The sequence below is a fragment of the Pseudomonas sp. Pseusp88 genome (assembly GCF_047303955.1).
Classification (GTDB): domain Bacteria; phylum Pseudomonadota; class Gammaproteobacteria; order Pseudomonadales; family Pseudomonadaceae; genus Aquipseudomonas.
In genome coordinates this window covers 51,674-99,944 of the sequence record NZ_JBGLYM010000025.1, presented here as the reverse complement: position 1 = coordinate 99,944, position 48,271 = coordinate 51,674, and the positions used below count along the sequence as shown (strand labels likewise).

Sequence of the window (48,271 nt, the reverse complement as noted above, 5' to 3'; positions counted from 1 at the left end):
CCCCCGAGTCGCGGCATTCGCGGGCAAGCCTCGCTCCTACAGTCAAAGGCGTTGCAGGGTTTCCAGCAGTATCCGTACCTTGGTAAACGATTCCTGATACTCGGCCTCGCAGTCCGAGTCGGCGACGATGCCGCCGCCGCCCCAGCAGGATACCTGACCGTCCTTGATCAGCAGGCTGCGGATGGCGATGGAGCTGTCCATCTCGCCGCGCACATCCAGATAGATCAACGATCCGCAATACAAGGCGCGGCGGCTGGGTTCCAGTTCGTCGATGATCTGCATTGCGCGGATTTTCGGCGCACCGGTGATGGAGCCGCCGGGGAAACTGCCGGCGATCAGGTCCAGGGCGTCGTGATCGGCGGCCAGCTCGCCGGTCACGCTGCTGACCAGGTGATGCACGTTGGGGTAGCTCTCCAGGCTGAACAGCTCCGGCACTTTTACCGAGCCGATGCGGCAGCTGCGGCCCAGATCGTTGCGCAGCAGGTCGACGATCATCAGGTTTTCCGCACGGTCCTTGGCGCTGGCCAGCAATTCGGCGGCGTAAGCAGCGTCTTCGCCAGCATCACGGCCACGAGGACGGGTGCCTTTGATCGGCCGGGTCTCGACCTGGCGCTGGCTGACTTTGACGAAACGCTCGGGGGAAAGGCTCAGCACGGCATTGTCACCTTCCAACGCCATATAGCCGGAGAAGGGCGTAGGGCACGCCACGCGCAACGTGCAATAGGCGGCCCAGGGATCGCCCTGGCAGCGGGCCTGGAAGCGTTGCGTAAGGTTGACCTGGTAGCAGTCGCCGGCCTGGATATAGGCCTGGATCCGCTCGAAGGCCACACGGTAGTCGTCGGCGCTGATACTGGTCTGGAATGGGCCGTCGAGTTTGAAGCGGGCTTGATCAACGGGTGCAGCTGCATTGAATAGCGTCAGCAGACGCTGCCGCTCGGTTTCAGCAAGGCTGGGGTGAAACACCAGTTGCGACGTGCCATTTTGGTGATCGCTGATCAACGCCCAGGCATACAGCCCCAGCCGCGCCTGCGGCAGTCGCAGGTCATCCACGGCCTTGTTCGGCAGCGGTTCCAGGCGCCGACCGAAGTCATAGCTCAGGTAACCGATCAGGCCACCGGCGAAAGGCAGTTCGCAGTGTTCGGGCAATTGTGCCTCGCCCAGTTGCGCAAGGCTCTGACGCAGGTGTTGGAGAAAGTCGGCGCCGCTCTCGTCATTGTCGACACTCAGTTGCTGCTGCGGCCAGGCGCTGAGCAGGTCGTAGCGCCCGCGTTCAGCAGTCGGCCGGCCACTGTCGAGCAGCACCGCGCCCGGCGCATGGCGCACTCGGGAGAAATAGTCGACGGGGTTGCTGTGATAGGGCAGCGAATGGACAGAGCAGATCGGCATGGAGGAAAAATCGGTCAGCGGAGCGCGGGTGGCGATTGTAGTCCGCTTGGGTGGGATCGGGAAATGTTGGTTCTTGTTTCAACTCAAACCGCTGTGTCGGAATTGACATGGGGCACATGCCCAAACAACTCTTGCACAAACCTGACCCGCTCTTCAGGGTTTTCCGTGCGCCCTTCCAGAGCCAACTGCGCCAACCGCGCTTCCACCGCCTGGGTCCTGTGGGTCAGGCCGCAGTCATTGGCGATCTGGATATTCAGGCCGGGGCGGGCGTTGAGTTCGAGGATCAACGGGCCTTTCTCCTGATCCAACACCATGTCGACGCCGATATAACCCAGGCCGCACAGCTCATGGCATTCGGCTGCCAGTCGCATGAAACCGTTCCAGTCGGGCAGTTGCACGCCGTCCACAGTCTGGGCGGTATCCGGGTGCTTGCTGATGATGTTGTTCAGCCAGGTGCCTTGCAGGGTGATGCCGGTCGCCAGGTCGACACCAACGCCGATGGCGCCCTGGTGCAGGTTGGCCTTGCCGTTGGACTGGCGGGTTGGCAGGCGCAGCATGGCCATGACCGGGTAGCCCATCAGCACGATGACGCGGATATCCGGTACGCCTTCGTAGCTGATGCTCTTGAAGATCGGGTCGGGGGTGACACGGTATTCGATCAGCGCGCGGTCGCGGTGGCCGCCCAGGGAATACAGGCCGGTGAGGATGCTGGAGATCTGGTGCTCGATTTCGCCGTGGCTGACGATGCGTCCGGAAATGGTGCGAAAGCGCTCTTCGAAACGATCAGCAATAACCAGGATGCCATCACCGCCCGCGCCCATGGCCGGCTTGATCACGAAATCGTTGCGGCCGTCGATGATCTGGTCAAGGCGATCGATCTCCTTTTCCGTAGAGATCACCCCGTACATCTGCGGCACGCGGATTCCGGCCTGAATGGCACGCAGCTTGGTGGTGATCTTGTCGTCGACAATGGGGTACAGGCTGCGCTTGTTGTATTTGAGCACGTAGTCGGCGTTACGCCGGTTGATGCCCATGATGCCTTTGGCTTCCAGCGCCTTCCAGGTCTTCCACCAGCCGATCATTTGTGTTCATCCTCCTTGATGAAGGCCTTGAAGCGCATCAGTTCGGTGAGGCGGTAGCCGCGATAACGACCCATGGCCAGCATGAAGCCGACCAGGATCAGCAGCACGGCCGGGAAGGTGAAGACGAAGTAGGTTAGCTCCGGCACGCTCATGATCAGGTGCGCCAGGGATGCGGCGAACAGGGTGCCGATGGCGACTTTCATGGCATGGCTGGCGCCGCGTTCTTCCCAGGTGATGGACAGGCGTTCGATGGTCATGGTCAGGATCACCATGGGGAACAGCGCCACGGACAGGCCCCGTTCCAGGCCCAGTTTGTGACTGAACAGGCTGATGGCGGCAATCAGCACCACGACAAAAGTCAGCACCACCGACAGACGCGGCAGCATCTGTAACTTGAGATGTTCCAGGTACGAGCGCAGCGACAGGCCCAGGGCGGTGATCAGGGTGAACAGCACGATACCGAAGCCCAGCTGGGTCTCGCGGAACGCCAGGGCGATCAGCACCGGCGTGAAGGTACCGAGGGTCTGCAGGCCGATCAGATTGCGCAGGATCAGGATCACCAGCACGCCGATGGGGATCATCACCATGATCATGAAGGTCTGCTGGGTTTGCAGCGGCAGGCCATAGAGTGAATAGGAGAGGAAGTCGGCGTCGGAGTTTTCGTCGGTCAGCTTGGCCAGGCGGATGGCGTTCATTTCGCTGTTATTGAGGCTGAAATTGACCGTGGCTTTCTTGCCGCCTTCAACGGTGATCAGGTTTTCATCGCCGGTCCACCACAGCAGACGATCCTCGGGCAGGCCCTGGGCGCCGGTATCCGGGTTGAAGTACAGCCAGTCCTTGCCATTGAAGCTGCGCAGCCAGAGCTCCGGCGTCTGGGGCTGGTCGGCGATCAGGCGGATGGTGTGGACCTTTTCCAGCGGCACATGGGCGATGGACAGCAGCAGCTCGGTCACTCGCGCCTTGTTTGGGGTCGAAGTGTCCCCGGCCAGCAGCAGCTTGACGTTGTCGTCGCTGAGTGTGTTGACCCGCTTGATGGCTTCGCCGATGAAGGTCTCGACGTCTGCCGAGTGCTGACGGATGGGGGCAAGCAAGGCTTCGGCGGCGATTTTCTCGGGACCGTCGATCACCATGCTGTCGCGGAAGATCGGGCCCTTGGTGCGCGGCTTGTCGCCGTTGTAGCGCTTGGTCAGGACCAGACGGTAATAAAGCGTCTGATTGCCACTGGCGCGCCGGGCCGACCAGGTCACCTTGCGATTGCCGTCGATGCGGTTGACGCTGACCCCGTAGTTATTGGAGATAAAGCTTTCGTTGAGGCTGATGTAATCCCGGGCCAGGGGCGGCACGAACATCTGGACCTTGACCGGATCCTTGGCGCTGGCAACGAACTCGACCTTGGCGTCGATATTCCACAGGTCGTCGGTTTCGTCTTCGGTCACCGGGATGCCCAGCGCGACGATCTGATAAGCCGTGATGGCAATGCCCAGGGTCACCAGGACGGCAATCAGGATTTTCAGATGCAGGTTGAGAGAACGCATGGATTTACTCTTTGGGCCTGGCAACAGGAGGGCAGCTCGGTTTGCCCTTTGAATATTTCAGGCTGGGATCGACCAGGGCGTCGAAGCGCTTGAGCGCCTCGGAGCCAATCAAAAGCGGGTATTGGAATGCACTTCGGTCGGTCAAGTTCACTTCCAGGGTGCGTAAAACTTTACCCATGCACACATCCAGGCTGATCACCGGCCGGGCGCTGTACTTTTTCTCGTCATCGGGGCTGTAGTCGTCGGCCCGGCGCTTGATCTTGCTCAGGCGTTGCAACGGGCGTTCGATCGGATGCTGGTGGGCGTCGTCGATGGCCAGGTAGAAGCGCACCCAGCCTTCGCCATCACGGGTGAAGTGGGTGATATCCCGGGCGCTGAGGGAGGCGGTATGGGCCCCGGTGTCGAGTTTGGCGGCAACCTGCAGGTCGATATCGGCGAGTTCTGCGTATTCGTTCAGGCCGTAAACGGTCTTGTCGGCGGCTTCTCCTGTGCTGGCCAGCAATAACAGGAGTAGCAGCGAAGAGGGGGTTCTGAGTCTCATAGATCCTGGCGCGGTGAGGGGCGCAGCCCCCGATAGTGATCGGATGTACCGTCCATTTGGCTCGATCGAAGCGGGCCGGATTCTAGCATGAAGGTGCCGGGCCGCCAGTTTTCAGAGGTGGGCAAGTGTTTATAAAAGTTTCTCCTGAAAAGCATCGGGATTAGACGATTGTCGACAATGTAGATTTTTTCTTTGACTGATTTAAGTGTTATGGCTAGATTTGTCGGTATTGATTTGAAAGGTGTCGACAATATGCTGGGTGAGGTAGAAAGCCCGTTAAACGGCCATGACGAGTCGGAGACCCTTTCCGAAAACGTCTTCCGGCGTATCCAGGCGGCCATCGTCAAGGGTGAGATCGCCCCCGGCAGCAAGATTTCCGAACCGGAGCTGGCGCGTACCTACGGCATCAGCCGTGGGCCCTTGCGTGAAGCAATCCATCGTCTGGAGGGGCAGCGCCTGCTGGTGCGGATCCCCCATGTCGGCGCCCGAGTGGTGTCCCTGAGCCATGCCGAGTTGATCGAACTCTACGAAATCCGCGAATCCCTGGAAGGCATGGCCTGTCGCCTGGCAGCCGAGCGCATGACCGTGGAAGAAATCGACGAATTACGCCGGGTCCTCGATACCCACGAGCGCGACGCGGCATTCCAGGCCGGGGTTGGCTATTACCAGCAGGAAGGCGATTTCGACTTTCACTATCGGATCATCCAGGGCAGCGGCAACCGCACCCTGAGCCAGATGCTCTGCGGCGAGCTGTACCAACTGGTGCGCATGTACCGCATCCAGTTCTCCAGCACGCCCAACCGCCCGCACCAGGCCTTTGCCGAACACCACCGCATTCTCGACGCCATCTCCGACCGTGATGGCGAACTCGCCGAATTGTTGATGCGCCGCCATATCGGCGCCTCCAAACGCAATATCGAGCGGCATTACCAGGCTGCTCCAGACCGAGGTGAAAAATGACCAGAAGCACTCCCGGCCAGCGTTTTCGCGACGCCGTCGCCAGCGAACAGCCCCTGCAAGTCGTCGGCGCAATCAATGCCAACCACGCTCTGCTGGCCAAGCGTGCCGGCTTCAAGGCGATCTACCTGTCCGGTGGCGGCGTGGCGGCCGGTTCCCTCGGCGTGCCGGATCTGGGCATTACCGGTCTCGACGACGTCCTGACCGATGTCCGGCGGATTACCGATGTCTGCGATCTGCCGCTGCTGGTGGATGTCGACACCGGCTTTGGCTCGTCGGCATTCAACGTGGCGCGTACGGTCCGTTCGATGGTCAAGTTCGGCGCGGCAGCGATTCACATCGAGGATCAGGTCGGCGCCAAGCGTTGTGGCCATCGTCCCAACAAGGAAATCGTCTCCCAGCAGGAAATGGTCGACCGCATCAAAGCGGCCGTGGATGCCCGTACCGATGACAGCTTCGTGATCATGGCGCGCACCGATGCCCTGGCGGTGGAAGGTCTGGAGTCGGCGCTGGAACGGGCCGAAGCCTGCATCGAGGCCGGTGCCGATATGGTCTTCCCCGAAGCCATCACCGAGCTGGACATGTACAAGCTGTTCGCCGCCCGGGTACGCGCGCCGATCCTGGCCAATATCACTGAGTTCGGCGCCACGCCGCTGTATACCGTTGACGAACTGCGCAGCGCCGACGTGTCCCTGGTGCTGTACCCGCTGTCGGCGTTCCGCGCCATGAACAAGGCAGCGGAAAACGTCTACGGTGCGATCCGCCGCGATGGCTCGCAAAAGAATGTGATCGACACCATGCAGACCCGCATGGAGCTGTACGACGCCATCGATTACCACACCTTCGAGCAGAAGCTTGATGCGCTGTTTGCGCAGAAAAAGTCCTGAAGCAGGTCGGTGCGACGCATTACGAGGATCGTCTGTGGGAGCGAATTCATTCGCGAAAGCGGTATTTCAGATGGCAGATATGTGTCGGATGTACCGGCCTTTCGTGAATAAATCCGCTCCCACTGAATTTGCTACCACAGTTCCAGAAAAATGAATTGCCGATTCCCTAACAAATTCAAGATTGGAGACAGCAATGGCAGAAGCAAAAGTATTAAGCGGCGCCGGCCTGCGTGGCCAGGTCGCCGGGCAGACGGCGTTGTCCACCGTGGGACAGGCCGGTGCCGGATTGACTTATCGTGGCTACGACGTCCGTGAGTTGGCCGCCGAAGCGCGTTTCGAAGAAGTCGCCTACCTGCTGTTATATGGCGATCTGCCGAGCCAGGCCCAGCTGGATGCCTACCTGCACGAACTCCAGGGGCTGCGTGACCTGCCGCAAGCTTTGAAGGAAGTACTGGAGCGGATTCCGGCCAGCGCCCATCCCATGGATGTCATGCGTACCGGTGCGTCGATGCTCGGCAATCTGGAGCCCGAAGAGGATTTCAGCCAGCAGCTGGCCGCGACCAACCGTCTGTTGGCGGCGTTCCCGGCGATCATGTGCTACTGGTATCGCTTCAGCCACGAAGGCAAGCGCATCGAGTGCGTGACCGACGAGCCGTCCATTGGCGCGCACTTCCTGCATCTGCTGCTGGACAAGAAGCCCAGCGAGCTGCACGCCAAGGTTATGGACGTGTCGCTGATCCTCTACGCCGAGCACGAATTCAACGCCTCGACTTTCACGGCGCGGGTCTGCGCTTCGACCCTGTCGGACCTGTTCTCCTGCATCACCGCCGCCATCGGCAGCCTGCGTGGCCCGCTGCATGGCGGCGCCAACGAGGCTGCCATGGCCATGATCGAGCGCTTCAGCTCGGCCGAAGAAGCGGTCAAGGGCACCCTTGGCATGCTCGAGCGCAAGGACAAGATCATGGGCTTCGGTCATGCGATCTACAAAGACTCCGATCCGCGCAACGAGGTGATCAAGGGCTGGTCGAAAAAACTCGCCGACGAAGTGGGGGATACCGTGCTGTTCCCGGTTTCCGAAGCTATCGACAAGACCATGTGGGAGCAGAAAAAACTGTTTCCCAACGCCGACTTCTATCACGCCTCGGCGTACCACTTCATGGGTATCCCGACCAAGCTGTTCACGCCGATCTTCGTCTGTTCGCGCCTGACCGGCTGGGCCGCCCACGTCTTCGAGCAACGTGCCAATAACCGCATCATTCGTCCAAGCGCCGAATACATCGGCGTCGAACAGCGCAAGTTCGTGCCCATCGAACGTCGCTGACCGGGGGAGGGGAGGCGCTGCGAACCACGGCGCTCCCCATCCATCCTCTGCCACTACCGTGATCGAGCCCTGTGCCATGAATTCTGAATACCGCAAGCTGCTACCCGGCACCCACCTGGATTACTTCGACGCCCGCGCGGCAGTCGAGGCCATCCAGCCGGGGGCCTATGCCACTCTGCCGTACACCTCCCGGGTATTGGCGGAAAACCTGGTCCGCCGTTGCGATCCAGCGACGCTCAAGGCGTCCCTGAGTCAGTTGATCGAGCGCAAGCGTGACCTGGACTTCCCGTGGTTCCCGGCCCGGGTGGTCTGCCATGACATCCTCGGCCAGACCGCCCTGGTCGACCTGGCCGGCCTGCGCGATGCCATTGCCGAGCGCGGTGGCGATCCGGCCCAGGTCAACCCGGTGGTGCCGGTGCAATTGATCGTCGACCACTCCCTGGCGGTGGAGTGCGGCGGTTTCGATCCGGATGCCTTCGCCAAGAACCGCGCCATCGAAGACCGGCGTAACGAAGACCGTTTCCACTTCATTGACTGGACCAAATTGGCGTTCAAGAACGTCGAAGTGATCCCCCCCGGCAACGGCATCATGCACCAGATCAACCTGGAGAAAATGTCGCCGGTGGTGCAGGTCCGTGAAGGCGTGGCCTTTCCCGATACGCTGGTCGGTACCGACAGCCATACTCCGCACGTCGATGCGCTGGGTGTGATCGCCATTGGCGTCGGCGGCCTGGAAGCCGAGAACGTTATGCTCGGCCGGGCCTCCTGGATGCGCCTGCCGGACATTATCGGTGTCGAACTCACCGGCCAGCGTCAGCCTGGCATTACTGCCACGGACGTGGTCCTGGCCCTGACCGAGTTCCTGCGCAAACAGAAAGTGGTGGGGGCCTGGCTGGAGTTCTACGGCGCAGGTGCGTCGAGCCTGACCCTTGGCGACCGTGCGACCATTTCCAATATGGCCCCGGAATACGGCGCCACGGCGGCGATGTTCTCTATCGATTCGCAGACCATCGACTACCTCAAGCTCACCGGCCGCGAAGACGAGCAGGTCGCCCTGGTCGAGCTGTATGCCAGGGAAACCGGGCTGTGGTCTGACAGTTTGAAAGGCGCCGAGTACGAGCGCGTACTGAGCTTCGATCTGTCCAGCGTGGTGCGCAATATGGCCGGCCCGTCCAACCCCCACGCGCGGGTCGCCACCAGCGATCTGACGGCCAAGGGCATTGCCGGGCAGTGGCAGGACATACCGGGGCAAATGCCTGACGGTGCGGTGATCATTGCCGCCATCACCAGTTGCACCAATACCAGCAACCCGCGCAACGTGATTGCCGCCGGTCTGCTGGCGCGCAATGCCAACCGCCTGGGGCTGACCCGCAAGCCATGGGTCAAATCGTCCCTGGCGCCGGGTTCCAAGACCGTGGCGCTGTATCTGGACGAAGCCGGTCTGACTTCAGAGCTTGAGCAACTGGGCTTTGGCGTCGTGGCCTTTGCCTGCACCACCTGCAATGGCATGTCCGGCGCCCTGGACCCTTTGATCCAGAAGGAAATCATCGACCGCGACCTGTACGCCACGGCGGTGTTGTCGGGTAACCGTAACTTCGACGGGCGTATCCATCCCTACGCCAAGCAGGCGTTCCTTGCCTCACCGCCGTTGGTAGTGGCCTACGCCATTGCCGGAACCATCCGTTTCGATATCGAGAAGGATGTGTTGGCCGTAGTCGATGGGAAGGAAATCCGCCTCAAGGACATCTGGCCCAGCGACGAAGAAATCGATGCGGTGGTCAAGGCGTCGGTCAAGCCGGAGCAGTTCCGTCAGGTGTATATCCCGATGTTCGCCATCCAGGAGGCCGGGCCTGCGGTGCCGCCGCTGTACGACTGGCGGCCGATGAGCACCTATATCCGCCGTCCGCCCTACTGGGAAGGTGCCCTTGCCGGGGAGCGCACGCTCAAGGGCATGCGGCCGCTGGCGGTGCTGCCGGACAACATCACCACCGATCATCTGTCGCCGTCCAACGCCATCATGCTGAACAGCGCCGCCGGCGAATATCTGGCGAAAATGGGCCTGCCGGAGGAGGACTTCAACTCCTACGCGACTCACCGCGGCGACCACCTGACCGCCCAGCGGGCGACCTTTGCCAACCCGCAACTGGTCAACGAAATGGCGGTGGTCGATGGTCAGGTGAAAAAAGGCTCCCTGACCCGCATCGAGCCGGAAGGCACGGTCACGCGCATGTGGGAAGCCATCGAAACCTACATGTCGCGCAAGCAGCCGCTGATCATCATTGCCGGTGCTGACTACGGGCAAGGCTCGTCCCGTGACTGGGCGGCCAAGGGTGTGCGTCTGGCCGGGGTCGAGGCCATTGCCGCCGAAGGCTTCGAGCGCATCCACCGCACTAACCTGGTCGGCATGGGCGTGTTGCCCCTGGAGTTCAAGCCGGGCGTCAACCGCCTGACTCTGGGCATTGACGGCAGCGAAACCTACGACGTGATCGGCAAGCCGACGCCCCGCGCGACCTTGACCCTGGTGATCAATCGCAAGGACGGCGAACGCCTGGAAGTGCCAGTGACCTGCCGCCTGGATACGGCCGAGGAAGTGTCGATCTACGAGGCGGGTGGCGTGTTGCAGCGCTTTGCCCAGGATTTCCTGGAGTCGTCAGTGGCGGTTTAATACTCCGTATCTGAATTGGAATGGGATCTGTAGGAGCTGCCGAAGGCTGCGAAAGCGGTGTATCAGGCAAATTGGTTCGCAGCCTTCGGCAGCTCCTACAGGTTCCGTGTTTGCCGCGCGAGCATGCGGCATATTCATCCTTTTAAAAGGACAAGATTCCCATGGCTTTTCCGGCACAAATCAAGATCCCCGCCACCTACATGCGCGGCGGCACCAGCAAGGGCGTGTTTTTCAGCCTGCAAGACTTGCCCGAATCCGCCCAGGTCCCCGGCCCGGAGCGCGATGCCTTGTTGCTGCGGGTCATCGGCAGCCCCGATCCTTATGAAAAGCAGATCGACGGCATGGGGGCGGCCACCTCCAGCACCAGCAAGACCGTGATCATCTCGAAAAGCATCAAGGCCAACCACGACGTCGATTACCTGTTTGGCCAGGTCTCCATCGATAAGCCGTTCGTTGACTGGAGCGGCAATTGCGGCAACCTTTCGGCAGCCGTCGGACCTTTCGCTATCAGCCAGGGCCTGGTGGATGCCAGTCGTATTCCGCAGAATGGCGTCGCCGTGGTGCGCATCTGGCAGGCCAATATCGGCAAGACCATCATTGCCCACGTGCCGATCACCAACGGCGCGGTACAGGAAACCGGTGACTTCGAACTGGACGGCGTGACCTTCCCGGCAGCGGAGGTGCAACTGGAGTTTATGGATCCGGCCGCCGATGAAGAGGGCGCGGGCGGTTCGATGTTCCCCACCGGGCAACTGGTGGATGACCTGGAAGTGCCCGGCGTCGGCACGCTCAAGGCGACGATGATCAATGCCGGGATCCCGACCATCTTCATCAACGCCGCCGATATCGGCTACACCGGCGCCGAGTTGCAGGGCGATATAAACGGTGACAGCAAGGCTCTGGCCATGCTGGAAACCATCCGTGCCCATGGGGCCCTGCGCATGGGCCTGATCAAACACCTGGATGAAGCGTCCACCCGCCAGCACACGCCCAAGGTCGCCTTTGTCGCGCCGCCACGGCAGTACGTATCGTCCAGTGGCAAGTCGGTGGAGGGCGCCGATCTCCTGGTCCGGGCGGTATCCATGGGCAAACTGCATCATGCCATGATGGGCACCGCAGCCGTGGCCATCGGCACCGCAGCGGCGATCCCTGGCACCCTGGTCAACCTCGCGGCAGGCGGCGGTGAGCGCAGCGCCGTACGCTTCGGTCACCCCTCGGGCACCCTGCGGGTCGGAGCCCAGGCCGATCAGGTCAATGGCGAATGGAAAGTGCTCAAGGCGGTAATGAGCCGCAGCGCGCGGATACTGATGGAAGGGTGGGTGCGGGTGCCGTTTTAAGCTTGGAGCGGCTTAGGTGGGAGTTGTGGGAGCGAATTCATTCGCGAAGAGGCCGGTACAATCGACGCATTTTTATCGCCAGAAACACCGCATTCGCGATGAGTTCGCTCCCACACAATCCGCTGTCATCGGTTTTGACGACGCAGATTATTACTTGAATCGGCGCTCCACCCCTTTCTCGACCAGCACCTTCGCCGATATCTCTTCCACCGAGTAATGCGTGGAGTTGATGTTGGGAATGTTCTCACGGCGGAACAGGTTTTCCACCTCCCGGACTTCGAATTCGCACTGGGCATAGCTGGAGTAGCGGCTGTTGGGCTTGCGTTCGTGGCGAATGGCGGTCAGGCGATCTGGATCAATGGTCAGGCCGAACAGTTTGCTACGGTGGGTCTTGAGCGCAGCGGGCAGTTGCAGGCTTTCCATATCGTCTTCAGTCAGCGGGTAGTTGGCCGCGCGGATGCCGAATTGCATGGCCATGTATAGACAGGTAGGGGTCTTGCCGCAGCGTGAGACACCGACGAGGATGATGTCGGCCTTGTCGTAGTAGTGAGTGCGTGCGCCGTCGTCGTTGTCCAGGGCGAAGTTCACCGCTTCGATGCGCTCCATGTAGTTGGAGTTGTGACCGATGGAGTGGGATTTGCCCACCGAATAGGAGGAGTGTGAACTAAGCTCCTGCTCCAGCGGCGCCAGGAAGGTCGAGAAGATGTCGATCATGAAGCCGTTCGAGGTGGCCAGGATCTCGCGTATTTCCTGGTTGACGATGGTGTCGAAAATGATCGGACGCACATCGTCCCTGTCGGCGGCGCTGTTGATTTGTTGTACCATCGCCCGCGCTTTTTCGACGCTGTCGATGTACGGCCTCGTGAACTTGTTGAACGTGATGTTTTCAAATTGTGCCAACAGGCTCTGGCCCAGGGTTTCGGCAGTGATGCCGGTGCCGTCGGAGATAAAGAAAGCAGATCGTTTCATTTGTGCTCGGGCCTTAAGCTGTTGGCGAATGTTGGCTATCATAGGCGCGCTTGCGGGCCTGGATAGTGGGCATTCTTGCTTATTTCCAGGGTCCGGGCCACACACCTGCAGGGCCGTGATGCACAACGGTTCGGCAATTTGAGCTTTTCCCAACAACATACACAGTTAAGTGGAGAGATCACCTTGGTAGAGTACGTAGTTTCCCTCGATAAGCTCGGCGTCCATGATGTGGAGCACGTGGGAGGCAAGAACGCATCCCTCGGCGAAATGATCAGTAACCTTGCAGGCGCTGGCGTTTCGGTCCCTGGTGGCTTCGCCACTACAGCTCAGGCCTACCGTGATTTTCTGGAGCAGAGCGGTCTGAACGACCAGATCCACGCTGCCCTGGATGCTCTTGATGTCGACGACGTCAACGCCCTGGCCAAGACCGGTGCGCAGATTCGTCAGTGGATCATGGAAGCCGAGTTCCCCGAGCGGCTCAATGCCGAAATCCGTACCGCCTTCGCCGAGCTGTCGGCCGGCAACCCGGATATCGCCGTTGCCGTGCGTTCTTCCGCCACTGCTGAAGACCTGCCTGATGCTTCCTTTGCCGGTCAGCAGGAAACCTTCCTGAACATCCGCGGCGTCGATAACGTCATCCGTGCGGCCAAGGAAGTCTTCGCTTCCCTGTTCAACGACCGCGCCATTTCCTACCGCGTGCACCAGGGCTTCGACCACAAGCTGGTGGCCTTGTCCGCCGGCGTGCAGCGCATGGTGCGCTCCGAAACCGGTACGGCGGGCGTGATGTTCACCCTCGACACCGAGTCGGGCTTCCGTGACGTGGTGTTCATCACCGGCGCCTATGGCCTGGGTGAAACCGTAGTCCAGGGCGCCGTCAACCCGGACGAGTTCTACGTTCACAAGGGCACTCTGGAAGCCGGTCGTCCGGCGATCCTGCGCCGTAACCTGGGCAGCAAGGCGATCAAAATGATCTACGGCGACGAGGCCAAGGCCGGTCGTTCGGTCAAGACCGTCGACGTCGATGCCGCCGAGCGCGCGCGTTTCTGCCTCAGCGATGCTGAAGTCAGCGAGCTGGCCAAGCAGGCGATGATCATCGAGAAGCATTACAAGGCGCCGATGGACATCGAGTGGGCCAAGGACGGTGACGACGGCAAGCTGTACATCGTCCAGGCGCGTCCCGAGACCGTGAAGAGCCGTTCTTCGGCCAACGTCATGGAACGCTACCTGCTCAAGGAAAAGGGCACGGTACTGGTCGAAGGCCGTGCCATCGGCCAGCGCATCGGCGCCGGCAAGGTCCGCATCATCAAGGACGTGTCCGAAATGGACAAGGTCCAGCCAGGCGACGTGCTGGTCTCCGACATGACCGACCCGGACTGGGAACCGGTCATGAAACGTGCCAGTGCCATCGTCACCAACCGTGGCGGCCGTACCTGCCACGCGGCGATCATCGCCCGTGAGCTGGGGATTCCGGCCGTGGTCGGTTGCGGCAACGCCACCCAGACCCTGGTGGATGGGCAGGGAGTAACCGTTTCCTGTGCCGAAGGCGATACCGGTTACATCTTCGAAGGCGAGCTGGGCTTCGACATCAAGACCAACTCGGTCGATGCCATGCCTGACCTGCCGTTCAAGATCATGATGAACGTCGGCAACCCGGACCGGGCTTTCGACTTCGCCCAATTGCCCAACGCCGGTGTCGGCCTTGCGCGTCTGGAGTTCATCATCAACCGCATGATCGGCGTGCACCCCAAGGCACTGCTGAACTATCCGAACCTGCCACTGGAAATCAAGGAAAGCGTCGACAAGCGCATCGCCGGTTACGACGATCCGGTCGGTTTCTACGTCGAGAAGCTGGTCGAGGGCATCAGTACCCTGGCCGCTGCGTTCACACCGAAGAAGGTCATCGTGCGTCTGTCGGACTTCAAGTCCAACGAATACGCCAACCTCATCGGCGGCAAGCTGTACGAGCCGGAAGAAGAGAACCCGATGCTGGGCTTCCGCGGTGCTTCGCGTTACATCAGCGAAAGCTTCCGCGACTGCTTCGAACTCGAGTGCCGCGCCCTCAAGCGGGTGCGTAACGACATGGGCCTGACCAACGTCGAAATCATGGTGCCGTTCGTGCGTACCCTTGGCGAAGCCAGCCAGGTCATCGATCTGCTGGCCGAAAACGGCCTCAAGCGCGGCGAAAACGGCCTGCGCATCATCATGATGTGCGAACTGCCATCCAACGCGATCCTGGCTGAAGAATTCCTCGAATTCTTCGACGGTTTCTCCATCGGCTCCAACGACCTGACCCAGCTGACTCTGGGCCTGGACCGGGACTCGGGGATCATCGCCCACCTGTTCGACGAGCGTAACCCTGCGGTCAAGAAGTTGCTGGCCAATGCCATCCAGGCGTGCAACAAGGCTGGCAAGTACATCGGTATCTGCGGTCAGGGGCCTTCCGATCACCCGGATCTGGCGCGCTGGCTGATGGATCAGGGCATCGAAAGCGTTTCCCTGAACCCCGATTCCGTACTGGAAACCTGGTTCTTCCTGGCTGAAGGTCAAGCTCCGGCCTGATAGCGCAACACCGTAAGTCGCCGACCCGCCCAGGCTTTTGCAGCCTGCGTGGGTCGGTCTTTTTTCGCAGGGGCGCTTTTGAGCGACCTTCTTGGTACAACAAGAGCAATATGCAAAGCAGCAGCACTCTTTTTCCCGTGGCCTTGATCAGCGCCGAACGTTGCGGCGACCTGATCGAGGACGTGTATCGCCTCAAACCCGCCAACAGTCCGGATTACAGCGTCGAGCTGGCGGTCACGCGTCTGGGGCTGTTCGAACACCCCGATCAGCGCGGCGTGCCGGTCATCCTGCTGCACGGCAGCTTTTCCAATCGGCGCTTCTGGTATTCACCCAAAGGCATCGGCCTGGGCGCCTATCTGGCCCGGGCCGGGTTCGATGTGTGGATCCCGGAGATGCGCGGCCATGGCCTGTCGGCGCGCAACCAGGCGTATCGCGCCAACCGTGTAGCGGACTACGCACGTTACGACCTGCCGGCCATCGCCGCCTTTGTGCGTGAACAGAGCGGGCAGATCCCGCACTGGATCGGCCACTCCCTGGGCGGCACCACCCTGGCTGCGGCGCTGGGCGGGCAATATCTGGGCGCGCCGGGAGCGGCTTCCGTGGCGTTGTTCGGCAGCCAGGTCAGCCGCACTTACTGGCCACTGAAGGTCCCGCCGGTGGAGTGGTCGGGTCGCCTGCTGCTCAAGGCCTTCGAGCATATTTCCGGCCCGCGTTTCAAGCGTGGCCCGGAAGATGAACCGGTCGGCCTGGTGCTGGAAAGCATGCGCTGGCATGGCCTGTTCGGTCGTTTCGGCGATGCCCACAGCAACTGGTGGGCAGGCCTGAAGGACGTCGAGGTACCGGTCCTGGCAGTGGCGGCAGCGGGTGATGAGCAGGACCCGGAGTGGGCCTGCCGCAAGTTGTTCGAGCAGATCGGTTCCACCGAGCGCAAATTCATCTGCCTGGGGCGCGAACACGGCTTCAGCGAGGACTTCGGCCATGTGCAGATGCTGGTCAGCAAATCTGCGCAGACCGAGGTCTGGCCACTGGTGGCCGAATGGTTGAGTGAGCGTTCGATGGTGGTCGAGGACGCATTGCCTGAGGCAGAGGTTGCGGCAGGTTAAGACGTTTGAATGATTCCGCTGCGAGACGGCAGCGGCTAAGATGTGACGAGTCAGGCAGTTTTGGTCACAAATGTAACCATTTTCTGGCTACTGTCGGACAGGCACCGTTCAACTTGATCGCGCTAGACTAGTCTGTCCCTGCGATCTTCACCTGACAGGAGTTAACCATGCATTACATCACGCCCGATCTGTGCGACGCCTACCCGGAACTGGTCCAGGTGCTCGAACCCATGTTCAGCAACTTTGGTGGCCGCGATTCCTTTGGCGGTGAAATCGTCACGATCAAATGCTTCGAAGACAACTCTCTGATCCGCGATCAGGTGGCGCTCGACGGCAAGGGCAAGGTGCTCGTGGTCGACGGCGGCGGTTCCCTGCGCCGCGCCCTGTTGGGCGACCTGCTGGCGGAGAAGGCTGCGCACAATGGCTGGGAAGGCATGGTGATCTACGGTTGCATTCGTGACGTCGATGTCATCGCCCAGACCGACCTGGGGGTCCAGGCCCTTGCCACGCACCCGATGAAGACCGACAAGCGCGGCATCGGTGATCTGAACGTGGCGGTGACCTTCGCGGGAGTTACCTTCCGTCCGGGCGAATATGTCTACGCAGACAATAATGGCGTCATCGTTTCACCATCGCCTTTGACAATGCCGGAATAAGCGAACTCTGAATGCTTGACGAAACAAACGCGCAATGGGGACTGGTCCATGCGTTGGTACTGGACGGCAAAGGCGGGGCGCGTTTCATTGCTCGTACCGATCTGCAAACCCTGCAATTGCAGTCGCACGAAAGTGTCTGGCTGCATTGGGATCGCAGCCATCCGCAAACCCACACCTGGTTGCGTGGTGCCAGTGGCCTGAGCGAATTCGCCTGTGACCTGCTGCTGGAAGAGAACACCCGGCCACGCATGCTGTCGCTGCCTGATGAAGAGCTGCTGCTGTTCCTGCGCGGGGTCAATCTCAATCCCGGTGCCGAACCGGAAGACATGGTCTCGGTGCGGATCTTCGCCGCAGCGCAGCGGGTCATTTCCCTGCGTCTGCGCCCGTTGCGTGCCACTGATGAGTTGATCGAGAAATTCAACGAGGGCAAGGGGCCGAAAACCGCCTCCGAGCTGATTCTTTACCTGGCGCAGTACCTGACCGACAAGGTCCAGGCTTTGGTCTCTGACTTGACTGAATCCATAGACGATGAAGAAGAAAGGATCGATGCCGACGAGCGGTATGAGCCGGATCACGGCAAAATGCTGCATATCCGCCGTCGTGCGGCCGGTCTGCGGCGTTTTCTCGCTCCGCAGCGGGATATCTACGGTCAACTGACGCGCTGCAAGTTGCCCTGGTTCGTCGCCGACGACGGTGATTATTGGAACGAGCTTAACAACAGCCTGACCCGCTACCTTGAAGAACTGGAGCTGACCCGCGAGCGTGTAGGGTTGGTGCTGGAGTCCGAGGATCGGCGTTTGAGCGAGCGTATGAGCCGGACCATGTACCGCTTCGGCGTAGTGACCGGGATTTTTCTGCCGATGAGCTTCCTCACCGGCCTTTTGGGTATCAACGTCGGCGGTATTCCCGGATCGGGCAGCCCGTATGGTTTTCTGGTTGCCTGCCTGATGATGGTGGCTGTGGCGCTGGGGCAATGGTGGCTGTTTAGAAAGTTGCGCTGGGTATGACGGTTACATTTTTTATGCGTTACCGGATGACTCATTTGTGACTCGCCTCAAATCGGCCACGTCTCCCAGTGACATTGCGTGAGGTGCCTATGCACGATCCGTTCGAAGAATCACTGCGTGACATGCTCAACTCGTCATCCTCCAGCCGGGATGACGATGCGTGTCTGGGTCGGGTTCTCAAGACCGCCAACCGTCAGGTCGGTGCTGGCGTGCTGTTCAGCCTGCTGGGCCGCTGGTCCCAGGCCATGATGATTGCCCTGAACAATGGTTCGGCGCATATCGCTCCGGTTTCCCGCCGTAAACAGAACAACCGCCCTGTCGATAAGGCTGAGTGAATATGGAATTGAATCTCTGGACACAGAGCCTGGTTGCCGCAATGACTGCGTTGTGGACCAAAGTCGCAAACTTCATCCCCAATCTCTTCGGTGCCCTCGTCGTGGTGCTGCTGGGATTCGTCGTGGCCAAGCTGCTCGACACCTTGCTGTCCAAGCTGCTGGCCAAGTTGGGCCTGGATCGCCTGATGGGCGGTACCGGGCTGACCAAACTGATCAGCCGCGCCGGTGTGCAGGTGCCGATATCGACCCTGATCGGCAAGATCATCTACTGGTTCGTGCTGCTTATTTTCCTGGTATCAGCTGCCGAATCGCTGGGCCTGGAGCGGGTTTCCGCCACCCTTGACATGCTGGCGCTGTATCTGCCGAAGGTATTCGGCGCGGCCCTGGTGTTACTGGTGGGCGTACTGCTGGCACAATTGGCCAATGGCTTGGTGCGCGGTGCCGCCGAGGGTGTAGGCCTTGACTACTCGGCTGGCCTGGGGCGTATCGCTCAGGGTTTGGTCATTATCATCAGTATTTCAGTGGCGATCAGTCAGTTGGAGGTCAAGACTGACCTGCTCAACCATGTGATCGTCATCGCGTTGCTGACCGTTGGTCTGGCTGTTGCTCTGGCCATGGGCCTGGGCAGCCGCGAACTGGCGAGCCAGATACTGGCCGGGATTTATGTGCGGGAGTTGTATCAGGTTGGGCAACATGTGCGTGTGGGAGGGGTCGAAGGGCAGATTGAAGAAATCGGTACGGTGAAAACCACACTGCTGACAGATGACGGCGAACTTGTGTCATTGTCCAACCGTATTCTTCTTGATCAACAAGTGAGCAGCCGATAGGCCGCTAACCTGTTAAGCTATGCCGCCACGAATAGTCGCAAATCCGCGCCGTGGCGGCCAATGACCTGACTGTCGGCACGACTTGTTTTGAATAACCCCCAACCGCTATCGATGCGCTATGACCCCCGCGAACTCTCTGATGAGGAGTTGGTGGCGCGCTCGCACGTTGAACTTTTTCACGTGACGCGGGCTTACGAAGAATTGATGCGTCGCTATCAGCGAACCCTTTTTAACGTTTGCGCACGATATTTGGGGAACGATCGCGATGCTGATGATGTCTGTCAGGAAGTGATGCTTAAGGTGTTGTATGGCTTGAAGAATTTCGAAGGTAAATCGAAGTTCAAAACCTGGCTCTACAGCATTACGTATAATGAATGCATCACCCAGTACAGAAAGGAACGGCGAAAGCGTAGGTTGATGGACGCTTTGAGTCTGGACCCTCTTGAGGAAGCGTCGGAAGACAAGACGCCAAAACCTGAAGAGAAGGGCGGGCTCGATCGCTGGCTTGTGCATGTGAACCCGATCGATCGGGAAATTCTGGTGCTGCGTTTTGTCGCAGAGCTGGAATTTCAGGAGATCGCAGACATAATGCACATGGGCCTGAGTGCCACGAAAATGCGCTACAAACGAGCACTTGATAAATTACGTGAGAAATTTGCAGGCATTACCGAAACTTAACTCGGAGCAAAGATCTCTAACGAGCAGGCAAATCTGTTAGACTTGCCGATGAGTTGTCCCCCGGTATGCGGGACTGCTTCACAATCACCAGATGGGGATTTAACGGATGAAACTGAAAAACACCTTGGGCTTGGCCATTGGTACTATTGTTGCCGCGACATCGTTCGGCGCTCTGGCTCAAGGCCAAGGCGCAGTCGAGATCGAAGGCTTCGCCAAGAAAGAACAGTACGACAGCGCCCGTAACTTCAAAAATAACGGCAACCTGTTCGGCGGTTCGGTTGGCTACTTCCTGACTGACGACGTTGAGCTGCGTTTGGGCTACGACGAAGTGCACAACGTCCGTAGCGATGACGGCCGTAACATCAAAGGCGCAGACACCGCCCTGGATGCTCTGTACCACTTCAACAAACCAGGCGACATGCTGCGTCCATACGTCTCGGCCGGTTTCTCCGACCAAAGCATTGGCCAGAATGGCAGCGGCGGTCGTAACCGTTCCACCTTCGCCAACGTTGGCGCTGGTGCAAAACTGTACTTCACCGAAAACTTCTATGCCCGTGCTGGTGTTGAAGCTCAGTACAACATCGACCAGGGTGACACCGAGTGGGCACCTAGCGTTGGTATCGGTGTGAACTTCGGTGGCGGCTCCAAGAAAGTTGAAGCTGCACCGGTTGAAGCGGCTCCAGCCGTTTGCTCCGACAGCGACAACGATGGCGTTTGCGACAACGTTGACAAGTGCCCTAACACTCCAGCCAACGTAACTGTTGACGCTAACGGCTGCCCAGCTGTTGCTGAAGTTGTTCGCGTTCAGCTGGACGTGAAATTCGACTTCGACAAGTCTGTTGTCAAGCCGAACAGCTACAGCGACATCAAAAACCTCGCTGACTTCATGAAGCAGTACCCACAGACCACCACCACTGTTGAAGGTCACACTGACTCCGTCGGTCCTGACGCTTACAACCAGAAACTGTCGCAGCGTCGTGCTGACGCAGTTAAGCAAGTTCTGGTCAACCAGTACGGTGTTGGCGGCAACCGCGTTCAGTCCAAAGGCTACGGCGAAACCCGTCCAGTGGCTGACAACGCAACTGAAGCTGGCCGCGCGGTTAACCGTCGCGTAGAAGCTGAAGTAGAAGCTCAAGCTAAGTAATTAGCCCGCTTCAACAGAAAAGCCCGGCTCAGGCCGGGCTTTTCTTTGCCTGGGATTTGGCATTTGGATCGATTCAGATAATCCGTTGGAACCGGGCCCGCTCGGGAATCTGCGCCGTGAAAAACGGTGAAAACGGATTATGCGGCAGCGAATTCATTCGCGAAGGCAATGTTATAGACGCAAAAAAATGCGTCGAATGTACCCGCCTCTTCGCGAATGAATTCGCTCTCATCAAGCACGACGCAACTTTCTGAATTGAAATGAGGCTTTTGTAGGAGCCGGCTTGCTGGCGATGACGTCAGGCCAGTCACTGACGCCGTGACAGCTCCCACAAAACCACCATAGAAAAGCCCTTTGCAGGGCTTTCAGGCACAAGAAATCAAAGATCGAGAGCTGGCCGACAGCGCCTGTCCGCTGGCCGCTACCGCGCCAATCACGAGGATCGCCGGGCTCTTCAATTTGAACTCCATGGCGTTCTGCTGCATATCTGCCAACGAACTGCGGCATTCACGTTGATGGGGCAGAGATGCATTCTCGATCATGGCCACGGGTGTGTCCGCAGCCATGCCGCCTTCCAGCAGACTGTCGCGGATTTCCCCCAGTTTGGCGACGCCCATATAGACCACCAGCGTGGTACCGCTGTGGGCCAGGGCTTGCCAGTCCAGCTGGCTGTCGTCCTGGGTGTGAGCGGTGACGAGGGTCACGCCGCGGCTGATCCCGCGCAGGGTCAGGGGGATTCCGCATTGGGTCGCCCCGGCCAGACCGGCAGTAATGCCATTGACCACTTCCACCTCGACGCCATGGCCGCGCAGCCACTCGGCTTCTTCGCCGCCACGGCCGAAAATGCACGGATCGCCGCCCTTGAGTCGGACCACGCAGCGTTTTTGCCGCACGTAGCGCAGCATCAGGCGATGGATAAACGCCTGGGGTGTTGAACGACAACCGCCACGCTTGCCTACCGCAATGACGCGCGCATCGGGGCAATGTTGCAGCACGGCGGGGTTGACCAGATCGTCAATCAGCACCACATCGGCTTCGTTCAAGGCACGCACGGCCTTGAGGGTCAAGAGTTCGGGATCACCGGGACCTGCACCGACCAACCAGACTTTTGCACTCATGACGCACTCCTTACTTTGATCGGCGTTGCGGCCGTCAGCAGACGTTTGATTTCCGGCACGCAGGACCCGCATTGGGTCCCGCAGCCCAGTTGGCCCTTCAATTGATCCAGGTCCATGCCGCGTTCGATACCGCCGAGCACCGCGGCTTCACTGACGTTTTTGCAGTTGCACAGGGTCTTGCCGGCGGATACTGGCTGGCTGCTCTTGCCAGGTGGTGTGCCGAGCGGGGCCAGCAGCCAGCGGCGCAGGGATTCGTCGACGCGACCTTCCTGCCAGAGCTCCTGCAACCAGTGCCGGGCGGCGGTTTCTCCGGCCAGGCGGATGGCGGTAATGCGCCCGTGTTCGATGCGTATGCGCTTGCCGATTCCGCGCTTGCCATCGTCATAGGCCATCACCGAGCTGCTTTCCAGGCCGAGTGCCTCATCGATCTGTTGCAGCCACTCAGCGGTGGGCGCTTCAGTGCTGGCCGTACGGATCAGCAGGGCCGGACGTTCGCGTCCGACCAGGCCCAGGCTGGCATAGGCAAAGAGCTCGCACAGGGGGCGAACCTTCTGCAGATGGGTCTGCACGTCGCCTTCAATAAGGATGAACATCTGCCACGGCAGTTCGATCCGTTCCAGGCGCACCCCGGAGTGTTTCAGTTCCGGCTGCTTGGAGATGGCGTCATAGGCCGGTTGGGTCAGCACATTGACTCCGCCCTTGAGGAAGCGCTCGCCCCAATGCATCGGCAGAAAGGCCTGGCCGGGGCGCACGCCCGGATCCGCGGCGACCGGCACGATGAGGCTGGCGCGACGGCTGTGCAGGCGCACCAGATCACCGGCCTGCAAGCGATGGCGGTGCATTTCATCAGGGTGCAGGCTCAGGGTCGCTTCGCTGACGTGGCCAAATGATTGTGCAGCCGTGCCGGTGCGGCTCATGCCATGCCACTGGTCACGCAGGCGGCCGGTGTTGAGGGTCAGGGGGAAGCGCGCGTCGCGCAGTTCTTTGGGAGCCTGATACGGCTCGCTGATAAAGCGCGCGCGACCCGATGGCGTCGGGAAAATACCGTCCTCATACAGGCGCACTGTGCCGTTGTCCGCGCCCTCGGGGAAAGGCCATTGTTGCGGCCCGCGTCGCTCGATCAGCCCATAGCTGAGGCCGCTCAGATCCAGGTCGCGGCCGCGGGTCAGCAGTTTGTATTCATCGAACAGCGCCTGGGGTGTGTCGAAATCCAGCAGGGCAGGGCTGCCGGGGCGCAAACGCGCTTGCAGGCGCCGGGCGAAATCCACGGCAATGGCCCAATCGGGACGGGCCAGGCCCGGCGCTGCAATAGCCTTGCGTACTCGAGAGACGCGGCGCTCGGAGTTGGTCACGCTGCCTTCCTTCTCGCCCCAACTGGCGGCGGGCAGCAGCAGGTCGGCAAAGTGTGCGGTCTCGGTGGTGTGAAAGGCTTCCTGCAAGACCACGAACGGACAGGTGTTCAGCGCCTGTTGCACCTTGAGCTGATCCGGCAACGACTGCGCCGGGTTGGTACAGGCGATCCATACGGCCTTGATTGTGCCATTGGCCATGCCGTCGAACAGCTCGATGGCGGACAGGCCGGGCGCGCTCGGCAGCTCTGGAACGCCCCAGTACTCGGCCACTTGCGCACGATGCTCGGGGTTGGCGACCTCTCGATGTCCCGGCAGCAGATTGGACAGGCTGCCGGTTTCACGGCCGCCCATGGCGTTGGGCTGACCCGTCAGGGAGAAAGGTCCTGCGCCGGGGCGACCGATCTGCCCGGTTGCCAGATGCAGGTTGATCAGGGCGCTGTTTTTCGCGCTGCCGGACGTCGACTGGTTCAGACCCATGCACCACAGCGACAGAAAGCTTGGTGCCTGGCCGATCCAGCGCGCGCAGGTCAGCAGATGTTCCAGGGGGATGCCGCAGAGCTCGGCAACTTTTTGCGGCGGGTAATCGTGAACCAGGCTTTTCAGTTCGGCATAGCCTTCGGTATGCGTGTCGATAAAGTCCCGGTCGATCCAGCCTTCCCACAGAAGCAGATGAAGAATTCCGTGAAACAGGGCGACATCGGTGCCTGGCAGAATCGCCAGATGCAAGTCGGCCAGCTCGCAGGTATCGGTGCGGCGTGGGTCGATCACTATGACTTTCATCTCGGGACGTCGGCTTTTGGCTTCCTCCAGGCGACGAAACAGCACCGGATGGGCGTAGGCCATATTGCTCCCGGCGATCAACACACAATCGCTCAGCTCAATATCTTCATAGCTGCACGGCGGCGCATCGGCGCCGAGGCTGCGCTTGTAGCCGACCACTGCCGACGACATGCACAGGCGCGAATTGCTGTCGATATTGTTGGTACCGACCACGGTCCTCGCCAGTTTGTTGAAGGCGTAGTAGTCCTCGGTCAGCAACTGTCCGGAGATATAGAAGGCCACGCTGTCCGGGCCGTGCTCGTGGAGGGTCCGGGCGAAGACGTTGGCGGCGTGATCCAGGGCGGTATCCCAGTCGGTGGCGCTGCGTGCCAGTGACTTGCTCAGGCGCAACTCCGGCTGCAGGGCCCTGGCGCTGAGGTCGCCGGTCAGGTGCAGGCTCGCGCCCTTGCTGCACAGTTTGCCGAAGTTGGCCGGATGTTGCGGGTCGCCGCTGACACCGAGGATTTTCTCGTTGTCGTGTTCGATCAATACGCCGCAACCGACGCCGCAATAGCAGCAGGTGGACGCCGTGGTGCGGGTGTCTGCAGCTGGCACCAGGGTCAGCGGTGGTGTACTTGGCAGTCCCATCAGGCAGCTTCCCCGATTGCTGTCGGCCAGTCCTGGCCAAACATCAACTGATCGCGGATGGCGGCAATGGAGCGGCCTTCGCGAATCAGCTGCATATACCAGCCGCCGTCGGCGGTGTCGCCATACAGGCAGGCGCCGACCAGCAGATCATCCTTGATCACCAGTTTTTTGTAGACGCCATTGAACGGATCGCGCAGGGTCAGGCTCTCGGTGCCTTCGCCGCCCATGAAGTCTCCGGCGGAGAACAGGTCGATGCCGGTCACCTTGAGTTTGGTCGAGGTCACCGAGCCCTTGTAGCGGGCGAAGCCCAGTTGGGCCAGGTGATTGGCGCAGACCTTGGCCTGCTCGAACAGCGGCGCCACCAGGCCATAGGCGATCCCGCGATGGCTGGCGCATTCGCCAATGGCGTAGATGCGCGGGTCGTAGGTCTGCAGGGTGTCGTTGACCAGAATGCCGCGCTGGCACGGCAAGCCTGCTCGCTCGGCCAGTTCGGTGGTCGGCCTGACACCTGCGGCCATGACCACCAGGTCGGCGGCGACCTGCTCGCCATTGGCGAACTGTACGGCCTTGACCCGACCCTGATCGTCGCCCAACAGGGCCTGAGTCTGTTCGTTCAGGCGAAAATTCAGGCCGCGACTTTCCAGGGCGTCCTGCAGCAGCAGGCCGGCGGTCATGTCCAGTTGCCTTTCCAGCAGCCATTTGCCGATGTGCACCACGGTGACATCCATGCCGCGCAGCTTGAGGCCGTTGGCGGCCTCCAGGCCCAGCAGGCCACCGCCTATGACCACCGCGTGACGGTGGGTCCTGGCGGTATGGATCATGGTGCGGGTGTCGGCGATATCGCGATAGCCGATCACGCCGTCGAGGGTGTGGCCGGGGATCGGCGGGATAAAGGGCGTAGAGCCGGTGGCGATCAATAGGCGGTCGTAGTGCGCCTGGGTGCCATCATCGGCGATGACCAGGCGTCTGGCCCGGTCGATCTTCACCACCCGACGGTTGAGCAGCAATTGGATATTGTTATTCAGATACCAGCTCAGGTCGTTGAGCACGATATCGTCAAAGGATTGTTCCCCGGCCAGCACCGGTGAGAGCAGGATACGGTTGTAGTTGGGGTGCGGCTCGGCGCCGAACACAGTGATGTCATACAGATCGCCGCTGAGCTTGAGCAGCTCTTCCAGGGTGCGCACGCCTGCCATGCCGTTGCCGATCATGACCAGTCTGGGTTTTTTCATGGGTCTCTCCGAGCCTGCTCGACAAATTCCGCGCAAACAAAAAAAGGCGTCCTGCCAGTTGCCTGGCAGGACGCCTTTGTCCTGTCCCGTTATCTCGGGAGGCGCCGCTTTCATCGTTGAAAGCGCGCGCGATGTAGTTCTCTGCAGTTGGCTATGCAGCGGTTGTGCCAAGTACTGATCGGTTGCGTTTGAGGGGGGCGGGCGGATGTGCTGTGTCAGGGTGTAACGTTGTGGGACCGGCTTTAGCCGGGAAAGGGCCAATGCACCCGCCAGATTTCCCTGATTTTAAACGTGCCTTCCCGGCTGAAGCCGGTCCCCCATTAAAATCGCGTTGTTAAACATTGTTTGCACCATTTCGAGACTTTTTGCACCGGATTGGCGCACCTATCAGCCTTTTAGCAACCACACCATCAGGATCAGGTTGATCAACAGCGAGACCAGGGCCAGGGTGCGCCAGACTTTCAGCGGTTCGCGCTCCAGCAACGGCTGGCGGCGCGGAGCAAGGGGTTGGTGCTCGGCCTGTTCCAGCTGCAGCAACCACTGCTCGGCGGTTTCAAAGCGCTGTTGGGGATCCGCCGCCAGACCCTGCATCAGGTTCTGTTCCAGACTATCGGGCAGATCCGGGCGATAGCGACTGGCCGGGACCGGAGTGCCGAAACGTCGTTGCTGAAAGGCCTCGATCTCGCCATAGGGATAGTGGCCGGTCAGCAGGTAATAAAGGGTGACCCCGACGGCATACAGATCCTGTTGCGGGTCGGGCAGTGCGCCCTTGAAGGCCTCCGGGGCAATGAAGCTCGGAGTTCCGGGCAGATCTCCGGGCGCCATGACCGAGAGGCCGGGGCAGAAGGCCAGGCCGAAATCCAGCAGGCGCAGTTCGCCATCGTCGCTGAGCAGCAGGTTGTCCGGCTTGATATCGCGATGAATGATATTGCGTCGATGCAGTAATCCCGTCGCACGCAGCAGACGATTGGCCAGATCGCGCCATTGCGCCACGGGTAATGGCCCGACGTTTTCGAATAATTGCGCCAGGGTGCAGCCGGAATATTCGCGCATCAGGTAATACAGATGCTGGCGATCCGCAGCGGGGTGAATTTCCGGGAACGAGCGACCCGCGACCCGGCGCAGAAACCATTCTTCAAGCAGCAGGGCGGGACCGGCTTCGCTGTCCTGATGGCGACTGTCAGGCAGGGTCTTGAGCAGCCAGGGTTGGCCTTGCCCGTCCTGCACCCGGTAGAGCAGGGATTGCCGCGACTCGTTGAGCAGGCCCGTCACCTGCCAGCCCTCAAAGCGCTGGCCGGGTTTCAACTTTGGCGGCAGCGGCCATTGCTGTAATTGGCGCAGGGTGTCGCCAAGATCGTCCTGGCCCAGCGCATCGACCTGCACCAGCAGTGCGCTGGCGTTGTCCTGGCTGCCGGCTCGATGCGCCGCGCTGACCAGAGTTTGCACGGCAATATCCAGGTCCGTCTGTTCGTCGAGAATTGCGCGAATATGGCTGTCGGCCAGGGTAGCCCAGACGCCGTCGCTAAGCAGCAGTAGCCGTTCGCCGGCCTGCAGTTCGCCGTCCAGATAATCCATGACGACATGTTGATCCAGGCCCAGGGCGCGCTTGAGTACATGCTGCATGTCCGGTTGTTCCCAGACATGGTCCTCGCTCAGGCGCTGCAACTGACCGGTCTGCCAGCGGTAGGCCCGGCAGTCGCCGACGTGGGCGAGGGTAAAGCGTCGGCCGCGCAGGACCAGGGCGCTGAGCGTGGTGAGCAGGCCATTGGCCAGAAGCCAGCGATTCTGCGCCAGTAACAGGCGGTCCAGCGCCTGGGTGATGCCCCAGGTTTCCGGCGTCGAATAGTAGTCCAGCGCCAGGGCCTGCAAGGTTGACTGGGCGGCCAGCCTGCCGTCCTGGCATTGGCTGACGCCGTCGGCCAGGGCGAACAGATAGCCCTTGCTGGCGGCCAGGGCCGGGGCCGGAGTGACCAGGCGCAGCGCGTCCTGATTCTCCGCCCGCGGACCGCTGGCGCTGAATTGGGCAACCCGCAGTTGCAGGCTCATCAGACCCGCGCTGCGGTTACGGCAGCCGAACCCCAGGTGGTTCTCCAGCGACGCTTGACGTTGAGCAGGCCGAACCAGGCCAGTACACCGAGCAGGGCGAACAGCCACAGACCCAACTGATAATCGCCGGTGTTCTGCTTGATCGCGCCCAGACCCGCTGCGAGAAGGAAGCCGCCGATACCACCAGCCATGCCGATCAGGCCGGTCATCACGCCGATTTCCTTGCGGAAGCGTTGCGGTACCAGTTGGAAAACCGCGCCATTACCGGCACCGAGGCCGAGCATCGCCGAAACGAACAGGGCCAGGGCCACCCAGGAGCTGGGAATATGGAAGCCCACGGCAGCGATGCAGATGGCCGCTACGGCGTACATGAACGCCAGGGTGCGAATACCGCCGAAGCGATCCGCCAGGGCGCCGCCCAACGGGCGCATCAGACTGCCACCGAAGACGCAGGCAGCGGTGTAGTAACCGGCGGTGACCGGGCTCAGGCCGTACTGGTCGTTGAAGTAGCCGGGCAGGGCGCTGGCCAGGCCGATGAAGCCGCCAAAAGTCACGCTATAGAAGAACATGAACCACCAGCTGTCGCGATCGCCCAGGGCCTTGAGGTAGTCGGCGCGGGATTTTGGCTTGCTGCGTTCAGGGGCGTTACGTGCCATCAGCGAGAAAGCGATCAGGGTCAGAATCAACGGGATCAGGGCGAAGCCGAAGACGTTGGTCCAACCGAAGGCTGCGGCCAGTACCGGGGCGATCAAGGCAGCAAATACCGTCCCGGAGTTACCGGCACCGGCGATGCCCATGGCTTTACCTTGATGCTCTGGTGGATACCACTGCGAGGCCAGGGGCAGGGCCACGGCGAAGGACGCACCGGCCATGCCCAGGCAAACGCCGAGCAGCAGGGCCTGGCCGTAGCTGTGAATACCCAGTTGCCAGGCGCCGAGCAGGGCGACGATGACGATGATCTGGCCGATGATCCCGGCGGTCTTGGGCGATAACTGGTCAGCCAGCATGCCCATCAGGAAGCGCAATACGGCCCCGGCCAGAATAGGCGTGGCCACCATCAGGCCACGCTCCTGGGTGCTCAAGTGCAGGTCGGCGGCAATCTGCACCGCCAGTGGTCCGAGCAGATACCAGACCATGAAGCTCAGGTCGAAATACAGAAATGCGGCAAACAGGGTGGGTTTATGACCGGCCTTCCAGAAACTTGTACTCATCGAACACCTCATCTGCAAAAGGGGGATCTGTCGGGCGGGGACCTCGACGGATAGGAGGTGGAGCGCACACACGGCGGCTCCACCGGCTCCAGACCGCGGAGCCAAGACGAAAAAAAACGTCGCAACCCGATTCGCTGTTCTGCGAAGGGGTAGGCGACGTCTTTGTCGTATTCAGTGGGGCAACCGCCGTTGGCTGCCTGTGCTAATGGCTTTAGCAAAAGCCGGGCCAAATACGGAGAAAGCCAGCCTGGGCGGGCTTGGCGGGGCATGTCAATGTGACAAGGTGCTCGTAGCGGTTCTGCTTTGGTGCGTGCGAGGCGCGGGTGCTTCAAGAGTGATCACTGCGCAAACGGTGTCGCGCGCAGCCCTTGAGCTGTCTATAATCCCCGCCCTGTGTCCAGCCTCCTCGAGCCGCGCCCGCCCATGTATAACCTGGCCCGCCAGTTACTGTTCAAACTTTCCCCCGAGACCTCCCACGATCTGTCCCTGGACCTGATCGGCGCCGGTGGCCGCCTTGGCCTCAATGGCCTGCTGAGCAAGGCGCCTGCGCGCTTGCCGGTGACGGTCATGGGCCTTGCGTTCCCCAATCCGGTGGGGCTGGCGGCGGGCCTGGACAAGAATGGCGCGGCCATCGATGGCTTTGCCCAGTTGGGTTTCGGCTTTGTCGAGATCGGCACCGTGACTCCGCGTCCGCAGCCGGGCAATCCGAAGCCACGGATTTTCCGCCTGCCCCATGCCGAGGCCATCATCAACCGCATGGGCTTCAATAATCTGGGCGTGGACAATCTGGTCAACCGAGTCAAGGCCGCCAGCTACAAGGGCATTCTGGGGATCAATATCGGCAAGAACTTCGATACGCCGGTGGAGCGCGCGGTCGATGACTACCTGATCTGTCTGGACAAGGTCTATGCCCACGCCAGCTATGTCACGGTCAACGTCAGCTCGCCCAACACCCCGGGCCTGCGCAGCCTGCAATTCGGTGACTCGCTCAAGCAACTGCTCGAAGCCCTGAGCGTGCGTCAGCAGGCTCTGACCCTGCAGCACGGCCGTCGCGTCCCGCTGGCAATCAAGATCGCCCCGGACATGACCGACGAAGAAACTGCGCTGGTCGCGGTTGCCCTGATCGAAACCGGGATGGACGCGGTCATTGCCACCAACACCACCCTCAGTCGCGAGGGCGTTGAGGGGCTGCCCCATGCCGACGAGGCCGGTGGTCTGTCGGGTGCGCCGGTGAGGGAGAAGAGCACCAATACAGTCAAGGTACTGGCAGGAGAGCTGGCTGGCCGTTTGCCGATCATCGCGGCGGGCGGCATCACCGAAGGCCGCCATGCTGCCGAGAAGATTGCGGCAGGGGCGAGCCTGGTGCAGATTTATTCCGGTTTCATCTACAAGGGCCCGGCGCTGATTCGTGAGTCGGTGGATGCGATTGCAGCGATGCCACGGGGTTGAGCCACGCACGTATCTGAAATGGAATGTGGTGCTGTAGGGGCTGCTGAAGGCTGCGAAGGCGGTCGAATGCAGCCTTCGACAGCGTACAGGTCAGGCGCCCATAAAAAAGGGCTCCGTAAAGGAGCCCCTGGGCCTTGGCCCGCCGTCCGGATGGGACGTGCATGGTTTTCAGTAAAGATGCAAAGTTTGATTGTCAGTCGATGAGTCCAGCTACCTTAGCCGACCGCGTGAAGTTCGTTGAGTCTGTGGATGCCCGCAGTGCCAGTCATACCGTCCCAGTTGTCGCCACGTCCTTCTCGCCAGCCATTGATCCAGGCTTGGCGTACCGACGGTAGAGTAAAAGGGCAAAGCTCACGGGATTTACCATGAACACCAAATTGATATCCGCGTAAAAATGCTCTTTCCAACGGATCACGCTTAAGTCTTCTCATAGGGTGTTGCCCTCGTTTGTTGACTGTTATGTCCCTGAGACCTCTTGCTCGAGGTCGGGCAGAATATTTCTGCCGTTGGTGCCCGCTGCCGGCGTCGCGGGCCTGGATGTCATCACCGTTGCAGTGACGACCTGTGGTCAGTTCTATCCAATGCATCGGGCGCTGTGAATGATCGTTTTGTCATAAGCAAGTCATATTTGGAAAGCTTGGGCGATAAGCACAGATATGTTTCAAAACTGAGAATTTGTGCAGCCCCCCTGTATCAAGGCTTTCAGAGAAATATGAGAGTGTTTCTCAACCGCAGGTGATGGCCGTATGCAGTCAGGGGTTATTCGACGAAGGGTCGTGATGTGACTTTTTGTCGCCGCGGTTGTCAGGGCCAATAGCTGTTTTTTTTGTCACTCTGTTGCATGGCCGTTACGGTCGCCTATTTTTACCGTCGCACTGACACTACCGTTGGTGCGGCGGACCGGCACAAACTCTGTGCCACGCAGGCGTTCTCCAAGAAAGACGCCTGTTTAAATCTGGCTGGCAATGCGTTGCCCGCCGCTTATGGCTCAGGCCCTGGAAGTCTCATGTCGGACCGTTACGAACTTTTCCTCACTTGCCCCAAAGGCCTGGAAGGGCTGCTTGCCGAGGAAGCCACAGCGCTGGGTCTTGAAGAGACCCGTGAACACACCTCGGCGATCCGTGGCAGCGCCAGCATGGAGACGGCCTACCGCCTGTGCCTGTGGTCGCGCCTGGCCAACCGTGTGTTGCTGGTGCTCAAGCGTTTTCCGATGAAAAACGCCGATGACCTGTATGACGGCGTACTCGATATTGACTGGCAGGATCACCTGGAGCCCGACGGTAGTCTGGCCGTGGAGTTCAGCGGCCACGGTTCGGGAATCGACAACACTCACTTCGGCGCCCTGAAGGTCAAGGACGCCATCGTCGACAAGCTGCGCACCCCTGACGGCTCGCGTCCGTCGGTGGACAAGCTCAATCCGGACCTGCGCATCCACCTGCGTCTGGACCGTGGCGAAGCGATCCTGTCCTTGGATCTGTCCGGCCACAGCCTGCACCAGCGCGGCTATCGCCTGCAGCAGGGCGCTGCGCCGCTTAAGGAAAACCTGGCTGCCGCGATTCTGATCCGCTCGGGCTGGCCGCGTATTGCCGCTGAAGGCGGGGCTTTGGCGGACCCGATGTGCGGTGTCGGTACTTTCCTCGTCGAAGCGGCGATGATCGCCGCCGACATCGCGCCAAACCTCAAGCGCGAGCGCTGGGGTTTTACCCAGTGGCTGGGCCACGTCCCGGCCCTGTGGCGCAAGCTGCATGACGAAGCCCTGGAGCGTGCCGCCGCCGGCCTGGCCAGGCCGCCGTTGTGGATTCGCGGTTACGAAGCCGACCCACGGCTGATTCAGCCGGGCCGCAACAACATCGAGCGCGCGGGGCTGAGCGACTGGATCAAGGTCTATCAGGGCGAAGTCGCCACCTTCGAGCCACGCCCGGACCAGAACCAGAAAGGCCTGGTGATCTGCAACCCACCGTACGGCGAACGCCTGGGCGACGAGGCCAGCCTGCTGTATCTCTACCAGAACCTCGGCGAACGTCTGCGTCAGGCCTGCCTGAACTGGGAGGCGGCGGTGTTTACCGGCGCCCCTGACCTGGGCAAGCGCATGGGTATTCGCAGCCACAAGCAATACGCTTTCTGGAACGGTGCCTTGCCATGCAAGCTGTTGCTGATCAAGGTCCAGCCGGATCAGTTCGTCACCGGCGAGCGCCGCACCCCCGAGCAACGCCAGATCGAGCGGGAGAACCCGGTTGAGGAAGTGGTTGAAGAGCGCAAGCTGAACAAGAACGGCAATCCGATCAAGCCGGTGCCTGCGGTGGTTGAGCAGCCGCGCCTGAGCGAGGGCGGACAGATGTTTGCCAACCGTCTGCAAAAGAATCTCAAGCAGATGGGCAAGTGGGTGCGCCGTGAAGGCATCGACTGTTACCGGGTCTACGACGCCGATATGCCGGAATACTCCCTGGCCATCGATCTCTATCACGACTGGGTGCATGTGCAGGAATACGCCGCGCCCAAGTCCATCGATCCGGAAAAGGCTTCGGCGCGCCTGTTCGATGCTCTGGCCGCGATACCCCAGGCACTGGGCATCGACAAGAGCCGGGTGGTGATCAAGCGTCGCGAGCGTCAGAGTGGCACTCGCCAGTACGAGCGCCAGAGCGCCCAGGGCCAGTTCCTTGAAGTCAGCGAAGGCGGCATCAAGCTGTTGGTCAACCTGACCGACTACCTCGACACCGGCCTGTTCCTCGACCACCGACCGATGCGCATGCGTATCCAGCGTGAAGCCGCAGGCAAGCGCTTCCTCAACCTGTTCAGTTACACCGCCACCGCAAGTGTGCACGCAGCCAAGGGCGGCGCGCGCAGCACCACCAGCGTCGACCTGTCGCGTACTTATCTGGACTGGGCGCGGCGCAATCTGTCGCTCAACGGTTTTTCCGACAAGAACCGCCTGGAGCAGAGCGACGTCATGGTCTGGCTGGAAGCCAGTCGTGATGAATACGACCTGATCTTCATCGACCCGCCGACCTTCTCCAACTCCAAGCGCATGGAAGGGGTGTTCGACGTGCAGCGTGACCAGGTGCAACTCATCGACCTGGCGATGGCGCGCCTGGCGCCGGGCGGCGTGTTGTACTTCTCCAACAACTTTCGCAAGTTCGTACTGGAGGAGAACCTGGCCGAGCGTTATGCCGTCGAAGAAATCACCGCCCAGACTGTCGACCCGGACTTTGCCCGCAACAGCAAGATTCACCGGGCGTGGAAGATTACGGCGCGGGCGTGATGTGAGTGGTCAGTTGGAGCGCGGCTTGCCCGCGAAGGCGTCACGCGGTCTCTCTGGCTGATCGCGCCAGACGTTTTCTCGGGCAAGCCGCGCTCCTACGGGGCGGCTGTGATAGTGAGCTCCTCTGTTATCGGCGTGATATTTTGCAGCTTCGATTAGTGGCAAATAGCTACAAGCCATCTACAGTGAGGGTGTCTCATATCCTGCCGATGTCGTGAGTTCTGCGTATGTCTTCCAAGCAGTTCAGACCCAAGATCCTCGGCTTTATCAGTGAGCAAACATCTGCCTGGATGGTTGCTATCGTCGCTTTTCTGATAGGGGCCATGCTTACCGCGATGCTGGCCATGGCCAGCACCGAACTTTATCAGCGCCAGCTGCGTCAGCGTTTCGATCTGCTGGCAGGGGAACGGGTCAGTCGGATTCAAGAGCGCCTCGACAATCAGGCCCGACGCCTGGACAGCCTGCGGCGTTTCTTTATCTATTCCGATGAGGTCACTCGCCGGGAGTTCGCTGGTTTTGCCACGCCGTTGCTGATCAGCACCGAGGCCTATGCCTGGGCGCCTCGGGTCACTGATGCCGAGCGTTCGACGTTCGAAAACAGGGCGCGGGAGGATGTGCGAGCCGATTACAGCATTCTTGAGCCGGACGGGCAGGGCGGATTCCGCCGGGCAGGACGGCGCGAGACCTATTTTCCCCTGTTGTTTGTGCAGTCCATGGGGGGTAAGGCGGCCCCTGCGGGCTTTGATATGCTCTCCATACCCTTGCGTCAGGCCACCCTTGAGCGCGCTCGGCAATTGGGCACCATGGTCGCCAGCCCCCGTACCGAGCTGCTCGGGCATGACGATGAACGCACCGACGGGGTTCTGCTGGTTTCTCCTGTGCTGTCCAGCGTCGCCAGGACCGATGGTCAACCCCGTGACGTGCTGGGTTATGTAGTCGCCGCGATCAATCTCAAGCAGTTGATGACCGAAGGCCTGTCGGTGCAGGACAACCTGGCGGTGAGTCTGCGCGACCTGACGGCGTCCGCAGACGAGCAGTTGCTCTATCAATCGCCGTCCGATGCGGCGAGCGAGATGCTGCGGGTCAGTTCGCTGCTGGGCATGGCCGACCGTGATTACTTGCTGGAGATCCGTCCTACCGCGACCTTTCTCAGTGCCAACGAATCTTCCACTGGCGATGTGATCGTGCTGGGCGGGCTGCTGAGTCTGTTACTCAGCGGCTTGCTCTATAGTCTGGTCGGCCAGCGCCAGCGGGCTTTGTATCTGGTCGACCAGCGCACGGCAGAGTTGCGCATGCGTGAACAGCAATTGCGCGGTACCCATGGGCAACTGCGCAACGTACTCAACGCGGCAACGGAAGTGGCGGTCATCGCTACGGACCTTAATGGAGTTATCACCACTTTTAACGTCGGCGCGCAGAAGATGCTTGGCTACCGCGATGAGGAGGTCCTGGGGCGTCTCTCGTTGAAAGATTTCCAGCTGGCCGCTGAGCTGGAGCGTCATGGTGAGCAGATGAGCCAACGCTATGGTCGGCGTATTTGCGCAGCCGAGGCGCTGTTTGTCGAGGCGGCCGAAGAGGATGGCCACGAGTCCCAGGAATGGACGCTCCTGCGTCGTGATGGCAGCTCGTTGCAGGTCAATATGTTGGTGACGGCGGTACGTGACGAGCAGGAACAGTGGGTGGGCTACCTGGCCGTGTGCATCGATGTCACTGAGCGCAAGCGCGTCCATGAAGCGCTGGCGGCACGGGATCAATTGCTTGAAAAGCTGAGCGCCAATGTCCCCGGCGGTATTTATCAGTACCGTCTGGAGGCCAACGGCCGCTCCGGTTTCACCTATACCAGTGTCGGGATGGGCAGCCTGTTCGAGTTGTCCGAGGAAGAAATGCGTGCTGATATCGGCGTCATCCTGGCGCGGATCAACCCCCTTGATGTTGGCCGGGTCAGGAAGTCGATTCGTCAGTCCGCCGACCATCTCACGCCCTGGCACGAAGAGTACCGGGTCGAGCTGCCGGTGCAGGGACAACGCTGGATACGCGGTGAGGCGACCCCGGAGCGGCAGAGCGATGGGGCGATTCTCTGGCACGGTTTCTTCTCGGATATTTCCGACACCAAGCGGGTCGAGGAAGAGTTGCGGGCGCTGTCGGTGACCGATGTACTGACCGGCGTCTATAACCGGCGTTTCTTTCAGGACCGGTTGCGCTCCGAACTGGCGCGACTGGAGCGGTATGGCGGGGAAATGTCGGTGATCATGCTGGATATCGACCACTTCAAGCGGATCAATGACAAATACGGCCACGGCATGGGCGACAAGGTCCTGCAGACAATCTGCCAACGTATCAGCCAGCGGCTGCGCCGCAATGACGTGTTTTGTCGCCTGGGTGGGGAGGAGTTCGTGGTGCTGTGTCCCGGCACCAGCGCCTGGCAGGCTCAGGAACTGGCCGTGCAGCTGCGCCAATCCTTGCGCAATCAGCCGATCGAGGGTGTTGGCCAGGTCACGGCCAGCTTCGGCATTGCCGGTTGGCGTGACAAAGAAGATGGCGACGCCCTGTTGCTGCGTGCCGATTCAGGTGTCTATGCGGCCAAACAGGCCGGGCGCGACCGGGTGGAGCCGGAACGCGCCTGACAGCCGTTATCAGGGTTGCTGGATCGACACGTTGGCGTTGCCCAACTTGGGTTGGCGATACAGCTCCAGCAATACTTCATCAAGCAGCGACGACAGACCGAACGGTTTTGGATCGTTGAGGATCGCGACCACCGCCCAGGTATTGCCGTTGCTGTCGCGGCTGAACCCGGCGATCGCCCGCACGGTATTCAGGGTGCCGGTCTTGATATGCGCTTCACCCAGCAGCGGGCTGCGCTTGAGACGCTTGCGCATGGTGCCGTCCATGCCGGCGATGGGCAGTGAACTCATGTATTCGGCGGCGTAGGGGCTGTTCCAGGCCGCTTGCAGCATGACCGCCATCTCACGGGCGCTGACCCGTTCGGCACGGGACAGCCCGGAGCCGTTTTCCATCACCAGATGCGGCGCGGTAATGCCTTTCTTCGCCAGCCATTGGCGTACCACGCGCTGTGCGGCCTTGGCGTCATCGCCATCGGCCTCGTTGCGGAACGCCGAGCCCAGGCTCAGGAACAGCTGCTGTGCCATGGTGTTGTTACTGAATTTGTTGATGTCGCGGATGATTTCCGCCAGGTCCGGGGAGAATGCCCGGGCCAGTACCTTGGCGCTGTCCGGCACGTTGGCCTGACGGTCTGCGCCTTGAATGGTGCCGCCCAGCTCCTGCCAGATGGCACGTACGGCGCCTGCGGTGTAGGTCGGATGATCGAGCAGCGACAGATAGGTCTGGGAGCTGCAACCGTCGGCCAGGGGGCCGCTGACAGTGACCGCGACGCTGCCATCGGGCTGTGGTGCCGGGCTGTAGCGGACGTCGTCGCCACATTGCCTGGACGCCAGGGGCTTGACCTGATTGATCACGTGGATGCTGGCAATGGGCGGTTCCACCGAGACCAGCACCTTGCCTCCTTCGTTGCGTGCAACGAAGCGCAGGGCCTTGAGGTTGACCATCAGCGAGTCTGGCTTGACCAGGAACGGCTTGTTCTCGTCGTTGCCGTCGTCGTTGAACTCCGGCAGTTGTGGCTGGATGAAGTAGCTGCGATCCAGGACCAGATCACCGGTAATCTGTTGCACGCCATTGGCGCGCAGGTCACGCATCAGCAGCCAGAGCTTTTCCATGTTGAGCTTGGGGTCGCCGCCGCCCTTGAGGTACAGGTTGCCACGCAACACGCCGTTACTGAGGGTGCCATCGGTGAGGAACTCGGTTTTCCACTGATGGGTCGGGCCCAGCATTTCCAGGGCTGCGAAGGTGGTGACCAGCTTCATGGTCGAGGCCGGGTTGACCGATACATCGGCGTTGAACACGGTCGGTGTGCCGGGACCGTTAAGTGGCAGCATGACCAGGGATAGAGCGTTGTCGTTGAGCTTGGCGGTCTTGAGGGCCTGTTCGATCTTTGGCGGCAGGGCGGTGTTGATCGTTGCAGCGTTGGCAGGAAGCGTCAGGGGCAGAAACAGGGTGGCTAGCAGCAATGGACGTAAAGACTTGATCATCAAGAAAACCCTAAAGCAAAAATAAGGGTGAAGAAGAGGGCGTAGAAAAGTGCCCTCGACGTAAATGCCGGTTAAACAAGCAATTTTGACAAAAAATGAAAATGACAACCGAATAGAGCGGCATTATGCCCGAAGCCAACGTGACTTGTGCCGAACTGCGGGCGTCCGGCGCTATTTTTTTGCGCAGTGATGTCAGCATGGATCTGATCTGGGGCCGGCTTTAGCCGGGAAGGCGGCGTTGCAGGCGCAACCTGTCCATGGCCTTGAATGTTCATTCCCGGCTAAAGCCGGTCCCACAGGATGGGGCAGAAGAGGGTGGGATAGGTGGAATGGCGGGCATAAAAAAGCCACCCCGAGGGGTGGCTTCTTCGTGCAATCAAGCGGCGTTGCGATCAGGCAGCCGGGTTGATCGGCTTTTCCGGATACCAGGCATCCAGCAGCGGGCTGACTTCAACCTTGGTCAGTTCGTTGCGGGCCTTGAGCCAGGCTTCAACGGTAGCGCGCTGCTCTTCGCTGACGGAACCACGGTTGGCCAGGCAGACCAGGCCGTAGTCGTCGCCGCCAACATAGTCCAGACCGTTGGCGTCCATGGCGTCGGCCAGGAACGCGTCTAGGAAGGCATCGATTGCCTCGTCACCCAGATCCTCTTTGAATTCCAGGTTCAGCTCAAAGCCCAATTCCTGGAACTCATCCACACAGAGCTTTTTGCGCAGACGACGGGAGCGGTTAGTGGCCATGAAGCGATCCTCTTAAGTAATTTCGGGGCGCAGTCTACCAGTTAAGTCGGGGTAGCGTCTGCTCGGCTGCCATTAAGGCTGCTGGGTGTCTGCCTGCTGTAGTTGCAACGCCTGTTCCAGTTTGACCATGGCAAGCTCCACGGCCTGCTGGCAGGCCTGGAGCTCGCTATGCGAAGCGTCATCATTGCAGGCTTGCTCCAGCGCTTCGCAGGTTTCGATGACCGCGCGGGCGCTGATGATGCGCGCGGCACCGCGAATCTTGTGGGCGATTTCCCGCAGTCCGCCGCGATCTTTGCTGGCCATCAGCTCCGCCAGTGCCTGGCGATCCTCCTGATTGCTGCTGATCAGTTGTGCCAGCAGTCGCTGGATAAGTTCCGGGCGATCTCCGGTCAGATTGCGCACGCTGTCCAGGCTATAACCGGGAGGTGGTGGAGCGGTCTGGTACGGAGTAATGCCGGTCAGGCGTTCGCTCAGGGACGTCAGGCTGATGGGCTTGAACAGGCAATCGTCCATGCCGGCATCCAGGCAACGCTGTTTCTCCTCGGACTGGGCATTGGCGGTGAAACCCAGCACGATGCTGCGGGGCAGATGCTGTTCCTGCTCGTGGCGGCGGATCGCCCGGGTCAGGTCATAGCCGTTCAAGACCGGCATGTTGCAGTCGGCAATCACCACGTCGAAAGGTTTTTCCAGCCAGCTCTGCAGGGCCATGGCTCCGTTTTGCGCGGCTTCGCAATGATGGCCGAGAAACTCCAGTTGCTGGCACAGCAGCAGTCGATTGGCCGGATGGTCGTCCACCACAAGAATACTCAGGCGTGTAATGGCGTGGGCCGGAGGATCACGTTGCAGGTGTTCAGGGGCGAGAGGTTCCAGGGTGGTAAGATCCAGGGTCATCGACACTTGGGTACCTGCCCCCTGTTCGCTGCTCAGGTTCAAGGTGCCGCCCATCATTTCACACAGGCTGCGGCAGATCACCAGGCCCAGTCCGGCGCCGGTTCGGGCCAGTTGACCACTGTTGTCGGCCTGGGCGAAGGGCTCGAACAGGCGCTGCTGGTCGGCTTTGCTGATGCCTATGCCACTGTCCTGGATCAGCACGCGCAGGTGCAGCTGTTGCGGGTTCGGCGCCGCATCGGTCTGCAGGCTGACCCGCACATGACCGCGTTCGGTGAATTTGATGGCGTTGCTGATCAGATTGGACAGGATCTGCTTGAAGCGCAGTGGGTCGATCAGCACGTCAACGTTGATACGGCTGTCCAGGTCCAGTTGCAGGTTGAGATTCTTCTGCCGGGCCAGGCCTTCGAATACCCGCACCACCGACTCCACCAGCTGATGCAGGTTGGCCCGCTCGGGACTCAGGGCCAGTCGCCCCGATTCGATGCGGGCGATATCCAGGATATCGCCAATCAGGCCCAGCAGATCCTTGGCCGAGTTGTAGGCCACTTCGATCGCCGGGCGATCCAGATGACCCTGGTCGGCGCGTTTGAGGGCCAGTTCGAGCATGCCGATCACAGCATTCATGGGGGTGCGTATTTCATGGCTCATGGTTGCCAGGAACGTGCTTTTCGCCCGATTGGCATCGTCGGCCTGATCCTTGGCGGCGCGCAGATCCTCCAGCAGGCGGCGTCGTTCGCTGATATCCAGCCAGCCGCCGATGATGCCCTTGACCTCGCCCAGGGAATCGCGAAACGGCAGGATCCAGTGATAGATGGTCAGTCTGCGGTTGGCGATATGCAGCGTGCGGTCGAGGATCATCGGGCTGTTGCTCGACAGAACGCGGCGATGGCGTAACCGTTTGATTTATAAGGGGAGAAAAACTTCCCCAATATCCCCCCAATATTCCCCCGAAACTCATCGGGGCTCATGCAACATCAATCCAATCGGTGCCTCGACCGTCTTTGTACATCTCGGTCATGGCTGCGGTTCGGTGGCCTAGCAGTTTCTGCGCATCCCTGCCTTCGGCTGCATGCAGGCGTGCGGCCAGGGACCGCATTTCATGAAAGCTGGGAGGGTGCTCGCCGAGATCAATGCCTAGGGCGGCTGCGCCCGCATCTCGCGCCTTCGCAAACTGCAGCGTGAGCGTGTCAAGTTTGATGGGCGAGCCAGCCTTCGCTACGGCAACAGTTTTGGAGTGATGCACCAGGTGCTTCGAAAGCACCTTGTCCCGGCAGCGCTTCAGTACGGTTGCCAGATCCAGGTCAATCGCGTCAAGCCGGAGCGCCGTGCTCAAGCGCAGACGCATCCCGGTCTTCGATTGGATGACATACAAAAAGCCGTCTTCCACGTCCTTGAAAAGCATCGACCGGATATCGTCCCGGCGTTGGCCGGTGATCAAAGCAAGTTCCATTGCTCGCTTTAGCCATGGCCTGTCTGTGGCTTCGTACGCGGCCTTCCATAGTTCCAAGCTCAGGCGGCTGCGCTTCACCTTGGATCGCGCTGCCTTGGTGGCGTCAACCGGATTGTGGTCGCACCAGCCAGCGGCGATGGCCTCGATGAAAACGTCTCGAATCATGGAGCGTAGCGCCTTGGACATAGGCGCCTTACCTGCCTTCGTGAATGTCGACAAAAATGAGGCCACGTCCATCGTTCTAATCTCTCGCAGGTACTTCTCGCCGAGCGCTGCTTCGATCGTTTTGATCCTGCTCTTGTACAGGTTTGTTGAATGGACGCTGAGGCCCTTCGCGGCATAGATCACGTGGTACTCAACAAGCCATTCGCTGAAGGTCTTGCCCTTGTCTTTCGGCGGCTCTGCCAGTCTGGCTCGTAGCGTTGGCTTGAGGACCTCAGCGTGGTTTGCAGAGACCGCCTCGATGATCGCGGCTTCCTTGTCCTGGCCCAGTCCGAACATTCTGCCGCTTACCGGATCGCGGTAGGTGTAATACGTCTTGCCGTTGCGCTTATCGGTTTTGCGATAGAGGTTGGGCGGCAGGTCTTTTGATCCAGTTTTACGCGGCCTGGGAACCATGGCGTGCACTCGCTATTCGGCTGATGAGGCTGTTGCCCCTCGGGATTCGTTCCAGCGCCTCGGGCTCTTGGTAGCTGGCATTCTGCTCGACGTAGTAACGGTTGCCGTGTTTGACCGGGGTGGGGCTGATTCGCCCGGCCCGAATCCAGGCGCGAAGCGTGGCGGCACTGGGCGGTGTCTTGTATTGCTCTGCCGCCCACTCTTCGAGAGTCATTTTAGGCATGGTTGTCTCCAGGGGCCGCGCTGGGCGGCAATAGGGTTATATCGAGGCTTTGGCCAGCAGGCGGAGTTGGGTGCGGGCCGTGCTCATAGCGTCACCTGCTTGAACTCGACGACCCAGACCCACGGGTTGGTATTCCAGGAGGCCAGGCCATTGATCCCGGTCCAAAGGTCTTTGAAGGCTGGGGTCGGGTATCTATGGCAGGTGCCGCCTTCATCCGTGGCGGTCCACATTCGACAGGCGCTGTCCCGGTGTACCCCTTCGGCAGCCGCGTCCTCGTGGGTGATGTCCTGCAGCCGCTCGACCCGCACTTCGGTGATTTCCAGAAGGATGCGGCTGGCCCAGCGGGGCATATGGATGCTGGGACGGCTTCGGCCCGGCGAGATCATGGAGCAACCGACTTCGCGTAAAGCGCCATCTGCTGGGAACAGAATTGGCTCGCCCTGGCTTAGCTCTCGGGGCGCGATCGCGTTTAGCTGAGCGTCAGCCGCCCAAGTCTCACGAACCCATAACCGGTCGCCGGGCTGGCCATAGGGGCACAGGTCTGCATTGCCGGGCAGCGCCAGAAACGCAGGTTCGAAACCAGCAGCCAAGCAATCCAGAGCTGCCTGTTTCTTTACCTTGCGGCGCGTGACCGTCTTCCGACCTTCAAGGATGGCGCGCACCATTGGCGCCGAGAACAGGATCGGACGTTCTTTTGGCCGGATCATGGCGTCACCACCCTGCGCGCCCACCAGCACACCGGGCCGTCCTCAGTGTCGTGAATGGCCAGGCAGAACCAGCCTTCACCGTGTGGCCTATCAGGCTCCCAATAGCTGCAATCCGGGTCGCCCGCTTCGAAGTAACGCTCAGAGACCGCTTCGTCGCTGTGGTATTCGAGCTCGACCATCTTCACCTCAAGCCCTTGCTCCGCGATCCAGGCTTTGCACTTGTCGCCGTCACCCTCATCGAAGTCAGGCATATCAGGGTGCTGGAACATTCCGTTCTCATCGCGCTTGACGGGCCAACTCTTGATGAGCGGAATCCTGTCGAGGCGCTCAATCTCGGCCAAGATAAGAGCGCCGGCTTTTACCATGTCGCGGCGCCGGTCGTTGCTTGGCTTGAATGTTTCCTGACCCCACGGCCAGCAAGTGCTCATGCTTTCTGGCTTACCAGCGAGACTGGCGTAGGTCGCAGCCGCATTGGCCATCTCGCCGCGAACGTACAAATCATCGCGAAACAGCGAGTAGCCTTCTCCAGTAACCTGGCGTTGGCGCTCGGCGATGACGTCGCGGGCGGCCCGGTTCAATTTCATTTCTTCAGGCATGAGTTCACCTATACCGCTGTTGCGGCTGACTCTGAATTGAGTGGTTACCGACCGTCAGCAAGCGTGACGCTGGTCGGCGATTCATTTGAATGGAGACGGAAAACGATCTTCACTGAATAGCACAGGCCGCCCAAGGACAGCTGGCGGCTCGTGACCCCCTCAGGGAGCTACTATGGAAAGCATCGAGGATCGTGTTTATGTCCATGCGTTGATCGCAGTGTTTAGTGCTGCGTTCGAACTTGGATTTGACCCCTACGCACTTGCAGTACAAGCGAAAATGGATGTCGCGTTGAGAGATCGAAAGGTTTTGAGGCCGCTGGCGCCAGGCGTCGAGCAGATCATTAACGAGTCGTTGTTTGTGGCTAAAGTATTACGCTGCTAGTTGTCATGACTCGCCCGTTTGGGAGAGTTTTTGATGTACGAGCCGATTGTTCTGTTGATCCTTTTTGTGGTCGCGTTTTCCGCGACCGGGGTAACGGTGGTCCTGATGATCTGGGGCGATGATTAGCAGCGTGGTACCTGATCGCCTTCAGGCAGGAGCTGATAGTGAAAGAGCGTCACACGCCCCGGTCGCTAAGCCTGCATGCAGCTCAACTTTCGCACCGGCCAGCATTCCGGCAATCTGGGCGTCGAGGTCCAGCTCGATGGGCTTGTTCTTTCTCGCCTTGCCGATTTCCTGGTTAGCCAGGAACTGCGTGATCAAAGCCTGATGCTGCGCCTCGACGGCAACTATTTCGTTGCCTACGCCTTTGTGCTCCAGCGATTGATCCTCCTCGCCACGCGGTACCAGTGCGTGAAGCTTCTGGTGGACTTGATCTACCCAGGCGAGGGCGAAGTGGTCACCTGCGGTAGTGGGGGAGTACTCGCTGCGATACCGGCCGGCGCGAACGCCTGAGACGTAATCCTTGCGGGCCTGGGTCAGCTTCGCGAGCAGCGTCTCGTATGCGTAGAGCGCGATATGCTGGGCTGGGGTCACGCCAACGAAGGTGGCGTGCTCGACCCGGCGCCTTTTGATCTCGCACCAGCGCAGAGATCGCAGGCCTTGGCAATTGAACACCTTGGCGACCACGGCGCTAAGCTGCCGATCCCACATTGGCCGTCGCACAGTGCGTGAAAGCGACGACTGCGCCTCGCCCACATCGCTGAGCTGTACGTCAGTTTCGGTGAGCTGATATTCGCGCATGAGCGCCTGGGCCTGCCGCATGGCAGTAGCCGCTTCGTTTTCGTTGGAGCTTTGGGCGAGCGCCAGGCAATGCTTGATCTTGCGAATGATTCGATCCAATTTTTTCGGGTCGATATCCATGGTTGCTCCGGGCCTATGCGGCGGCTTGAAGGGCTTCAATAATTCGCTGGCCTGCCAGGGGAGGCACGGCGTTGCCTGCCATGTGCATTGCCAGCCTGTGGTTGTTAGGGCGAAGGGTGTCGGGCGGGAATGACTGGGCCGCCAAGGCTTCATTGGCGCTGAGCATGCGCATTTGGTCGCCACGGACCAGCGCCCAGCGATCCAGCGTCGTGATGGTGCCGATGGGGCGGCCCGGGTCCCGCCCGGTGAGGCCAGACCCTCTGCCGTAATAGGGCATGATGAACTGGTCGCCAAAGGCCTTGCGGCCGTTGCGTACCCGATCAAGAGTGGCCTGGGCCCGGCCTGGCTTTTCGATATTCGCCCAGCGGCCCGCGCTGAAGTCGAGAAAGCTGGCAGCGGGTACATGCTGGCGCCGGTGCAGTTCGAGCATCAGCGGGGCCTTGCTGCGAGTGATGACCAGGAACAGCCGGACGCGGTGCTGCGGCACGCCCAAGTCTGCACAATCCACGACGTGAGGAGCTACCTGATATCCCAGCGCCTGCACCGCGCTGACCCAGGCCGGGTAGAGCGCCCATTCGGTGAATTCCTGGACATTCTCGACGAGAGCAGCTTCCGGCCTATGGAACTCCAAGGCAGAAACTACAGCCCATGCTGTGGATCGGCTCGAGTCATGTTGCGGATTGCCAGACTTCTTGCCGCGAGCCTTCGAATGGCCCTGGCAGCAAGGGGAGGCCAGCAGCAGGTCATGGCTCGGCACTTCCTCCCAGCGGGCCTGGTGCAGGTCCTGGCATTTGTGTTGGGTGCCGGGGTGATTGGCTTCATGCCAGTCAACGGCGATCTGCCAGTGGTTGGCGGCCCAGAGAACCTGGACGCCCGCCGAGCGCGCGCCGGTGCTCCATCCGCCGAGTCCGGCGAATAGATCGATTGCTGTGGTCATCAATACCGCCTATATTTCGCAAAATTTCAAATGGATTATGAGATTGAAAAAAATACATGGCCTACCACAATGGCTTCTCGCAATTGTTTGTTCGGCGTTAATTGTGGCTTTGTGGTTAATAATTTCTTTTGTTATAAAATTTGGGCTTATACCCTCGGATGCTCAAGAAAGTTGGGGGCAGTTTGGGGATTTTGTTGGAGGGATATTAAATCCGCTATTTTCCATAATCGGTTTACTTGCGCTTCTGCACACCATTGTTTTGCAGAGTAAAGAATTATCTAGGTCTACGAAAGAGCTGAAGTCTTCGGCGAAAGCGCTAGAGCGCCAAAATAGACATAATGCTAGACAGCAGTTTGATAATAATTTTTTTCAGCTCATGGCGTTGAATGTTTCGCAATCCAATACCATGCGATATGGGTATGGAAGCACTAAAACTACTGGAGAGGCTGCGTTTCAGAGTGCTTTCAATGATTTCAGTCATGGCTGGTCCTTGAATGCCGCGAGTGGTAATGAGTGGATTGAAAGATTTGATTATTGGTATGGTAACGGCGGTGTAGGTTTCTCCACTTACGCGCACTCGCTAACGAATATGATCGATTTTGTTTATGAGGCAAAAGTTCCAAGGAGAGCTAAAAATTTCGCGTATTCTACAATTTCAGCAAATATTTCCAGTGATGTCGCAGTCATCTATTTTTTGATGGTTGTTTTTTCTGATGATCATAATTGGTTTCGGGATGTACTGGAGGAGATTGATTTTTTTAGTAACTGCCAGGCAGGATATATACGATTTGATTCGTTATTCGATTTTATTGGAGAGTTTTACCGTGTCCCTAGGTCCTGAAAATACTGGCAGTTCGATATGTGTTATGGTGTTGCAGACGAACGGCATAGCGTCGGCATGGGAGCATTAAATTGAGAGTAGAGATAACTAGAAGTCTAGATGAAGACGTGGTGCTCTGGCGCTATATGGCTTTGGATAAGTTTATTAATCTTTTTAGTGATGAGTGTTTATACTTTGCTAGTCTTGAAAGCTATTCTAAATCTGACCCTATGGAGGGTTTCCCACCTAAAGCGGTGTTGAAGATTATCTACGACGTTTATCGGCAAGACTTCTCAGATACTGCGAATTTCTTAGACTTTATGGAAGCGCAGCCGGGAGCTGACGTTGAACAAGTTAGGCTTGCGATAGCTAAAGCTAGGGCGATGATTGATGCGATGCCCAATGAATTTAAAATTAGGGCGGAGAAAATTTTCAAGGGCACAGTGGTGAGCTGCTGGTATGCCAGTAATCATGAATCTGAGGCTATGTGGAAACTTTATAGCGATTTAGGCAAGGGGATTGCGGTAAAAACCACTGTGGGTAGGTTGAAGAAAGCTTTGGAAGTCGGAGGCGAAAAGTCGGGAGACAGACTGATTTATATTGGAAAGGTGAAGTATATCGACTTTCAGCGCGATGAGTTTGAGCCTGGCGAATGCGTTGTAGATGGCCACGTTTCACCGCTTTTGAAGCGCAAATCTTTCGAGCATGAGAATGAGGTTAGAGCTTTTTTTGTTGGCGATATTGACGTTGAAAATGTCAATACGTTTCAGCCAGTCTCTCACCAAGTAAAAGTAGATATTAAAGAGCTAATTGAAGATATATATATTTCTCCATTTGCTAGCGGCTCGTTTTCAAACGCAGTTAGATCGATTGCCTCAAGATTTGGATTTGAAATTGAGTTGAAGAACTCTAGCCTCTTATCTGAGGCGAAAGGTGTGTGGGATTTTTTAGAGCGTGAATAGACATGTGGGGGTGCAGGTATGGTTTTAACAGAAGCGGAACAGAACCGTATTATTAAACTAATCCAGCAGGGGGTTCGCCATGTATTTTTTTCAAATGACCCCGATTTTTTGTGGGGCGCTGGAACATGTTTCGTTATAAAACATGTTGGTAGCTATTATTTGATGACTGCGGACCATGTAATTACTAATTTAAAGGCTGATTATTCAGATCTTCGCATATTTGAGCAAGGCAGCAAAGTTGCCCTTCCTTTCGTCGAAGGGTTTGCGCCGGTGAGGGGTGTGGTCCATGACGACGATGAAGATTTTGTAATTTTTAAAATTGACGATGGACTTTATTTTCAGAGATCAAAACAGCGAATCGTCGCTTGGGATTTTTCATTAGCTCGTCCGGCAAGTATCTTGCCAATGGGCACAAAAATATGTTTTGCCGGGTTTCCTAGCGCTAGTGAGACTTACGAAGATTATGAACGGTCGATAATAAGGCCTCTTCTTCATATGCGGATAGGAGAGCTTGCCTCTTCAGATCTGGGTGAGGGCTTTTATAGTATCGTCGATATTGAGTCTCCAATATCAGGAGACGGATTTAGCGGCGCTCCTGTTTTTTGGATGCATGAAGATGGTTTGAAGCTGGTTGGCATGATTATAAGGGGGAGTAGTTCAGGGCATATATTGCATTTTATTGATATTCATTTTATTCGCAACATGCTACTCACTTACGAGCGGCGTTAACCGCTAATTATCTGTCGTGCTGTCCCGACAATTTCGTCGCCTGAGTCTCGCCGTATTTCTTTCAAACTCGCCTCGTAGAACTGACTCGCCAGTTCTGTTGAGATGGTGAAGCCTGACCTGTCAGCCTTAAGA

The 48,271-nt window shown here is 59.6% G+C and carries 39 protein-coding genes and 2 pseudogenes (1 of these 41 only partly in view); 20 read left to right on the top strand and 21 right to left on the bottom strand.

All coding sequences use genetic code 11. The features are described 5' to 3' along the window. Positions 1–42 precede the first annotated feature (42 nt). The 4 genes from pabB to ACCD02_RS24890 form a co-directional block, all read right to left on the bottom strand. Positions 43–1,386: an aminodeoxychorismate synthase component I gene (gene pabB / locus ACCD02_RS24905; RefSeq protein WP_413307956.1), complete on the bottom strand. Its 1,344-nt coding sequence runs from the start codon at positions 1,384–1,386 to the stop codon at positions 43–45. Between the two features lie 83 nt (positions 1,387–1,469). Further along, positions 1,470–2,468, bottom strand: coding sequence for an alpha-L-glutamate ligase-like protein (locus ACCD02_RS24900; protein ID WP_413307954.1), 999 nt, complete (start codon positions 2,466–2,468; stop codon positions 1,470–1,472). After that, positions 2,465–4,003: an inactive transglutaminase family protein gene (locus tag ACCD02_RS24895; RefSeq protein WP_413307952.1), complete on the bottom strand. Its 1,539-nt coding sequence runs from the start codon at positions 4,001–4,003 to the stop codon at positions 2,465–2,467. The genes ACCD02_RS24900 and ACCD02_RS24895 overlap by 4 nt, the downstream gene beginning before the upstream one ends. Before the next feature lie 4 nt (positions 4,004–4,007). Further along, positions 4,008–4,544, bottom strand: coding sequence for an ATP-dependent zinc protease (locus tag ACCD02_RS24890; protein ID WP_413307949.1), 537 nt, complete (start codon positions 4,542–4,544; stop codon positions 4,008–4,010). 252 nt (positions 4,545–4,796) lie between these two features. Here ACCD02_RS24890 and ACCD02_RS24885 point away from each other — a divergent pair, with 252 nt between their 5' ends. The 5 genes from ACCD02_RS24885 to prpF all read left to right on the top strand — a co-directional run bounded on the left by ACCD02_RS24885 (position 4,797) and on the right by prpF (position 11,711). After that, on the top strand, positions 4,797–5,504 hold the full coding sequence (locus ACCD02_RS24885) for a GntR family transcriptional regulator (protein WP_413307946.1): 708 nt from the start codon (positions 4,797–4,799) through the stop codon (positions 5,502–5,504). Then, positions 5,501–6,388 (top strand): methylisocitrate lyase, encoded by an 888-nt coding sequence (gene prpB, locus ACCD02_RS24880; RefSeq protein ID WP_413307944.1) that lies wholly within the window; start codon positions 5,501–5,503, stop codon positions 6,386–6,388. Before ACCD02_RS24885 ends, prpB begins: the two co-directional genes overlap by 4 nt. Positions 6,389–6,581: 193 nt before the next feature. Continuing rightward, positions 6,582–7,709: a 2-methylcitrate synthase gene (gene prpC, locus ACCD02_RS24875; protein WP_413307941.1), complete on the top strand. Its 1,128-nt coding sequence runs from the start codon at positions 6,582–6,584 to the stop codon at positions 7,707–7,709. Between the two features lie 76 nt (positions 7,710–7,785). Next, positions 7,786–10,374 carry a Fe/S-dependent 2-methylisocitrate dehydratase AcnD gene (acnD, locus tag ACCD02_RS24870; RefSeq protein ID WP_413307938.1) on the top strand — a complete coding sequence of 863 codons (2,589 nt, stop codon included), beginning with the start codon at positions 7,786–7,788 and terminating at the stop codon, positions 10,372–10,374. 161 nt (positions 10,375–10,535) lie between these two features. Beyond that, positions 10,536–11,711: a 2-methylaconitate cis-trans isomerase PrpF gene (gene prpF, locus ACCD02_RS24865; protein WP_413307935.1), complete on the top strand. Its 1,176-nt coding sequence runs from the start codon at positions 10,536–10,538 to the stop codon at positions 11,709–11,711. Positions 11,712–11,861: 150 nt separating this feature from the next. On the opposite strand, the gene ACCD02_RS24860 is transcribed toward prpF, so the two are convergent. Next, positions 11,862–12,680, bottom strand: coding sequence for a pyruvate, water dikinase regulatory protein (locus ACCD02_RS24860; protein ID WP_413307933.1), 819 nt, complete (start codon positions 12,678–12,680; stop codon positions 11,862–11,864). A gap of 183 nt (positions 12,681–12,863) precedes the next feature. Here ACCD02_RS24860 and ppsA point away from each other — a divergent pair, with 183 nt between their 5' ends. The 8 genes from ppsA (at position 12,864) to ACCD02_RS24820 (ending at position 20,989) form a co-directional block, all read left to right on the top strand. After that, positions 12,864–15,239: a phosphoenolpyruvate synthase gene (gene ppsA / locus ACCD02_RS24855; protein WP_413307930.1), complete on the top strand. Its 2,376-nt coding sequence runs from the start codon at positions 12,864–12,866 to the stop codon at positions 15,237–15,239. Positions 15,240–15,349: 110 nt separating this feature from the next. Next, a complete protein-coding gene (locus ACCD02_RS24850) occupies positions 15,350–16,342 on the top strand; it encodes an alpha/beta fold hydrolase (protein WP_413307927.1) in 993 nt (330 codons plus the stop codon). A gap of 167 nt (positions 16,343–16,509) precedes the next feature. After that, entirely contained in the window at positions 16,510–16,998 is a 489-nt protein-coding gene (gene rraA / locus ACCD02_RS24845; protein WP_259100214.1) for a ribonuclease E activity regulator RraA, read from the top strand. A gap of 11 nt (positions 16,999–17,009) precedes the next feature. Then, positions 17,010–18,005, top strand: coding sequence for a zinc transporter ZntB (locus ACCD02_RS24840; RefSeq protein ID WP_413307924.1), 996 nt, complete (start codon positions 17,010–17,012; stop codon positions 18,003–18,005). Between the two features lie 89 nt (positions 18,006–18,094). Beyond that, on the top strand, positions 18,095–18,340 hold the full coding sequence (locus tag ACCD02_RS24835) for a CrfX protein (protein WP_259100208.1): 246 nt from the start codon (positions 18,095–18,097) through the stop codon (positions 18,338–18,340). A gap of 2 nt (positions 18,341–18,342) precedes the next feature. After that, positions 18,343–19,167, top strand: coding sequence for a mechanosensitive ion channel family protein (locus tag ACCD02_RS24830; protein ID WP_259100205.1), 825 nt, complete (start codon positions 18,343–18,345; stop codon positions 19,165–19,167). An 87-nt stretch (positions 19,168–19,254) separates the two neighbouring features. Then, the gene (gene sigX / locus ACCD02_RS24825; protein WP_259100202.1) at positions 19,255–19,845 is read left to right on the top strand and encodes an RNA polymerase sigma factor SigX; all 591 of its coding nucleotides are present in this window, start codon (positions 19,255–19,257) and stop codon (positions 19,843–19,845) included. Positions 19,846–19,951: 106 nt separating this feature from the next. Beyond that, positions 19,952–20,989, top strand: coding sequence for an OmpA family protein (locus ACCD02_RS24820; RefSeq protein WP_413307920.1), 1,038 nt, complete (start codon positions 19,952–19,954; stop codon positions 20,987–20,989). A 365-nt stretch (positions 20,990–21,354) separates the two neighbouring features. Here ACCD02_RS24820 and cobA read toward each other — a convergent pair whose 3' ends face one another. From cobA to ACCD02_RS24795, 5 genes and pseudogenes are all read right to left on the bottom strand, one after another. Further along, positions 21,355–22,107, bottom strand: coding sequence for a uroporphyrinogen-III C-methyltransferase (gene cobA, locus ACCD02_RS24815; protein ID WP_413307917.1), 753 nt, complete (start codon positions 22,105–22,107; stop codon positions 21,355–21,357). Beyond that, a complete protein-coding gene (locus tag ACCD02_RS24810) occupies positions 22,104–24,866 on the bottom strand; it encodes a molybdopterin-dependent oxidoreductase (protein WP_413307914.1) in 2,763 nt (920 codons plus the stop codon). Before ACCD02_RS24810 ends, cobA begins: the two co-directional genes overlap by 4 nt. A 29-nt stretch (positions 24,867–24,895) precedes the next feature. After that, positions 24,896–26,098, bottom strand: a pseudogene (locus ACCD02_RS24805) (NAD(P)/FAD-dependent oxidoreductase); the annotation flags it as partial. Positions 26,099–26,485: 387 nt separating this feature from the next. Further along, positions 26,486–28,144: a protein kinase domain-containing protein gene (locus ACCD02_RS24800; RefSeq protein ID WP_413307911.1), complete on the bottom strand. Its 1,659-nt coding sequence runs from the start codon at positions 28,142–28,144 to the stop codon at positions 26,486–26,488. After that, a complete protein-coding gene (locus ACCD02_RS24795; protein ID WP_413307908.1) occupies positions 28,144–29,355 on the bottom strand; it encodes a nitrate/nitrite transporter in 1,212 nt (403 codons plus the stop codon). Before ACCD02_RS24795 ends, ACCD02_RS24800 begins: the two co-directional genes overlap by 1 nt. Before the next feature lie 423 nt (positions 29,356–29,778). Here ACCD02_RS24795 and ACCD02_RS24790 point away from each other — a divergent pair, with 423 nt between their 5' ends. Further along, positions 29,779–30,804 carry a quinone-dependent dihydroorotate dehydrogenase gene (locus ACCD02_RS24790; RefSeq protein ID WP_413307905.1) on the top strand — a complete coding sequence of 342 codons (1,026 nt, stop codon included), beginning with the start codon at positions 29,779–29,781 and terminating at the stop codon, positions 30,802–30,804. A 215-nt stretch (positions 30,805–31,019) separates the two neighbouring features. Here ACCD02_RS24790 and rmf read toward each other — a convergent pair whose 3' ends face one another. Continuing rightward, complete coding sequence (gene rmf, locus ACCD02_RS24785) at positions 31,020–31,235, bottom strand: ribosome modulation factor (protein WP_080290409.1); 216 nt, start codon at positions 31,233–31,235, stop codon at positions 31,020–31,022. A 575-nt stretch (positions 31,236–31,810) separates the two neighbouring features. On the opposite strand from rmf, the gene rlmKL reads away from it, so the two are divergent. Both rlmKL and ACCD02_RS24775 read left to right on the top strand, forming a co-directional pair. After that, positions 31,811–34,063, top strand: coding sequence for a bifunctional 23S rRNA (guanine(2069)-N(7))-methyltransferase RlmK/23S rRNA (guanine(2445)-N(2))-methyltransferase RlmL (gene rlmKL, locus ACCD02_RS24780; RefSeq protein WP_413307902.1), 2,253 nt, complete (start codon positions 31,811–31,813; stop codon positions 34,061–34,063). 227 nt (positions 34,064–34,290) lie between these two features. Continuing rightward, positions 34,291–36,687: a diguanylate cyclase gene (locus ACCD02_RS24775; RefSeq protein ID WP_413307900.1), complete on the top strand. Its 2,397-nt coding sequence runs from the start codon at positions 34,291–34,293 to the stop codon at positions 36,685–36,687. A gap of 9 nt (positions 36,688–36,696) precedes the next feature. On the opposite strand, the gene dacB is transcribed toward ACCD02_RS24775, so the two are convergent. From dacB to ACCD02_RS24740, 7 genes and pseudogenes are all read right to left on the bottom strand, one after another. Then, positions 36,697–38,166 carry a D-alanyl-D-alanine carboxypeptidase/D-alanyl-D-alanine-endopeptidase gene (gene dacB / locus ACCD02_RS24770; protein WP_413307897.1) on the bottom strand — a complete coding sequence of 490 codons (1,470 nt, stop codon included), beginning with the start codon at positions 38,164–38,166 and terminating at the stop codon, positions 36,697–36,699. A 392-nt stretch (positions 38,167–38,558) separates the two neighbouring features. Then, complete coding sequence (locus tag ACCD02_RS24765; RefSeq protein ID WP_413307895.1) at positions 38,559–38,903, bottom strand: YggL family protein; 345 nt, start codon at positions 38,901–38,903, stop codon at positions 38,559–38,561. Positions 38,904–38,975: 72 nt separating this feature from the next. Then, positions 38,976–40,682: pseudogene (locus ACCD02_RS24760) on the bottom strand (ATP-binding protein); the annotation flags it as partial. 76 nt (positions 40,683–40,758) lie between these two features. Next, positions 40,759–41,862, bottom strand: a complete 1,104-nt coding sequence (locus ACCD02_RS24755; protein WP_413307892.1) for a phage integrase Arm DNA-binding domain-containing protein — start codon at positions 41,860–41,862, stop codon at positions 40,759–40,761. Then, positions 41,843–42,085 (bottom strand): excisionase, encoded by a 243-nt coding sequence (locus ACCD02_RS24750; protein ID WP_413307889.1) that lies wholly within the window; start codon positions 42,083–42,085, stop codon positions 41,843–41,845. Before ACCD02_RS24750 ends, ACCD02_RS24755 begins: the two co-directional genes overlap by 20 nt. An 83-nt stretch (positions 42,086–42,168) precedes the next feature. Continuing rightward, positions 42,169–42,792, bottom strand: coding sequence for a hypothetical protein (locus ACCD02_RS24745; RefSeq protein WP_413307887.1), 624 nt, complete (start codon positions 42,790–42,792; stop codon positions 42,169–42,171). Continuing rightward, positions 42,789–43,061, bottom strand: a complete 273-nt coding sequence (locus ACCD02_RS24740) for a hypothetical protein (protein WP_413307967.1) — start codon at positions 43,059–43,061, stop codon at positions 42,789–42,791. The genes ACCD02_RS24745 and ACCD02_RS24740 overlap by 4 nt, the downstream gene beginning before the upstream one ends. 499 nt (positions 43,062–43,560) lie before the next feature. On the opposite strand from ACCD02_RS24740, the gene ACCD02_RS24735 reads away from it, so the two are divergent. Beyond that, positions 43,561–43,770 (top strand): hypothetical protein, encoded by a 210-nt coding sequence (locus tag ACCD02_RS24735; protein WP_413307884.1) that lies wholly within the window; start codon positions 43,561–43,563, stop codon positions 43,768–43,770. A 147-nt stretch (positions 43,771–43,917) separates the two neighbouring features. Here ACCD02_RS24735 and ACCD02_RS24730 read toward each other — a convergent pair whose 3' ends face one another. Together ACCD02_RS24730 and ACCD02_RS24725 are read right to left on the bottom strand one after the other, a co-directional pair. Next, entirely contained in the window at positions 43,918–44,691 is a 774-nt protein-coding gene (locus tag ACCD02_RS24730) for a DUF2786 domain-containing protein (protein ID WP_413307881.1), read from the bottom strand. Between the two features lie 13 nt (positions 44,692–44,704). Continuing rightward, the gene (locus tag ACCD02_RS24725) at positions 44,705–45,628 is read right to left on the bottom strand and encodes a DNA cytosine methyltransferase (RefSeq protein WP_413307878.1); all 924 of its coding nucleotides are present in this window, start codon (positions 45,626–45,628) and stop codon (positions 44,705–44,707) included. Between ACCD02_RS24725 and ACCD02_RS24720 the strand changes: the two genes are divergently transcribed. The 3 genes from ACCD02_RS24720 to ACCD02_RS24710 all read left to right on the top strand — a co-directional run bounded on the left by ACCD02_RS24720 (position 45,621) and on the right by ACCD02_RS24710 (position 48,139). Then, positions 45,621–46,469, top strand: a complete 849-nt coding sequence (locus ACCD02_RS24720) for a hypothetical protein (protein ID WP_413307875.1) — start codon at positions 45,621–45,623, stop codon at positions 46,467–46,469. The two genes, ACCD02_RS24725 and ACCD02_RS24720, sit on opposite strands and share 8 nt — an antisense overlap. Positions 46,470–46,540: 71 nt before the next feature. After that, positions 46,541–47,410, top strand: a complete 870-nt coding sequence (locus tag ACCD02_RS24715; protein WP_413307872.1) for a DUF2971 domain-containing protein — start codon at positions 46,541–46,543, stop codon at positions 47,408–47,410. Positions 47,411–47,428: 18 nt separating this feature from the next. Further along, positions 47,429–48,139, top strand: coding sequence for a trypsin-like peptidase domain-containing protein (locus ACCD02_RS24710; protein ID WP_413307869.1), 711 nt, complete (start codon positions 47,429–47,431; stop codon positions 48,137–48,139). Here ACCD02_RS24710 and ACCD02_RS24705 read toward each other — a convergent pair. After that, positions 48,136–48,271, bottom strand: the 3' end of a protein-coding gene (locus tag ACCD02_RS24705; protein ID WP_413307866.1) for a hypothetical protein. 224 nt of this gene lie beyond the right edge of the window; 136 of the gene's 360 nt are visible here — the last part of the coding sequence; its start codon lies beyond the right edge, outside the window; it ends in the stop codon at positions 48,136–48,138. The genes ACCD02_RS24710 and ACCD02_RS24705 overlap by 4 nt on opposite strands.

What these genes read in the sequence shown, in the direction of transcription:
- pabB (WP_413307956.1), bottom strand. Translation starts at nt 1,386, where the DNA reads ATGCCGATCTGCTCTGTCCATTCGCTGCCCTATCACAGCAACCCCGTC.
- ACCD02_RS24900 (WP_413307954.1), bottom strand. Translation starts at nt 2,468, where the DNA reads ATGATCGGCTGGTGGAAGACCTGGAAGGCGCTGGAAGCCAAAGGCATC.
- ACCD02_RS24895 (WP_413307952.1), bottom strand. Translation starts at nt 4,003, where the DNA reads ATGCGTTCTCTCAACCTGCATCTGAAAATCCTGATTGCCGTCCTGGTG.
- ACCD02_RS24890 (WP_413307949.1), bottom strand. Translation starts at nt 4,544, where the DNA reads ATGAGACTCAGAACCCCCTCTTCGCTGCTACTCCTGTTATTGCTGGCC.
- ACCD02_RS24885 (WP_413307946.1), top strand. Translation starts at nt 4,797, where the DNA reads ATGCTGGGTGAGGTAGAAAGCCCGTTAAACGGCCATGACGAGTCGGAG.
- prpB (WP_413307944.1), top strand. Translation starts at nt 5,501, where the DNA reads ATGACCAGAAGCACTCCCGGCCAGCGTTTTCGCGACGCCGTCGCCAGC.
- prpC (WP_413307941.1), top strand. Translation starts at nt 6,582, where the DNA reads ATGGCAGAAGCAAAAGTATTAAGCGGCGCCGGCCTGCGTGGCCAGGTC.
- acnD (WP_413307938.1), top strand. Translation starts at nt 7,786, where the DNA reads ATGAATTCTGAATACCGCAAGCTGCTACCCGGCACCCACCTGGATTAC.
- prpF (WP_413307935.1), top strand. Translation starts at nt 10,536, where the DNA reads ATGGCTTTTCCGGCACAAATCAAGATCCCCGCCACCTACATGCGCGGC.
- ACCD02_RS24860 (WP_413307933.1), bottom strand. Translation starts at nt 12,680, where the DNA reads ATGAAACGATCTGCTTTCTTTATCTCCGACGGCACCGGCATCACTGCC.
- ACCD02_RS24850 (WP_413307927.1), top strand. Translation starts at nt 15,350, where the DNA reads ATGCAAAGCAGCAGCACTCTTTTTCCCGTGGCCTTGATCAGCGCCGAA.
- rraA (WP_259100214.1), top strand. Translation starts at nt 16,510, where the DNA reads ATGCATTACATCACGCCCGATCTGTGCGACGCCTACCCGGAACTGGTC.
- ACCD02_RS24840 (WP_413307924.1), top strand. Translation starts at nt 17,010, where the DNA reads ATGCTTGACGAAACAAACGCGCAATGGGGACTGGTCCATGCGTTGGTA.
- ACCD02_RS24835 (WP_259100208.1), top strand. Translation starts at nt 18,095, where the DNA reads ATGCACGATCCGTTCGAAGAATCACTGCGTGACATGCTCAACTCGTCA.
- ACCD02_RS24830 (WP_259100205.1), top strand. Translation starts at nt 18,343, where the DNA reads ATGGAATTGAATCTCTGGACACAGAGCCTGGTTGCCGCAATGACTGCG.
- ACCD02_RS24820 (WP_413307920.1), top strand. Translation starts at nt 19,952, where the DNA reads ATGAAACTGAAAAACACCTTGGGCTTGGCCATTGGTACTATTGTTGCC.
- cobA (WP_413307917.1), bottom strand. Translation starts at nt 22,107, where the DNA reads ATGAGTGCAAAAGTCTGGTTGGTCGGTGCAGGTCCCGGTGATCCCGAA.
- ACCD02_RS24810 (WP_413307914.1), bottom strand. Translation starts at nt 24,866, where the DNA reads ATGGGACTGCCAAGTACACCACCGCTGACCCTGGTGCCAGCTGCAGAC.
- ACCD02_RS24800 (WP_413307911.1), bottom strand. Translation starts at nt 28,144, where the DNA reads ATGAGCCTGCAACTGCGGGTTGCCCAATTCAGCGCCAGCGGTCCGCGG.
- ACCD02_RS24795 (WP_413307908.1), bottom strand. Translation starts at nt 29,355, where the DNA reads ATGAGTACAAGTTTCTGGAAGGCCGGTCATAAACCCACCCTGTTTGCC.
- ACCD02_RS24790 (WP_413307905.1), top strand. Translation starts at nt 29,779, where the DNA reads ATGTATAACCTGGCCCGCCAGTTACTGTTCAAACTTTCCCCCGAGACC.
- rmf (WP_080290409.1), bottom strand. Translation starts at nt 31,235, where the DNA reads ATGAGAAGACTTAAGCGTGATCCGTTGGAAAGAGCATTTTTACGCGGA.
- rlmKL (WP_413307902.1), top strand. Translation starts at nt 31,811, where the DNA reads ATGTCGGACCGTTACGAACTTTTCCTCACTTGCCCCAAAGGCCTGGAA.
- ACCD02_RS24775 (WP_413307900.1), top strand. Translation starts at nt 34,291, where the DNA reads ATGTCTTCCAAGCAGTTCAGACCCAAGATCCTCGGCTTTATCAGTGAG.
- dacB (WP_413307897.1), bottom strand. Translation starts at nt 38,166, where the DNA reads ATGATCAAGTCTTTACGTCCATTGCTGCTAGCCACCCTGTTTCTGCCC.
- ACCD02_RS24765 (WP_413307895.1), bottom strand. Translation starts at nt 38,903, where the DNA reads ATGGCCACTAACCGCTCCCGTCGTCTGCGCAAAAAGCTCTGTGTGGAT.
- ACCD02_RS24755 (WP_413307892.1), bottom strand. Translation starts at nt 41,862, where the DNA reads ATGGTTCCCAGGCCGCGTAAAACTGGATCAAAAGACCTGCCGCCCAAC.
- ACCD02_RS24750 (WP_413307889.1), bottom strand. Translation starts at nt 42,085, where the DNA reads ATGCCTAAAATGACTCTCGAAGAGTGGGCGGCAGAGCAATACAAGACA.
- ACCD02_RS24745 (WP_413307887.1), bottom strand. Translation starts at nt 42,792, where the DNA reads ATGATCCGGCCAAAAGAACGTCCGATCCTGTTCTCGGCGCCAATGGTG.
- ACCD02_RS24740 (WP_413307967.1), bottom strand. Translation starts at nt 43,061, where the DNA reads ATGTTCCAGCACCCTGATATGCCTGACTTCGATGAGGGTGACGGCGAC.
- ACCD02_RS24735 (WP_413307884.1), top strand. Translation starts at nt 43,561, where the DNA reads ATGGAAAGCATCGAGGATCGTGTTTATGTCCATGCGTTGATCGCAGTG.
- ACCD02_RS24730 (WP_413307881.1), bottom strand. Translation starts at nt 44,691, where the DNA reads ATGGATATCGACCCGAAAAAATTGGATCGAATCATTCGCAAGATCAAG.
- ACCD02_RS24725 (WP_413307878.1), bottom strand. Translation starts at nt 45,628, where the DNA reads ATGACCACAGCAATCGATCTATTCGCCGGACTCGGCGGATGGAGCACC.
- ACCD02_RS24710 (WP_413307869.1), top strand. Translation starts at nt 47,429, where the DNA reads ATGGTTTTAACAGAAGCGGAACAGAACCGTATTATTAAACTAATCCAG.